Raw genomic sequence first — 57,671 nt, 5'->3', positions numbered from 1 at the left:
ATGGGGATATCTTTGTTTTAGATGCAGCAAGTTGGTATATTTTACCAGGTGGAATTGAGTCTACAATTCAAATGTTTGAAGACTTAAATCAAGTCTTTGAATCAAATACATAATTATTTAGCCTTTATTTTATAAACTTTGGATAAAATCTTGACAATTGGATGTAAAATCCGTTATAATGAATAAGGCTTAAGATAAGGAGTTATGATATATGCAATTTCCTGATTGGATTATATTTTTTGTAAGTTTATTAATGATCGCAACATCTGCACTTCAAACATCAAAAGATGATGTGATGGATGCATTTACAGGTGGAAGTTCTGATTTATTTAGAAATAAAAAAGTACAAGGACCAGATGTCATCTTTAACAGAGCATTTGTTATATTCAGTATTCTTTATTTCGCAATGGTAATTTGGAGTAACTCCATCGATCGTTTCTTTAACTAATCGAAAGAAAAATTAGGTATTCCAGATGGGATACCTTTATTTTATTGAGGGTATTATGCAAAGGTATTTTTTAGAAAATAATGAATTCTCAAAAGATGATTTACATCATATTTTAAATGTGATGCGTTTTAAGTCTTCAGATCAAGTAGAAATTTGTATGCAAGATGGTTGTTATCTTTCAACACTCAAAATCGAACAAAAAAATGTTAGTTTTGAAATTATAGAAAAACTCAAAGAACATAAATCTAGAGACATCATGATTATACAAGGTCTTCCAAAAGGGGATAAAATGGAAATTGTTACAAAGTATGCTACCTTATTTGGTGCAACATCCATCTATTTTATGCCAATGAAACGAAGTATTGCAAAACTATCGAATGAAGACCATAAGTTAAATCGATTCATTAAAATTTCGAAAGAAGCTGCTGAATTATCTAAAAGACAAAGAATACCTCATATAGATTTTATTAAGAGCGTTAAAGAGTTAAACACTGAAGGATATGTGATGTTTTTACTTGATGAAGAAGAAAAAAACTACACATTAGATCAAGCAATCCAAGCATACCCAAATGAAAAAGTATTATGCATTATTGGTCCTGAAGGTGGTATTGATGGAACTGAAAGAAAAATGTTTTTAGATATGGGAGTTATCCCATTAAGTCTTGGAAATTACATATTTCCTACTGAATTAGCCCATATTCCGTTTCTAAATGCATTTTCTTTATAACATATTCAAAAAACTTTTGACATAATTGCAAAAATGATTTATAATAAAAAAGGTTTGAGATATCAAACGTGTGGAAGGAGGGCAGACATGCCTAAAACAGAAGTACGCAAAGGTGAAACAATTGAAGATACGTTACGTCGTTTTAAACGTACCGTTAGTAAAGAGGGAACCCTCGCAGAAGCACGTAAACGCGAATTCTACATTAAGCCAGGCGTAGACCGTCGCATGAGAGCTAAAGCAGCTAGAACAAAAAAGAAATAAGCATCATGAATTAAAAACACCTTTCAAGGTGTTTTTTTGACATTTAATGTAAATAACTAGATTAAAGACTTAAAATAAACCATAATCTATCAATAACGATGATTTATCCTATAAAACCATCGTTATTGAAGTGCAATTTATTCCTATTTAAGGTAAAATATATATACATATATTTGGAGGGTTTTGGATGAAGTTAAATTTAAAACTTAATCATGTAGAAACATTGAATTTATTAGTTGGGGTTGAAGATAGAAATCTATTGGTTTTTAGATCCCATTTTGGTTTTAATGTAGAACTTCATGATAATGAAATCGTATATGATGGACCCGTAACCTATAAAGAACTCTTAGAACAAATATTTAAAACTTTAATCACGTTAGCTGAACATAAGGTTTTACTGACTGAACGAGATGTTTTATATATTATTAAAATGGCTGAGGTGAATCGATTAGATCATATACTAGATTTATACAAATCTCAAAAGAAGATTCTTGTTGCTGAAACCGGTAAAACAATTACAGCTAAAACATTTAACCAAAAAGCTTATAGTGAAGCATTAACGAATTTTCCATTAGTATTTGGTGTCGGTCCAGCAGGAACTGGTAAAACGTATTTAGCGGTTGCTCATGCGGTTGCATTACTTAAACAAGGTAAAATTAAAAAAGTGATTTTAACAAGACCTGCAGTTGAGGCTGGAGAACAATTAGGTTTCTTACCTGGAGATTTAAAAGAAAAGGTTGACCCCTATTTGATTCCACTTTATGATGCATTATATGACTTTTTAGGAATGGAAGCGACTGATGGACTTCTAGAACGCGGGGTCATTGAAATTGCACCACTTGCCTACATGAGAGGACGTACTTTGGAAAATGCATTCATCATATTAGATGAGGCGCAAAACACCACTGAAACTCAAATGAAAATGTTTCTTACTCGACTTGGATTTTCAAGTGTCATGGTTGTAACAGGTGACCCATCTCAAGTAGACTTAAGATATCGTCAAAAATCCGGATTAAAACAAGCACTTGAATTATTAAAAGATATTCCAGAAGCTAAAATAATTGAATTTGAAAAAGTGGATGTCATCAGACACCCACTGGTACAAAAAATACTAGAAAGATATGAAGCAAATGAAAATAACATTTCATAATCAAACCGAATCAGATATTACAAAAGTAAAAACATTAATCCGAAAAATATTTAAGTCAATCGAAAATGAGAAAAATATGCAAATCATCATCGTCGATAATGAAGGTATTCGAGAAATTAATCACACATACCGCAACTTAGATAAACCAACCGATGTCATTAGTTTTCCTAATGATGATCCATTAGATGATTCTATTGGTGATATCTTTATTAGTTTAGAACAAGCAAAAATTCAATCTCTTGAATACGGACATAGTTTTGAAAGAGAAGTTGGATTCTTAGCAGTTCATGGATATCTACATCTATTAGGGTTTGACCACCACACACCAGAAGATGAAAAAGAAATGTTTGAAAAACAAGAAGAAATTCTAAAATCAGCCAATTTGAAAAGAGAGTGAAAATATGAATATAGAAGAAGCTAAAAAAGCACAAAGTAAGGCATATGTGCCTTACTCACACTTTAAAGTGGGTGCTGCAATATTATTAAAAGATGGTACCTATGTACATGGTGCAAATATTGAAAATGGTAGTTACGGATTAACATCCTGTGCAGAAAGAAACGCACTTTACTCACTGATTTCACAAGGATATAAAAAAGAAGACATTGTTGAAATTACAGTCATTGGTGATTCTAAGCACCCAATTTCTCCTTGTGGTGCTTGTAGACAAGTCATGAGTGAACTCTTACCAAAAGATGCACCGATATACCTTACAAATGCTAAAGGTGATTCTTTAAAGATGAGTGTTAAAGAATTATTACCTTATGGATTTGACTTGGATGAAGATAGAGCCTAATGAGTCAAAAATCAGGATTTATCGCCATCATTGGTAAACCCAATGTAGGAAAATCTACACTAATCAATGCACTTGTTGGAGAAAAGATAGCGATTGTCTCACCTAAGGTTCAAACAACCCGTTTTAGAATTACGGGCATTTTGAATGAGAAAGATAATCAGTTCGTCTTTATCGATACACCAGGTATGCATAAACCACTTCATGGTCTAGGTAAATCGATGGACCGTTCTGCAGTTGATTCACTTATGGATGCAGATGTTGTGATGTATGTCGTAGACCAAAAATATAAACACTCAGATAAAGAAATTTTAGAACGCATTAAAGAAGCAGGATTACCAACGGTACTGGTCATTAATAAAATTGATGAATTACCTAAAAAGTCAGATATTGATGAAATTATTGTTTCATTCATTCAAGAACATACATTTGATGAAGTCATACCGATTTCTGCGAAAAATAGTTTACACTTAACACATTTAAAAGAAGCATTAGAAAAATATTTATTTGAAGGCCCGTTTTTCTATCCAACAGATTATGTAACCGATCAAACCGATGAATCTCGTATGAGTGAGATTATTAGAGAACGCATTTTATACTATACCGAACAAGAAGTTCCACATAGTGTTGCTGTTATGCTTGAATCTCTTAAGGTCAATGAAGAATTAAAAACTCTAGATGTGGATGCATTAATCATTGTTGAAAGAGACAGTCAAAAAGGTATTTTAATTGGTAAACAAGGTGAAAAATTAAAGAAAATCGGAACAGAAGCGAGAAAAGAAATCAATAAACTGTTCGATTTAAAAATACATTTAACACTTTGGGTTAAAGTCAAGAAAGATTGGCGTAATGATCCAAATACAATTTCTAAATACGGATATGGTAAATAATTCATGGAAGGTATCATCTATAAACAACACAGTTATAAAGAAAATGATCGATTAATCTTTTTATACACACCAAGAGGTAAAATCACTTTGATTGCTAAAGGTAGTCAAAAGGTTACATCTGAAAATAGAATCATTGCACAATATTTAAACCAAATTGAATTTAAAGATCAACCCTCAAGGGATATGTTTATTTTACAAGATGCCTTACTCATAAATTCATTTCAAGCAATTAAAGCATCTTATGAGTCGACTTTAAATTCCAGTATTCTATTTGACTTTTTACAGCTTGTTTATGACCATGAACCCCATCAAGAAATCTATCCTTTGATATTGAATGCACTTACTGCTTATCAAAAAGAAAATGTGATAGCTTTTGGATTTAAATTATTAAAATTCATTGGTTATCCGATTGATTTAAAACCAACCTCAAAGAAGGTTAAAGGAATCAGTATAAAACTATCTAGACTGGTTTATGATGATGAACCTGAAAAAAGTGATATTTCAATAGAACTTGCAACACACATATTAAAAATGACATATTTAAACTATGATCAATTAGAAACGTTATCTTTAGAAGCGTATCAACACATTAAAAAATTTCTATATGATTATATTGAACATCACACCGATATAAAATTTACACGTAAATAAGGAGACATTATGGTTACATTAGAGTACTTAGTACAATATGCAAAACAAACAGGATTTATATTCCAGGGTTCAGAAATTTATGGTGGACTGGCTAACACATGGGATTACGGTCCATTAGGTGTTAATTTAAAGAAGAATATTAAAGAAGCTTGGACTAAGAAGTTTTTAAGACAAGGACCTAATATTGTAGGTCTAGATTCATCTATTTTGTTAAACCCTATGGTTTGGCAAGCAAGTGGTCACTTACAAGGCTTTTCAGATCCATTAATTGAAAATAGACAATCCAATCAAAGATATCGTGCTGATAAGTTAATTCTTGCACATGACCCAACTCAAAAACCAGATGGCTGGACATATGAGGAAATGTATGACTATATTATGAAACATCAGATCAAAGATCCTGTTTCTAAAACACATGATTGGTTACCAATTCGTAAATTCAACATGATGTTTAAAACTTTCCAAGGTGTGATTGAGGATACTGCAAGTGAGGTTTATTTAAGACCTGAAACTGCTCAAGGTATTTTTATTAATTTTAAAAATATCCAACGTGCAACGAGAAAGAAAGTTCCTTTTGGAGTTGCACAAATTGGTAAGAGTTTTAGAAATGAAATTACACCAGGTAATTTCATCTTTAGAACAAGAGAATTTGAACAAATGGAATTAGAATTCTTTTGTAAACCGGGTACTGAGTTAGAATGGTTTGATTTTTGGTTAAACTATATGCAATCCTTCTTAACCAATCTAGGTATTAAAAAAGAATATTTACGTGCTGAACCACATGCAAAAGAAGCATTATCTCATTATTCGAATGCAACTACAGATATTGAATTTAAATATCCTTGGGGTTTTGATGAATTATGGGGATTAGCAAGTAGAACAAGTTTTGACTTAACTCAACATATGAATTTATCTAAAGAAGATTTAACTTATTTAGACCCAGAAACAAACGAACGTTATGTACCTTATGTTGTTGAACCAGCTGTAGGGGTTGAAAGACTTGCATTAGTATTTTTATTCAATGGTTTAGAAGAAGAAACTTTAGAAGGTGGAGATTCTAGACAACTCTTAAAAATACATCCAGCACTTGCACCTTATAAAGCAGCAATCCTTCCTTTGGTTAAAAAAGAACATGGTGAGAAAGCAAATCTAATCTATGAAATGCTTGCAGAATCATTTGATGTAGTTTATGATGAAACTCAAAATATTGGTAAAAGATATCGTCGTCAAGATGCAATTGGTACACCATTTTGTATCACAGTAGATCATCAAACGATGACTGATGAAACCGTAACAATTAGACATAGAGATTCTATGTTACAAGAAAGAATGGCTATTAAAGATTTAGAATCATTTATTAGAAATTCAGTTAAATTCTAAATTAAAAAAGAAGGGGGTATTCTATGGATCAAAATCTATATCAAAAGATCAATGAAGAAACAGATATTGTTGCTTTAGCATCTGAGTATGTAGAACTTTCCAAACGTGGAAAGAACTTTATGGGATTATGTCCTTTTCATGATGAGAAAACCCCTTCTTTTTCTGTTTCACCTGAAAAAAATATAGCAGTATGTTTTGGTTGTGGTAAAGGTGGTTCACCAATCACTTTCTTATCTCAAATAAAAAACATTTCACCACTGGATGCTGCTAAAGAACTGGCTAAAAAGTTAGGACTTATGGTGGAAGTAAAGGATACTGTAAAAGACCCTTTTGAAACACTCTATCAAATGATGGAGGATGCATCTTTATTTTATAGATTTGTACTTAAGAATTCACTCTTGGGTGAAGAGGCTATAAAGTATCTTCATCAAAGAAATTTAAGCAATGATGAAATTGCGCATTTTGAAATTGGACTCGCACCTAATGATACAGATGCACTCTATAAGATGCTTAAATCTAAACAATATACTGTCACTGATATGATGAAGTTAGGACTCGTTAAACAAAATGAAGAAGGTATATATTATGATGTCTTTAGAAATAGAATAACGTTTCCGATTAAAAATGATCAGGGCCGTGTGGTTGGCTTTAGTGCAAGAACACTCAGTTCCAAGGAACAAGTTAAATACATGAACTCAACAGAGACTCAAGTTTTTAAAAAGGGTGAATTACTATATCACTTTAGTGATGCCTTAAAACCAGCTGTAAAAGAAAAACAAGTCATATTACATGAAGGATTCTTTGATGTCATTGCATCTTATCAGGCAGGTTATCAGTCAACAGTAGCAACGATGGGAACTGCACTTACAAAAGAGCAAGCAAGACTCATTAAAAGAATCAGTCCAAAAGTTGTTATTGCATATGATGGAGATGATGCCGGTATTCAAGCAACACTTAAAGCCATCCCTATTTTAAAACAACAAGGTTTAAGTATCTCTGTATTAAATCTACCAAGTAAACTAGACCCAGATGATTTTGTTAAAAAGTTTGGAGTTAAAGCTTACCAAGATTTAATGAATCAAACGATGGATCCATACCTATTTGGATATAAAGCTTATCAAATCGGTAAGGATTTAAAGCGTAGTGATGATATTACACACTTTAAAAATGAAATGAAGGAACTTTTATTAGGAACCGACCCAACAATCATCGAATTATATGAAAGAAAAGCTTTTGATGAATTAGGTATCCAACTGCTTATTCATCAAAAAGAATTCACGCTACCTTTAAAAGAAAAACCAATTTCAAAGAAAATGTATCACCGAGCAATTCGTAGTATTGATATCTTGTTAATTAATTTACTTAAGCGTACAACATATTTAGATCAAATCAAAAGTAAACTTATTTTCACAGATATCGAAAATAAAGAACAAAAAACTCTTTATAAAGATATTATGAAATACTATGATACAAACCAAGGAAAAATGCTTGATATAGAAACATTTAAACTCGCATATACTAAAGAACATGATATACTCAATCGGTTAATGGATTCTACCGAATATAAAAAGGATTTGTTAATAACAGATGATTTACAATTTGCTGAAATTATGAAACCATTTGAATCCTATCAACTCCAATTAGAAATCAATAGTATCATTAAAAAATTGGATCAATTAATGGATGAAAAAACAAAAGAGAAACATTTAAAAACCATAGATAGTTTAAGAAAGCAGGTAAAGAGTTATGATAGATAAAAAAATAATTGACCAGTTGGTTAAAAAAGCTGGTAAAAAGAAAACATTGAACCAATCCGATGTTGAAAAATACTTTGAGTATGGTACGGATGATTACTTTGATGTAGAAAAAGAATTAGCTACATTTGAAATCGATGTCTTATTAGATGAAGAACCAGAAGATGAAGTAGATAATACAAAAGATGATGCATTCTTAGACGATGATGATTTAGAAGTTGAAGTTGACCCTGATGAACCGGATGAGTTTTCTTTATCAAGCTTAGAAGTTGAAGATATTAAAGAAGAAGAATTACTCAATATTGAAACGATTGTATCTTCTGTTAAGGTTGATGACCCTGTACGTATGTATTTAAAAGAAATTGGACAAATTCCACTTTTAAATATTGACGATGAAAGAAAATATGCCATTTGGGTATATGAGGGTCGTGTTGCATTAGAACAGTTAGAAGCTGTCAAGAATGGTGAAATGACACTGGATCAAGATGATATTGATACACTTGAAAATACAGTAAGAAAGGCGCATATTGCTAAAGAAAAACTTGTTGAAGCAAACTACCGTTTAGTCGTATCGATTGCTAAAAAGTATACGCAAAGAGGTTTATTATTCCTAGACTTAATTCAAGAAGGAAATATGGGCTTAATGCGTGCGGTTGATAAATTTGATTATGAAAAAGGATTTAAATTCTCAACCTATGCGACTTGGTGGATTCGTCAAGCAATCACCAGAGCAGTTGCCGATCAAGCAAGAACAATACGTATCCCTGTCCATATGGTTGAAACCATTAATAAAATGATTCGTATTCAACGTCAACTTGTTCAAGAACTTGGAAGAGAAGCAACAGTTGAAGAAGTCGCTGAAAAAATGGGTATTGCACCAGAAAAGGTTCAAAATATTCAACGTATAGCAAAAGAACCTATTTCTTTAGAAGCACCTGTGGGTGAGGAAGAAGATTCTTCATTAGGAGATTTTATTAGTGATCCGAATGCATTAAACCCACATGATTATATGATGCAAGAAATGGTTAAAAAGACTTTAGATGAAGTTTTAGAAACATTAACGGACCGTGAAGAAAAAGTACTTAGATTACGTTATGGTTTACTCGATGGTAAAACACATACATTAGAAGAAGTAGGACGTGAATTTGGAGTAACTCGTGAAAGAATTCGTCAAATTGAGGCGAAGGCGTTAAGAAAACTTAGAAGTCCTCAACGTCAAAATAAACTCAAAGAGTTTTATGTTGCAAGAAAATGAGTCGTATTGAATTTTTAGCATCCTTAACAAAGGGTTATACAAAAGTTATAGATGTCGGTACAGATCATGGTAAAGTTTTAAAAATAGCACTGGACTTAAACTATATAAAAGAAGGTATCGCAACCGATATTAATAAAGGACCTCTAGAAAGTGCGAAAAAAAATCTAGAAGGATATCCTGTTAAGTTCTTCTTAACAGATGGTTTTAAAGGTGTAAAAGAAGATTTTGATTTAGGTATTATCACTGGAATGGGTTCTAGACTTATATGTTCTATATTAAAAGATGCACCTAAACATAAAACATATATCCTAGGTGCTCATGAAAAATTAGATATTTTAAGAAAATGGTTACAAAACCATCATTTCAAAATAGTTGATGAGTATGTTATACATGATGGTTTCTACTATTGTTTTATGAAGGTTGAAACAGGTGAAATGAGACTCTCTGAAAGTGAGATTTTTACAGGACCTATTCTAAAATTAAAACAAGAAGCTTTACCTTATTTTGAGCACAAGGCTAAGTATTATCTTGGATTATCACAAAAAGCTAAACATGAAAAAAGTGAAGAATACTATAAAATTTACACATTTTATAATGATATTTTAAAGTGAAGTTAAATTACAAACTTTCACTTTTTAATTTGTTATAATAGTTTTTATATAAAACAGAAGGAAGTTATATTATGATTAAATCATTTAGATACTTAAAACCTTATATATTTTGGGTGATTACTATCTTTGTATTAGTCGCAATCAGAGCACTCATGAACTTAGCATTACCTTACTTCTTGGGTGTACTTATTAATGATATGGTGTCACAGTCATTAACAGATGCGGATAAATATCAATCCCTTTTAAATAATGGATTACTGATGTTAGGAACCACAGTACTTGGTATTTTAGTTATTTTGATTTCAGGTTACTTAGAATCTAAAGTATCCTCAGCATATGCTAGAGATCTAAGAGAAGCACTCTATAAAAAGGTACAACAATTTTCAATGAATGAAGTCGATACATTTACAACTTCTTCTTTAATCACACGTACAACAAACGACATACAATCGCTTCAAATGATGGTAGCACAACTCTTAAGAAGTGTTGTAATGGCACCATTCATGGCAATCGGTGGTTTTGTTATGGCATTTGTTAGTAGCCCTGATTTATCTGTGTTCTTAGTATTTTCTGTAGTTATTGTTATATTATTTTTAACAATTTTAATATTTATTGCAATGCCTAAATTTAAGTTAATTCAAAAATTAGTGGATAAGATGAACTTAGTGACAAGAGAAAACTTATCAGGATTACGTGTAGTTCGTGCATTTAATACTCAAGAAGTTCAAGCTAAAAAGAGTAAAGAAGTTGCTAAAGAAGCAATGGAAAGAAATATTTTTGTGAATAGACTTTTTAATACCATGTGGCCTGTGATGGGTCTTGTCATGCAACTGACTACGGTTATGCTTTATTTTGTAGCACTTAACTTAAATATTATTGGACCAGGTTCAGCATTTGAACCAGGTAATTTATCAGCTATTATTCAATATGGAACACAGACATTAATGAACTTTATGTTTATTACAATGATTTTAACCATGATACCTAGAGCCTCTATTTCTGCTAAACGTATTATGGAAGTCATCGATAAAGATATTCAAATACAAGATCCAATAGATTATTTAGAAATAAGTGATTTTGAAGGGGAGGTTACATTTGATCATGTAACATTCCAATATCCGGATTCTGATGAACCTGTTTTAAACGACATATCATTTGTTGCTAAAAAAGGTCAGATGACGGCAATTATTGGTTCAACAGGAAGTGGTAAATCTACACTGATTAATCTATTACCAAGATTTTATGACCCAACCGGTGGAAGTATCTTAATTGATGGTGTAGATATTAAAAAATACCGTCAAAATGATTTTCTAAAATATATCGGATATGTTCCTCAAAAGGGTAATTTATTTAAAGGAACAATTGAATCTAATATTGCATTTGGTCAAGATACAATTGATGAAGAAGTGATTAAGAAATCAGCATCTATCGCACAAGCAAGCGAATTTATTGAAAAATTAGATGAAGGTTTCAAATCCCCTATTAATCAGGGTGGATCAAACGTTTCAGGTGGACAACGTCAACGTTTATCTATTGCAAGAGCAATTGCTAAAAACCCTAAAATAATGATTTTTGATGATTCATTTTCAGCACTAGATTACCGAACAGATCAAAAACTGAGACAAGCTCTTAAAGAAGAAATTGATGCAACCATTTTAGTTGTTGCACAACGTATCAATACCATCAAAAATGCAGATCAAATTATCGTACTTGATAAAGGAAAAATTGCTGGTATTGGAACACATGATGAATTACTCAAATCATGTGAAGTTTATATCGAAATTGCTGAATCACAATTAAGTAAGGAGGAGCTTTCAAGATGAATAGACGACCAGGACTCCTTAATAATCAAAAACCAGCCAACTTTGGTAAAACATTTAAAAGATTATTACAATATTTAAGTAAAGATAAATGGATTGTGATGCTTGCAGCATTGTTTGCAGTTGTTTCATCACTAATCACAGTTTTAACTCCTGTACTTGCTGGAAAACTGCTCACATCCATCACAGATATTTGGTCTCAAAAATCAGTGGATGGTGTGGTTGATTTATTTGGAATTGCATTAACATTTAATGAGGTATTAATATTATCTATTGTTACTGCAGCATTATCAACAGTACTTAATTTATTACAAGGATACTCACTCATTGGTATTACGCAACGATTAACCTATAAGATGCGTAGTGACTTAGCAGATAAAATTAATACGTTACCTTTAAACTTTTTTGATAAGTATAAGTATGGTGATGTATTATCAAGAGTTACAAATGATGTAGATACAATCAATCAGACTTTAACTCAAAGTTTATCAGAAATTTTTAGATCCTTTACACTTGTTACAGCAATTCTTGTCATCATGTTTGTCATGCGTTGGGATTTAGCGCTCATAACTACAGCATCTGTTGTGATATCTTTAATTGTTGCTGGTAACTTTGTGAAGTTAAGTCAAAAATACTTTAGACAAGCTGCAATGAATAATGGTGATATGAATGGACATGTTGAAGAAGTCTATCATGGTCATCAAGTGGTTAAAGTATTTAACCATCAGAAACAAGCTTTTGAAGAATTTAATGAAGTGAATAAAAGAATTTATGAGACATCATGGAAAGCGCAATTTGTATCATCAATTATGGTACCTATTCAGTTTTTCTTTACAAACTTAGCATATATTGGTGTTGCAATTATTGGTGGATATTTGCTCATTACAGATTCATCCTTTGAAGTCGGATTTATTATGATGTTTATTCAATATGCAAGACAAGTTGCTCAACCAATTCAATCCATTGGTCAAACAGCAAGTATCATGCAACAAACTGCTGCAGCTGCAGAAAGAATATTCTTCTTAATGGATGCTGAAAGTGAAACTGATGAATCACATAAACCTAAAATGCTTAATAAGGTTAGTGGACATGTGACATTTAAAGATGTGCATTTTAGATATTTACCAGATACACCAGTCATCCAAGGATTTAATGCAGAGGTAAAACCTGGACAGATGGTTGCAATTGTTGGACCAACAGGTGCAGGTAAAACAACGATTGTTAATCTATTAATGAGATTTTATGATATTGACTCCGGTTCTATTCAAATTGATGGTGTAGATATCAAAGACATGAAACGTGAAGAAGTTAGAAGTTACTTTGGAATGGTTTTACAGGATTCATGGATTTTTGAAGGTAGTATTTTAGATAATATATCATATGGATCTAAGGATAAAACTAAAGAAGAAGTTGAAAAGGCGGCAAGAGCAGCTCAAACACATCACTTTATTCATTCACTTTCAGGTGGATATGACTTTAACTTATCGGAAGATGGACTCAATATCTCACAAGGTCAAAGACAGTTAATAACCATCTCTAGAGCGATGTTGGCAGATAAACCAATGTTAATACTTGATGAAGCAACATCATCTGTTGACACACGTACAGAAATACTTATTCAAAAAGCGATGGATCAATTAATGAAGGGTAGAACTTCCTTTGTTATTGCACACAGATTATCCACAATTAAAAACGCAGATATCATCTTTGTTATGAAAGATGGTAATATCATTGAACAGGGAAATCACACACAATTATTAGAACAAAACGGCTTTTACGCGCAGTTATACAATTCTCAGTTTGATGTTTAAAAAAATACTTTACTTTCAGTAATGATTAGGTTATAATATTCATTGCTGACTTAAAGTGTCTGAATAGCTCAGCTGGATAGAGCAATAGCCTTCTAAGCTATCGGTCGGGGGTTCGAATCCCTCTTCAGACGCCATAAAAATAAATTTAACTACCTCAATGAGGTGGTTTTTTTACTAGTACAGTTGACAACTGTCTCAATGGGGTATATAATTAAGTTGAGGTGGTAATATGAAAAATAATATTCAGACTATAAGAGAAAACCTAGGATTAACACAAACTGAGTTTTCAAATAAATTAAACATACCTGTAAAGTCAATTAGAAATTGGGAACAAAACATAAGAGTTCCAAGTAATTATATTGTTGAAATGATTGCAGATTGTATACTCAGAAAAAGACTTGAAGAATATATGATTTATGATAAACATTTCATGCCATCATTTTTAATGATAAAAGAAAAAGTCGAAAATGTATTTTCTAAGTACAATATAGATAAAGCATATCTATACGGATCATATGCTAAAGGAACGCAAACACCTCAAAGTGATATTGATCTATATATGATATCTGATATTGACGATTTAGACTATTTTGGTGTTATAGAAGAATTAAGGACTATATTAAATAAAAAAATAGATTTATTAAGTAATAAAACTGTAAAATCAGATAGTCCAATAGTAAATGAAATTAAAGAGACAGGAATATTGATATATGAAAGATAAAAAGTATATAGAAAGAATTATTGCTTACTGTAACAAAATAGCAAGGTATTTAGACGGTGTTAGTAATATTGAAGCATTTGAGAGTAACGAGGAAAAAGTTGACGCTGTTTTGTTAAACCTAGAGCAAATTGGTGAAACTGCCAAAAAACTATCAGACGATATTAAGCATAATACAACAACTATAGAGTGGAATAAAATAATTGGTTTAAGAAATTTAATTTCGCATGAATATGAAGGTGTAGATTTAACATTAATATTTAATGTCGCAAGAATTAGTATTCCGGATCTTTTGAGTAAACTAGTCAAAATCAAAATTTAAAAGTTTAAGTTACACTTTTACAAGTAAATGTACCATTTGAACAGGTATTTAGTATAGAACTCAATGCATGAAGAGACACTATCATCCTTGTTTACTGGAAGGACATAGGTATATTGTTACCACACAATAATTTATATATCAAATATTCAATGATGTCACCCAAAAAGGTGGCATTTTTTATTTGATTGAAGTATCATAATACTGATAACAAAATTTCATATAATAAACTAAGAATCGAGAAATCATATGCACATCAAAATAATAGAAAATTACCAACCTAAAAATGAACAAGAAGCAATTGATAAACTAGCAATGCTTGATTTTGCTAAAAAGAATCCAGATGCACTTTTTAGAACAAACTTAATCGCTCATTTTTCAAACTCAGCAATCATACTGAATTCATCACTTACAAAAGTGTTATTTGCTAATCATCTTATCTATAAATCCTGGGGATGGATTGGTGGACATAATGATGGTAATCCAAATTTTTTAGAGATTCTATTGGAAGAGGCAACAGAAGAAACTGGGGTTAAAAATGTTTCTCCATTATTTGATGAACCAGTAGCACTTGATAATATTCTTGTTCATAACCATATTAAACGCGGTCATTATGTTGGAGATCATATACATATGAATCTAACTTATTTACTTATAGCTGATGAAAATGAAGCACTTGTAACTAAGATTGATGAAAATAGTGGCGTTCAATGGTTTGACTTAGATGATGTTTTAAATCATGTGACAGAAGAAAGAATGATTCCTATTTATCAGAAAATATTTTCATATATTAAAACGATAAAAATATGAAACGATGGAAATAAACTGAATTAAAAAATAAAAAAGTACAGGATTATATGACTATGACTTCATATAACGCTGTACTTTTTGTAATCTATCGTATAGAAACAGCAATACCTAATGCTTCTGGACCAGTATGTATGGCAAGTGCAGGGGTAATGTTTGAAATGTTAAAGTTCTTAATAAAAGGTAAGGATGCTTTAATTTTTTCTGATAACTGATTTAGATCGAGTAAGCTATCACTATTCATAAGTGTTACATCGTAAGATTTACTATCACCAACAAATGTTTTAACTTGTTCAATTAATTCATTAACTGCATGTTGATATCCTCTTTGTTTCTTAACAGTATAATAAACACCTTCAGGATTACATGTAATCACAGGTTTTATTTTAAGAATATCTGCAACTGTTGCAGAGACTAAACCAATTCGACCGCCTCTTTTTAAATAAACAAGTTTATCAACTGTAAAGAATACTTTTTTAAGTGTTAAACGTTGGTTAATGGATTCGATAATCATATCAAAATCTTTACCGGATTGAATCATGTCAAGTGCTTCAAGTGAACTATAACCACTCGCCATACTGATATTCTTAGTATCAATAATGTGGATGTTAAGCCCTTTATAATCTTCAGCAATTTGTCTGATGATGTTCATGGTTCCACTTAAACCTTTTGATATAGGAATACAAATTACATGTGTAAACCCATCTTTTTTGATCAAGTCGAAGGTTTCTTCAATATCTTTAGGACTTGGTAGTGAAGTTGTAACTTTTTTGTGGTCAATCTGAGATAACACTTCTTTTAATGTAATCTCTTTCTTATCGATATATTCTTTACCATCAATAATAATGCGTAGTGGTAATATATAGAGTGGTAAACCTTTTAAATCTATTTGAATATCTGAACCTGAATCTGCAAGTATTGCGATTTTTTGCATTGTTTATTCTCCTTAGGAATTAGTATTTATTTTTGAAAATAGATATCTAGATAGCATGACCGAAGTGAATGCTAAGGTTGCTGTTTTTAAAGGTAGTAAATCAATAGAAACTCGTTTTAAATAATAAGTTGTATCTGGTTTTTCTAATAACTCATTTACTGAAGTTTTCAGTGATTGTTCTAAAAACTCAACAAAAGTATCATAAGCCTCAACCCTGCCTAAAACTGTTGTTAAGTGTAAAATACCCTTTTGAACATCTTTTAAATTACCAACCTGTTTTAAAACTGTAATGGTTATAAGAAATGCAACATGAGATTTCTTATATTTTTTGTTTATAGGTGGTGTCATTATTTTGTTTTTGACATAATTGTTAATCATAGATGCTGTCATCATATTGTCTTTTTGTTCTGGGTAGTTTATAAAAATATATTTTAACTGATTATTAACATATGAAATAACTTGCTCAGAATATAATTCTATATCCGGTAAATCATTCCATCTAGGTAATCTCATAGACTCAACATTTTGAATCCATTCTTTGATTTCTAAATCCATCATAACCTCCATCTAGTTATTGATACTAGGTTATCACGTTTTAATAACTTTATCAATGCATATGCAACTTTAACGAAGAAAAGTATCCTAAAACATGAGATATGATATAATTTACATAAATAGTATGAGGTCTAAGTTGATGGTTTATGAAAAGTTAAAAGAAGCATTTGATATGGTTGGAGTAATTGATGCAAATCGATATTTATCCAAGCGATTTGACGCAAACTTAATAGGTTATGAATCTATTTTTGTTGTTGGACTTGGCTATCCTAATGCATATTTAAAACATGAAAGAGACCGATTAACGGCTTCAATGTATACATATGGGTTTGATTATCATGATGTGATGAAAACACTGATGCATGAGACTTTAAAAGGTTTAGATATTGAATATAAAGCGCTTGTTGATAATCACACCATTAATGAACGTAAATGCTTAGAAATGACGGGTTTAGCATTTCATGGAAAAAATAACCTGATGATACATAAAGAATTAGGAAGTTATTTCTTTATAGGACTCGTCTTAACAAAAGAGAAGTTTCCTGAGGTTATTGTAGAAAATAATGATTCATGTGGTACATGTACCATATGCATAAAAGCTTGTCCTGTAAAAGCGCTAGATAATGGTTTTGATTGGGACACATGCATTAGTGGTTATAATCAAGCCAAAAGAAGTTTAACAGAAGAAGAAATTGCTAAAAATGCATTACTGATGGGCTGTGACATATGTCAAAGAGTTTGTCCATACAATAAAGACGTGAATTCAACTAAAACAGAAGCGTTTCACGCCAAACCAACAGCCTATGTATTAATCGATGACTTATTTGACTTGTCACAAAAAGAATTTATGAATAAATATGGAAAACATGCATATACATGGAGAGGTAAAACGATTTTACTTAGAAATGCATTAACCATACTTCTAAGACAAAAAAATACTAATTATAATTCAAAAATTGAGGCATCTATACATGATGATAAATATCCATCATGGTATAAAAAAGATGCTCAATATATCTTAAGTAAGCTAGAAAAATTTGACATAAACGAATCGAGTGAATAAAATACTATGAATTCAATCATGAATATGGAAAATATCCTTACTTTTAAGGATAGAAATGAACTTAGAACATGGTTTTTAAACATAAGTGATCAATTTCCTTTTTGTTGGCTATATGTAAGTATAAAGCCTAAAGAAAATACACTGTTATATTTAGATGTTGTTGAAGAAGCTATTTGTTTTGGATGGATTGATAGTGTAAAAGTTTCTTATAAGGAAGGAGTTTTTCTTCAAAGAATTTCACCAAGAAGGAAAAAAAGTCATTGGACAGAACTCAACAAAGAACGAGCTAGAAGATTAATCAAGTTAGGATATATGACAAAAAAAGGTTATGAAACCTTACCTGATTTAGATTCAACATATCTATTTGATGAAATTATTTTAAATAAATTAGAAGAATCAAATGTTTTGGATACATTTAAAAGTTTCCCAATACTTTATCAGATTATACGCATGGACTCTATTATTCAAGTTAAAGAACAAAAATTATTATTTGAAAAGAGAATTCATAAATTAATCTCTGAGACAAAACTTGGAAAAATGTATGGTTCTTGGAATGATTTTGGTAGATTAATAGATTATTAAGTATCATCCATTATCATTTCACTTCATATTACTTAAAATTTCATGTATAATTATAAAAACTTTAAAGGGGTATTTTATGAAAATTGACAAAGGGTTTTATCTAACGATTCTACCGTTATTAACAGGTTTATTGGTATATATGTTTTCAACTAAGGATATATATGCACTCATAACATTTTTAGTACTAGAATGTATTTTCTTTATACATATGTTCATGGTGTATCGAAAAGATAAATCTAATAACCTTGTTTCGCATAAAAATGTCATCTTCAATATAGAAATTCTAATCATAGGAACACTGAGTTTCATTGGGTTATACCTTTTAAAAACCTATGCTGTAACGGAATTTTCTATAACGAATTTTTTCTTCATTGCACTTGTTATATTACATGCAATACCATTTGGATTTATGATAGGCGTAGGAATCAAGCTACTTCATAAAAATACTTATTCCTTCACGCGTTCGAAAAAAATATTTTACATGATACTGATCATATTATCTTTAATAGGTCAAACCATATCATTCCTATTGGCTCCAACATTTCAATCGTTTCATACGGAAGTTACATTTCATTACTATTTATTGAGTGCTATAATGGTTGGGTTACCTGTGAGTATCATATTAGGTGTACTTAAGCTAATTCCTTTATTAAAAGAGAAAAGATAATATTAAAAATGCGTTCTTTTACCCAAAAGAACGCTTTTATTTATACACTGGATTTAGTTAAACTATTGAAAGTAATAAAAGTATGATATATATTGTACCAAAAGTTAAACCAACAACGAAAACCGTTAAAAATGTCAGCATTAAAATTTTATCGTATCGAACTTTTCTTTTAAGGTTACCTTGTTGGAAAAGATAAGGTTTTTCCATTTCAAAATCTGGTTCTAAATCATCTTTGTCTTTTTCACTACTTAACAATGTACCATCTAAAAATGGATTTTTAGCATCCATTTCATCGACACCACGATCATATTCTTTTTTTGAATATGCTTGTCTTCGAGTTTGAAATCCTTTGTTAGGGATTGGTTCATTCTTAACATTGAAATTTGGTCTATCTGGTCTCATATTTTACACCCCTTGTGGTTATTATAGTATAATCAAGTCATAAAGTATATTAATTTGATAATATGAATGGAGGATTTATGAGATTAGATGGTTTTGGATTATTTGTTAATGACATGTCTAAGATGATTCAATTCTATAGAGATGTTTTAGGTTTCGAGATTAAGGAATCCCTTGATACAGAGCATGTTTACTTAATAAAAGATCAAACACTCTTTTTACTTTATGGTCGAAAAGATATAGAAAAACTGACGAAGCAGTCTTTTAATTATGCGGACGGCGTACATGGACATATAGAAATTGCTTTATATGTTGATACGTTTGAAGAAGTTGATCTCAGGTTTGAAGCAGTCATTTTAAAAGGTGCAACACCCATTAAATATCCAGATACAATGCCTTGGGGTCAAAGAACATGTTATATTGCTGATCCTGAGGGTAATCTCATTGAAATTGGTTCATTCAATAAACCTTTTCGATTAGAATAACTATTTAAGTTAAGAACTCTACAATATAATCAATCGTTTGGTCTTGTTGTTCTTTAATACTTATTAAAGCATTACCATCACCTGATTGAACACCATACCAACCAAAACCTGCATGATTGCCACCTGGAATGGTTTTTGTTTCATAAGATACATAATTGGAATAACTTAATAGATAAGCATTAATATTTAAAACCAGGTCATTTTCTGCACGAATGAGTAATACATCTGCATGCATTATTAAATTGGTTGTATAGCTTCCCAGTAATATTAGTTTTGAAACTCTAGCATCATTGGCTAGTAATCCGCCAACTGTACCACCTAAAGAATGACCGATTACAATATTGTCCAGTTCATTCGATAAAAATTTATTAAAATGAAATGGCGTTAAAATTGCTAGATGAAATAAATTCTTAGTTACATGAACTTGATATCCTTCAAGTGCTAGTTGATAAGCTAAATATAAATAGCTTTCAGCATATACTTTCCCACCGGGTATAAATACAATGTTTGCAACAGGATTCTCTGGAATGAGTGTGATGACATCCCACTCATTTTTTAATTCAAAAGAGTCTCTTTCTAAAAGTTCAATTTCTGTATACATTTCATCAAGTGGTTTAGATGCATCCAATGTATAGATATATAAACCAACAATCATTAGTAATATTAAAGATGTAATAGAAATTAATAACCACTTCATAATTTTTTTAAATATCTTCATATTTAAGATCACTCACTTTCTTATACCATTATTATATGATACATCTTCATCAAATGATTATTTATATATTTATAAAATTTCAAGTATTTTGATATCTCCTATGATACAATGAAAATATAATATACTATGAGTATGAATTAACATATTTATTTGGGAGAAAAGATATGTGAGTTCGATAGTAAAATGAAGCAGGTTATAAATTTAAATGGAACATGAATCCATCATTTTAAAGCTTCAAGAAAAGTATAAACTTAATATGATGAAAGATATATTGTTTGCAGATAGCAGACAAGTCTTTTTCGTATGTGATTTGAATGAATTACCTAAAAAGTGCTATATTATTAATGGAAATCTAGAACAAATTGGTTTACCTCATTTTGAAGAGATTGAGGCTAAAAACCTACTTAATTTTGTTGAACCCAATAACTTACTGGCAGATGTTGAAGGTAAATATAATTTCATCGAATCTATTAAAAATCAGTTTAATACATTTTATGACGAATTATTCTTATATATACCAGTCAAAAGAAATCCAGAACCCCTTTGGTTATATGTAGGACTTAGAAGAAATAAAACATATAATCTTGTATTAGGACATGTTTTTAGAGTATATGAAAGCACACCGATTGATATTATTCATTATCAAAAGACTTATCAAGATTCACTAACAAGACTTTTTAGTAGAGAAACATTAAAAAAACACATGAGCTATCTAAGCAATACAGAACGTTCTTATTTTCTATATTTAGATATTGATGGATTCAAACGTATTAATGATCAATATGGACATCAAGCAGGTGATAAGTTTTTAGTAGATATTGCAGACTTCTTTATTCAAAATTGGGAATATAATGTTTTATATTACAGGTTAGGTGGGGATGAGTTTGCAATGTACTGTTATGATCATTCTGAAGAAGATATCATCAATCGTGCTAAAAAATTAATTGAAAGCATAGAAAATTTAAACGAAATTTCTAAAGCACTAGGTATTAGTGTATCGATTGGAATTGTAAAAATCACTCCAACCAATAAAGATTATCATATGCTCCTTAACTTAGGGGATGATGCGATGTATAAGTCTAAAATAAAAGGCATTGGAAATTATACGTTGAGCAAATAGAAACATCAAACTAGCAATTTGCATTTCATAAGCAAATTGTCTTTTCTTTTTTTGATATAATAACATAGATACAAATTGGAGGTAAACATAATGAAAATAGGTTTTATGGGTTGTGGACGTATGGGTGAGGCGATGATCCAAGGTATGGTAGCATCTAAAAAGTTTAAACCAAGTGATATTTATGTGCATACACTTACAGATGAACGATTAAAGTATATTGAAAATACCTATGGTGTTTTAACACGTTCTAGTAATGCCTTAGTCGCTCAAGAAGTAGATTACATTGTTATAGCGGTAAAACCTAATGCATATTTAGATGTTATTACTGAAATTTTACCCTTATTAAAAAAACATCAGACAATTATATCAATAACACCTTCATTTACAATTGAGAAATTAACGCTTATGACAAAGGGGATTCCAAATATTGTAAGAACAATTCCTAATACACCTTCTATGGTTGGGTATGGTATGACAGGGATGAGCTTTAATGAAGGGCTTGACCCAAGAATTATTGATGATGTATATTCTATATTTATAAGTTTTGGTGCATGTGTCAAAATTGATGAAAAAAAGTTAAACATTTTAAGTACTATCAGTGGTTCATCACCAGCATTCATAATGACTTTTATGAAATCACTTATGGATTACGGAATTAATATGGGTTTAACTGAAGAAGTTGCTAAAACATTAACAGTACAATCTTTTATTGGTACTGGATATATGGTTCAATCATCTCATTTAAAACTTGAAGAACTCATTGATCATGTATGTTCCAAAGGAGGTTCAACCATTGAAGGAGTGGAAGCATTAAAAAAAATAGAAATTGAGAAAAACATTCAACATGCTATCCATCAAACAACTATAAAGTTTGATAAAATGAATAAATAAAAATAAATTAAAAAAGCATCTATAGTTAACATCTTAAAAGATCAAGATGAATATAGATGCTTTATTTATACGTTATCTTTTAAACCAATAGCCAAAGGATTTACCACCACCACCTTTAAAGGGTGATTTAAGACCTTTAAAGATGAAAAGTGGGAATATGTATGTAAGTGAACCACCGAAACCAAATAGAATGATTCCTAAGATAATCCATAGTATGGTTTCCCATGTAAATTCAAAGGTTTGGCTTCTAGGAATTGAACCGAAGTATTCATACTGATTGTATAAGTATTCATCGATAAAGGAATCATAGTTATATGAAGAATAGTCATAGATATCTAGATATATTTTTTCAAGTAGTTTAAAGTAAAATTGCATTAATTTTAAATCATAATTGAAATCAGGAACAAGTGGATCATAAAAATACGTATCCATCAAATTTGAAGCTTCAAATGCTGATAGATACGTACTCATACGAGCACCAATTTCTACTAACACATTCGAAACTAGAGAATCCTCACCATCTCTTGTAAAGAATAAAATGATCAAGATACCCATATCGTTTTCACCAATACCCCACTCATTAAAAAGTGTAGTGGAATCCAGGTTAGATTCAAGTTCATAGGTAGCAACAACTACCACTTGAGAACCTCTGATAGAAAAGTCTATATCATTTGATTTGGAATCCTCATAAAGCTCAACCCCATAATCAAAAATCGTCCATTGAGTGGCGTTTAATAAGATGTGGTCATCATCATGAATATAGAATAATTCAGATGGATGTAGGGTTTTTACATTACTAGCTTCGCAACTTACCAAAAAGAAGACGGTAAAGAGTAACAAAAGTATATAGAAACCTCGTTTTAAGAGATTAGACATAGTATTAATTAAATGTTGGTAATGGTGTATTATAATTTGTCAATTCGAAGGCTTCATATGTTCCATTTGAACCAACGAATAAATTATTAGGAAACATTTGAATATGGTTATTATGTCCAGTTACTGAAGTATTGTATTGTGTAATTGCATATACAACAGCATTTGTTGATGCTGAGAACTCTGACATAAAACCAGCATAAAGGTTAACGGTATTATAAGAACTAGGATTATCTTCCATATAAGATACTAATGTAATGAAAGTAGAATCTAATTCTGTTATCGTGTCATTGATATTGGATAGATTACCTGATGCAATTGCATCTGCAAATGCTTCCCTAGCATCCATAATCGTTTCTAAATATCCTAAAACTGTAGCATTTGCACCTTCAATTGCATCAATAAAAGCAGAAATTTTCTCATAACGAGCAGAAAGTGTTGCATAAACATTCCCTCTTTTTTCGATGACATCATTGTTTTTAGCTACATAACCATTATATGCACTCATCCAAAGTACACCAAATAAACCAAATATTAAAACAACTGAACCAAGTAAAATATACAACTTTTTCAAGAATTTATCCCCCTAATCATGTAGAATGATTGATACTTTAATTATATTATTTTTTTATAAGATTACTAGATTTTTACATTTTACAGCCGTATAGTTACAGATTTAAACCATTCAATAGGAAAAATTAAATAGTTTACCGTTAAAATCAATCATAACTATTGGTAAAAAAAATCACATATTCTAAATAATTTATGTGTATGTAAAAATACTATTATGGTTTACTTTGACAATCCATGTATTTTAGTTTATAATCACTTTCGGATATAGAAAGAGAGTATTATGAACTTATTTAATGAGAAAAACATTCAACTGAATGTAACGTTGAAAACAAAACATGAATTATTTGAGTTTTTAGCAGAAACGTTACAAAATGATATGAGAATAACTTCCAAAGAACAATTTCTAGAAGGACTTTGGGCAAGAGAAAACGAAATATCTACAGGTATTGGTGATGGATTAGCAATTCCACATGCAAAAGATGCATCAGTGATATTTCCAACATTATTATTTATTCGATTGAATCAACCTATTGAATATCATGCACTCGATTCTAAACCTATAGATATTGTATTCTTAATAGCTATGCCATCAAGTTACCATAAAGAACATTTAGAGTTACTAAGTAAACTTGCAACATTCTTATTGAAAGATGATAATCAATCTAAGATAAGATCATGTGAAAATGAAGCATCAATTCATCAACTTATATCAGAGAACATTAAACCTTAAACATGAATTATAACTATTCATGTTTTTTATTTTTGGATATGTTAAAATAGGTGTAGAGGTGCTCTATGCGTGTAGAATTCTGGTTTGATTTTAACAACGAAAGTTACGAAACGTTAAAAGCGTTTGAAATGGCATATAAAGACTTTTATCATAAGGATAAAGTCGATGTCTTTTTTAGATCATTGCCGAAAGTAGAACCGAACTATATTTTTCATGATTGTTATCAATATGGTAGAAGAAAGAAACAAGGCATTAAATATTTAATGGAGATTTTTGAAATTTATCAATCTAATAAAAATTTATTAACATCAATTGATCGTTTAGGTAAATTTTTTATAGATATCAATGAATTAAAAGCGGATTTATTAAACCAAAACTGTAGAAAATTTGTATTAAATCAATTGGAACATGCTGAACTTCAAAAGATCAATGAAACACCTACACTTGCTTTTACGCATGGGTTAAGATTATCTGGAAAAGTTACAAAAGAAGATATTTTATCTACTTTTATTAAAATGTATGAAAAGGATACAGGAATTAAATATTGTATTGAAGAAGATTGTGAAAGATGATGTGATTATCATCTTTTTTTGTATATTAACAACATTTTTCTCATTAAAATGGTATACTTGAAAAGGTTCAAAAACCAAAGAATCAAATATATTTAGAAATAAGGGATAATACATGGCAATTTTATTTAACGATTTACCAATTTTAGAAACAACCAAAGAAGCCTTAAAACAATTAGGTTTTGAAGAGGCGACTCCAATTCAAGAATTAGCAATTCCTAAGATGATTAGCGGATTAGATTTAATCGGACAAGCACAAACAGGAACAGGAAAAACTTTTGCATTTGCAATACCAATGGTAGAAAAAATCGATGCAGATTTAAAAGCAATCCAAGGACTGATATTAACACCTACTAGAGAATTAACGATGCAAGTTTATAAAGAAATTATTAAACTTGTTAAATTCTACCCTAACTTACGTGTAACAACAATTGTTGGTGGAGAATCTTATGACAAACAATTTAGAGAACTTGCAAGAAAACCGCATATCATTGTAGCAACTCCAGGTAGAATCATTGATCATATTGATAGAAAAACAATTGATTTGAGTCAAGTATCTATTTTAACATTAGATGAAGCTGATGAAATGTTAAAGATGGGTTTCCAAGAAGATTTAGAACGTATTTTACAAACAATTCCAAGCACAAGACAAACGGTTTTATTCTCAGCAACAATGCCACCTTTCATTAGAAAGATTGCAAACAACTATCAAAAGAATCCAGAATTACTTAAAGTAGAGGCTGAAACATTAACTGTAGATAAAATCATTCAAGGATATTATTTAGTTAAAGAAAGCGATAAAGCCAATTTATTAATGAGAATTTTAGATTCTGAAAATCCAAAGACTGCAATTATATTTGCAAATACAAAAGCGGATGTGGACAGAATCGCTGAAACCTTACAACAAAATCACTTTACTGCAGATGCGTTACATGGAGATTTAAAACAATCACAAAGAAACTATGTGATGAGTCGTTTTAGAAGTAAACAATTAAGTCTATTAATCGCAACGGACGTTGCTGCTAGAGGACTTGACGTATCCGATGTTGAAATTGTTATTAACTATGACTTACCACAACAAGATGAAATATATGTTCACCGTATTGGTAGAACAGGTAGAGCAGGTAAAAAGGGTAAAGCATTTACACTGGTTACACCTAGAAAACGTAAGATGATTGAAATATTAGCTAAATTTACAAAAGCTGAAATCAAACATTTAGAAGTACCAAATGACGAAGGCATTTATAAGCAAAGATTAAAATCATTTAAACATGATTTAAAGATTGCTTTAAGAAAAGAATATCCAAATCATTTAGAATTAATTGAGGATTTAATTACTGAAGAAATTACTAAAGAACAATTAATCAATTATCTTCTAAACCAAGTGATGCCTGAGAAGAAGACTTACGAAGCTATAGAAATTGTAAAAACAAAATCTTCAGAAGATCGCTCAAATAATAAAGATTTTAGAAGAGGTAAAACACAAGTTAGATCATCTAACGGAACTTACGTTGACTTTAAACTGAACTTAGGTAAGAAAGATGGATTAACACCTCCAGTCTTATTTAAATTCATGGAAAAAGAATACGGAATCTTCTCTAAAAATATTGGAGATATTAAGCATCACGCAAATGAAACAGTATTTGGACTTAAGAAAGAAACGATTAACCGCTTAAAAACAAACAAAAAAGTTTCTTATCAAGGTAAAGACGTATCCATTAAAGAAATTAATTGATAGCATATCCATGCTATCTTTTTTCTTTATCTATTAAAATAGACTTAAAGGAGGATGTATCAATGGGTAAAGTTATTTTATATTTAGCAATGTCGCTGGATGGTTACATTGCAGATGCTAAAGGTAATTATGCATTTTTAGAGCATTATAGTGATCCTGAAGTTTATAATTATCAAGCTTTTTTAGATAATTTAGGAACTGTAATAATGGGTAGAAAGTCCTTTGATCAGTTAAAGGATTTGAAAGAAACCTGGGAGTTTGATGGTTTTAAGACTTATGTATATAGTAGACATTACCATGAAGCAACAGAAAATATTGTTTTTACAAATGAAGATCCTAAAGAATTAATTAAGCGTATTAAACAAGAAAGTGATAAAGATATATGGTTATTTGGTGGAAGTGAAATTATTGACCTATTTGTTAAATCGCATGCAGTGGATGAGTATTGGTTATATTATGTTGCAGAAGTATTAGCAAGCGGGATTCCATTATTTAAAACTCCAGTCCTAGATGAAATGGTTGTACATAGTGTAAAGCAATATGGTAATATCGTAGAAATTAAACTTAAACCTAAGAAGCAATTATAAAAAAATGCTGATGTTTAATGGACATCAGCATTTTATTTTAAGTACATTATTGTTTAGGTTTTAAAGGATAAATTCCAGAAACTGGCAGTGTAAACATAAACCCAATGACATGTCGTTTGGAATCTTCAACGATTTTTTTAATTTCTCCAATGATATTTTCTTTATCGAAATTATCGGGTAATACTGTAAAAATTGTCTTTGAATATTTTTGGTCTGCATCTAAACTTCTTGAAAATGGACCGGATAATACAGAACTAAATACAGCATCTTGATTCATAATTGCTGATGCCATACCTTGAGATTCAATAATCGTTGCACCTTTGATCTTAAGTTCTACGAATTTATTTAAAATCTCATCCATATAGGATAAATCATTTAATACAATAAATAGTGCTTCCATTTACTTTACCTCTTTCTCTGTGTCTTCTTCAAACATTTGTTGATCAAATTGATCAAGTCCATATAATTCATCAGATTTTGTTAAAGCATATTTCGCAAAGATAGGTCCCATCGTTTCATAAACTAAGACGGATAACATGATAACTGCTGAGATGACTGGATACAGTCTTGACATTTGTACAGCCACAATGGTTAATAATCCGATTGAGACACCACCTTGTGGTAGAAGTGCGATACCCAAATACTTTTTGACATTTGGATGTGAATGACTGAAGAGTCCACCGGTTGTTATACCTAATATTTTACCACTTCCACGTGCAATAATGTATACTCCAGCGATTAATAAGATAACTGTGTCTTGTCTTAGGATACCTAAATCAAGAGATGCACCTGCTAATGTGAAGAAAATAATATAAAACGGAGTTGCTAAATCATTGATGGAACTAAATGTTTTATTTGGTTTTTTAACTAAATTAGCAACCGTTGCACCAATCATAATATTAGATAATAATGCACTTAAAGTGATGCCGTATGCTTCAGTATAGTGATTGAGTAATGCAATACCACCAACTGTTAGGAATACCGCAGTAATGGATAAAACTTGAATATCATCTCTAATACGGTCAAATTTATTTGCAAGTAAGGATAATCCTAAACCAATAATTATACCAAAAAAGAGTGAACCAAATACTTCAATAAATGGTTTTGAAATCATTAACCAAACTGGTAATGGATCTCCTTGTGGTAGTAATAATTGAGCAAAGGATAAGAAGAATCCAAACACGATAATACCGAAAATATCATCAAGTGCAGTAACTGGAACAATTGCTTTAGATACGGGTCCATATGCTCTATATTGTCTAATAACCATTAACGTTGCAGCTGGAGCAGTTGCAGCAGACATCGACGCTAAAATAAGTGCAAATGCAATAGACTCGTTACTAAATGGATTATATCCAGGAGATATACTGTCTGGTTTAGGAATAAATAACATGAGTAAGAATACAACTGACACTGCACCAATCACTTCGAATACAGTTAGTATAGTAATCTCTTTTCCCATTTTCTTTATCGATTTAACTGCAAATTCACTACCTATAGAAAATGCAATAAATGCTAAAGCTATCTCACTAATAAAATTAAATACATGTTGGTCATTTTCAGTAATGAAGCCACCATAATTTGGGAATATTAAAGCAAGCGATGGCCCAAGTAAAAGACCCAATACAAGATAACCTGAAACATTTGGTAGTTTTAATTTTCTAGCCAGTAAACTACCTATAAAACCGACAAACAAGACAACCGCTATTTTAAATAACAACAATCCTAAATCCATGTATATCACCTTTCTATATTTAATCGTCAAATTCAATTCTACAATATTAAAATATATTGTCAATGGGTAATCGGCTAACAAAAAATAAATGGGTTTATATACATAAATTTAATAAAAAATGATACAATAAATAAGAGAAGACATAGGAGGATATAAGATTGCATCTTTTTGACCAAATACCTGACAACCTATTTAATGTTTTATCTTCTCCAAACAAAAATATCTATGTGGATTGTTTGTTCATCATTTATGATGCTACAAACTCCATAGAGGATTCATTCCAAGGGGAAAGAAGTTTTGTAATTGGGAAACTTGTGGACTATTTTGATGATTTAAAAGAGACTTTTGAAATCGATGATGAAGAAAATTCAACATCACGTCAAAAAGCTGTTTCTGTCATTAATGTATTAAAGCAAAGTGGTTGGTTGGGTGAAGAAGAATTAGGGGATTATAAAACCTCTTTAAATCTCTTTGATTATTCGATAAAGATTATTGATTTATTAAAACGTATCCAAGTAGGAGAACAAACAGAATATACAGGAGAGATTTATACAGTCTACTCTCTTTTATCATCTTTCGAAATCCAAGATGGATTAACCATTATTGAACAATCCTATAAAAAAATTGAAGATGTTTTAAGAAAACTTAAGACATTAAAGGCTAACATATACCGTTATTATTTTGATCTTGTTAAAAGAGAAAGTAAAGATAACTTGCAACATGTTTTAGAAAGACTATTAGTAGATTATAAAACAAACTTCTTTGATAGTGCCTACTATCAATTAAAAACAACAGACTCACTTCCACGTTATAAACGAAGTATATTAGAAAGTATTTCTAAAATCTATATGCATGATACTTACTTAGATACACTCGCAAACCAAGCATTGGTTGCAAGAAGGAAATTAGAGTTTAATGAAGCATTTAGCTATGTTGAAGATAAAGTTAGATTTATTAAGGATTCCATTGATTCCATTGAATATTTAATTGAAGCAATCGATACTAAAAATGAACTCTATATAAATGCAGCAGCATCTAAAATAATGTTCTTAACAAATACCTCAGAGGATTTAGAAGGTTTACTCAATCGTTTATTTAAAATCATTTTAAAAGAAAAAACCTTTAATTATTCAGAAATATTTAACTTAACTCGTATGAGAAACTTGGATGATAATTCACTTCAAACCATTAGAAGACCAAGAATAGACCCAATTGTTGAAGAAGTAAATTATCAACAAGAAATATCAGATGAAGTTAAAGAACGTAAAATGGCTTCACTCTTAAAAGCAAACATTTTTTCTAAACAAGAAATTAATAAGTATGTTTCCTACATTTTAGGGGACTTACAATCTATTAAAGCAAGCGATATTGAATTAGAAACTAATGAAGATTTTGTAAAACTCATATTGATATTCTTATTTAGTAAGTCTGTGGGTATGATCTATGATGTTAGATTACTCAATTACGATGCAAGAATTCAAGATATCAAGTTTACTGAATTTGAAATATTTAAGAAGGGTTATAAGAAATGATGAATAAAAACCAAGCACTTAAAAAATTAAATGATGAGTTTATTCAATTAAAAGAAGCTGAAAAACTTGTTTTTTCAAGAATTGTTAATAAACTATTTCAAGTAAACTATATAACAAGAAAAAAAATAGCGGATGCAAATGATTACCGTTTTATACTTGCATATAAAGATATTTTTGATGCATATTTGGCACTTTCAGATTTTGAATTAACAATTGAAAGGCACGAAGAAGTTGTATATATTAAAAATATTTCAAACTTTAATCATTTTAGATTAAAGAAAGATGAAAGCATTGTCCTTTTAATCATTAGAATGATTTATCAAGCAAAAATGTCTTTAGTTACACTGGATGAAAATGTTGAAGTTTATTTATCAGATATTCACGAAGAACTTGCTAAAATCGGATATTTAGATAATAAAAGAATGACTAAAGAAAAACTAAAACCTGCACTACAATTACTTAGAAACTATAACATTATTGATTTCATGGATAGAAAACTAAATGATGATGCAAGAATTAAAATATATCCAACGATATTATTTGTGGTTAAAGTAGATTCCATTAAAGAGGTATTAGATCACTTAGATCAGTACTTACAAGGAGGTAGCGATCTTGAAGAAACTGACGAAGATTAAACTTGTTAACTGGCATTTATTCTCAGATCAAACGATAAAAATAGATGGTAATACCTTAATATCTGGTGAAAATGGTAGTGGTAAGTCCACACTACTAGATGCTTTACAATATCTATTAGTAGGCGGTAAGAGTGGAGCTAAATTTAATATTGCTGCAACCGATGAAGCTAAACGTACATTAGAAGGTTACATCCGAGGAAGAATTGGTGCAGAAAATAAAGAATTTATTCGACCAAATGATGTTGTCACACATGTGGCACTTGAGTTTTATGATGAACAAAGCGATGAGTTCGGAATTATTGGAAGTTTGTTAGAACTTCCTAAATTAGGAACTTTAAAAGAACGATTTTATATACTCAATAATGTAAATATTCATGATGGAATCTTTATGGAGAAAAATTTACCAAGAGATTACAGATCTATGAAGGCTTACTTAAAATCGTTACAAATTGAGTTTAATCCATTTAATTCACAAAAAGAATACCGTGATGCACTTGCTAAATATTTTGGTATTGATGCAAAGAAATACTCTAAGATCCTACCAAAGGCATTAGCATTTAGACCGATTGATTTACAAACGTTCGTTTTTGAGTTTTTACTTGATGATGAGCCAATTGATATTCAAAGTTTAAAGAATAACGTTACACAGCTCAAACGTGTTGAAGGTCAAATTAGACTGGATAGAGAAAAACTAGAACGATTAGATAAAATCACTACGTTAGGTGAATCACTTAATCAAAATTTAGAGCAAATCACAATCAATAAATTAATTGACCAAATGGCATTTATCGAAAAAAGAGAAAACTTCTTGAATAATTCAGAAGATCTTTTAGATAAAGTCAATGCGAAATATGAAGTACTTAAAAGAAAAAAAGAAGAGCTTGATCATCAGATAGAAACAAATGATGAAGCTATTTTAGAGTTAGAATCTTCTAAAATGGGTGATGATGTTACAAGAACTTTAAGTAATTTACAGGAACAACTTAAGAAGAAAGGAGATCAATACGAAGAACAAAAACAAATCGTATTGGACCTTCAAGAAAGTTTAAATCGAGAACTCGATTTATTTAAAGATTTTGTGCAACTGAACCCAAATACAAATATTTCAGGTTTTATTAAATATTATGGTTCTCATGAAGAAAATTCAAATGTATTAGAATTATCAAGTTATTTAGAAGGTGCAACCTCTGCTTTAAGTGGTTATCAACAAGCATTATCGATTGAAAGATCCAATCTTGAAAAGGATCGTTCTGAAATATTAAACAATTTAAGAATTGCAGAAGCTAGACTGAATGCTTTAAAGAAAAATGTTAAAACTTATCCTAGAAATGTTCAACAATTAATCGAAGCAATCAATTCCGATTTATCCAATTATTATAAAAAAGAAGTCCGAGTCAGACCTTTTTCAGATTTAATTGAGGTAAAAGACGAATCCTGGAGAAATGCACTTGAAGGTTACCTAAATAACCAACGTTTTGACTTAATTGTGGACCCTCTTTATTTTAACGATGCACTTGAAGTCTATGATCGTGTCAAAACGGAGTTATCTATTTATGGTGTAGGTCTTGTCAATACAAGTAAGATTGGTGAATATAATTCACATTTGCCAAACAGCTTAGCATCTAAGATTACAACCGATCATCCTTATGCTAAAAACTATGCCAATATGATCATGGGTCATGTCGTTACTGTTGAAAACTTAAATGAACTTAAAAATTATTCTAGAGCAATCACTAAATCGTGTATGACTTACTCAAATCATACAGCAAGACAAATTAATCCTAGAACATATGACACCCCTTATATTGGACAACAAGCAACTCAAATTCAAGTTGAAATGGATATGAACTTAGTTAAAGATCTAACTAAAGATCTTCAAAGAATTACAGATTTACTTGAAAAGAATCAAAAATCATTTAGAATACTGCAACAATCTAAATTACAACATATCCAATCAAGCAATCAAATTAGATATTTTGAAACAATTAAGCAAACCAGAAAAGAGTTTATTGACTTAGAAAATAAGGTTCATAATTTAGCTAAAAATCCTAAAATCACTGAACTTGATGCACAGTTACAAGATGAAAAGAATAAAAAACGTCAATTAAGACTCGATTATGAGCGTTTATCTGATCAGATGGCTGATTGCAGAAGTGAAAAAACTAGAATATTAGAAACGATTGATGAAGCAAGAAATGTTCTATCAGAATATATTGAAGAACAAAAGGATTGGAGTAAAAAATATCCAACACTTTTACCTGTTGCAAGTATTCAGTTTAAAGCACTTAAAGAAAAATATAGTGATAACTATGACTTGATTTCAAGAGATCTTGCACAATCGAGTGTAACGATTCAATCTCAAAATGCAAGAGCAGAAAATGAAGTGATTAATCTCATGAGACAATATATCATGCAATATCATTTTGGAGCAGCTCCTGACTTAAGCGAGTTAATTGAATTTGAAAAAGAAGCTGTACTCATTAGAGATAACAATTTACTTAAATATGAACAAGAAGCAATTGATTTAAGACGTTCTTCTGAAATTGGATTTAGAGAAGAGTTTGTTGGTAAATTAAGAGCATCCATTGAGGCTGCTCAAATTCAAATTGAGGAACTGAATTTAGCACTTACAGGTAAAAAGTTTGGTACAGATAGTTATCAGTTGATAACAAGACCTGCAGAAAACCCAGAGTTTAAAACCTATTATGATATTATCATGAGTAGTGAAGCAGTTTATAATCATACATTATTTACTGAGAACTTAACCAAGAAACATGAAGTTGTTTTAATGGAGTTATTCAATAAGATTGCATCCTTTGAACCGGAAAATGATAAGTTTGCACTCCAGTTTTTAGATTATCGATATTATATGAGTTATGATATTGAAGTCACATCTGAAAATGGTAATAAATCCTATTTCTCTAAAGTATCTAGAGAAAAATCTGGTGGTGAAACACAGGTTCCGTTCTACATTGTTATCGCTGCAAGTTTCCAACAATTATTAACCAAGAATAAACGAATTGATTCAGGTTGTATGGTTTTATTTGATGAAGCATTTAATAATATGGATGAATCCAGAATTGATGCGATGATGAAATTCTATAACTCATTAAGTATTCAACTCTTTATAGCAGTACCACCACAACGTGTAAGTAATATTATTAACTATGTCACAACATCCTTAGCAATTGTTAAAGACAATGATTTTGCAATTGTAGAATCATTTAAACGAGAGGTTATGTAATTTATGCAAACATTAAAAGGCATTGCGGTCTCCAGTGGAGTTGCAATAGCAAAAATACATCACTTAGCTGAAACCACTCAGATGAGCTTAAAAAAGTTTTCAACGGATAAAAATGTTGAGCTTAATCGTTTTAATGAAACGATTAAAGAAGCTGTTTCTCAATTAGAATTACTTACGCTACAATCTAAAACCAAAATTGGTCAAGAACATGCTGAAATCTTTAGTGCACAAACACTGATGTTAAAAGATCCAATGTTAATTGAACGTGTAACTGATAAAATTATGAACCACCAATTGGATGCGGCTTATGCATTTAGACAAACCATGTCTGAATTTATTGATATGTTTGAGATATCAGATAATTTATATATTAAAGAACGTATATTAGATTTAAAAGATGTAACGAAACGTGTATTAGATATCTTTAGTCAAAAAGAAATGATCCAACAACCGAAATATGATATGATTTTGGTTGCAAAGGATTTATTACCATCTGAGACTCTACATTTAGATACTCGATATATTAAAGGTATATTAACTCAGTTTGGATCTAAAACAAGCCATAGTGCAATATTATCAAGACATTTAGGTATACCATCAATTTCAAGTATCGATGTTACAGGTTTAGAAGAAAATGCAGTGGTTATAATGGATGGTAAAAAAGGATTAGTTATCATACATCCTACAGAAGAAGTACTTACATATTATGAGGATCTAAAAGAAAAAATCCGATTAGAAAAAGAAAAGTTCTCTGTCGTTAAAGATTTAAAAATTGTGACAAAAGATCACAAGCATATACCGATTCTTGCAAATATAGGTACACTTGAGGATATTGATGAATCGATTCATTTTGGTGCGGATGGTATTGGATTATTAAGAACAGAAAACCAATATATGGAACAAAATGATTTTCCAACTGAAGATGAACTTTTTGAGTTTTATCAAAAGATATCAGAGCGTTATCAGGACAAAAAAATTGTCGTGAGAACCTTAGATATTGGTGGAGATAAAAATTTAAGTTACCTAAATATAAGAAAAGAGGCCAATCCTTTTTTAGGTAATCGTGCGATACGTTATAGTTTAAGTTACCCCGCACTCTTTAAAACTCAGTTAAGAGCAATTCTAAAAGCCAATAAACATCAAAATTTATCCATCATGTTTCCAATGATTTCAACAATTGATGAATTGCGTCAAGCTAAATCTATATTACATGATGCAATCAGTTCATTAAAAGAGGAGTTTATTGAAGTTATAATGCCACCTCTTGGCATTATGGTTGAAGTTCCATCAACTGCAATCGGTATAGAAAAGTTTTTAAAAGAAATAGATTTTATTAGTATTGGAACAAACGATTTAATTCAATATCTGTTTGCAGCAGATCGCATGAATGATAAGGTATCCTATCTATATCAACCATATAATCCTATATTGCTAAAATTAATTAAGGATATAGTTGACAAGGCACATGAATTTGGTATAATGGTTAGCGTCTGCGGTGAAATGGCTGCAAACCTTAAACAAGCATTTCTATTAATTGGGTTAGGAATTGATGCATTAAGCATGCACTCCAATGTAATTCCTGAAATTAAATACCAATTTCAACAAACATACTTAAGTGATTTAAAATCACTAGCAAATCAAGCACTTCAATTAGAAACTAATATCGAAGTACATGATTTAGTAGATGAATATTTAAAGAAACTATTAATTTAGTTTCTTATACGGAACAATACTCAAGTGGCTGAAGAGGCACGCTTGGAAAGCGTGTAGACTGTAACAGGTGCGAGGGTTCAAATCCCTCTTGTTCCGCCATTATAGTTAATGATTCTCGATACAATAAAAGTATCGAGATTTTTTTAATTTTCTAAGGGTACAAGTCTCACCGTTAAGCCATTATTAGCCCTTCAGTGGGCTTTTTTATTTTTCTAGGTATTGTTTTTCAACCCAGTTTATATAAGAGAACACGTGCGAAGTATCAACCTTTTAACGATTACTGAACAATTTAACGATTACTAATTATTATGAATAATTAACAATGTATGGTATAACATTACAAAGGAGTTGTGATTATTATGTTTGCTAAAATAATGACAGAAAATGAAGTATATATTTCTCCAGTTATGGCTCTTTCATTGTCTGGATGGAGTAGTAAAGCTGTAGTTTTAAATGCTGATTATTCTAAACTAATAGTTATTGATTTGTATAAGAGTAATTCAAGTAATCAATTTTTAGTAATAGATTATAGTCATGGCAACTTTGCAATAGTAGAAAATAATTTTAAATCTTATTGGAATAAACGAAACATTTTTAAAATTGTAAAGAGTAAAAAATATACTTTAGACATGTTAAATGAAACAATAAATATTGCGAATAATTTTAACGATTCTAAATATATTGATGTTAAAACAACTAAATGTTTAGAAGTTTTAGAATTTAATACAGGCTCATTTCACGATGCATATATTTTAGCAATGAAACAAAATGGTAATATACTTGAAATATTGGTTGATACAACATGGGGATCACTTGTTATTTTAAAATGTAGTGGAATAATAGAAAATACATTAAGTGTTGGTGATACTTTTTTTCATTGTGACATGAGAATTGATGAAAAAGAACAATATATAGAATTTAATTTTGATTCACCTAAATATAATGAAGAAAGAATTTTAAAAGTTAATAAAATGTCATTAAATTTCCTTTTTGAAAAACAAACAGTATTAGAGAGTTTTGATTATAGTATTGATGATAATGAGATTAAATTAAAATTAAATAATATTGATTATTCTTTTTCTTATAGAGAGATTTATAATAATATTTTAGATTTAAAAGAAAGAAATGTTATTGGATATATTGATAACGATAATGATATGATAAAATGCTTTATCTTATTAGAAAATTATGTTTTAAGTTTTTACTCGTATAATATATCTAATAAAGAAAATAAAATAAGAACTTTATTGCTTAATAAAGTCAATGAGTTTAAAAATAAATGCGAACTACATAATTTATATTTTGATGATTTCCCTTGGTGTGATTATTTTGGGGTTCCGATTGAAGAAAGATTAGGAGAATTAGTATTTAGTCAAAAATATAGTAGAATTTATTGTTTACTAAATATGATTAAATATATAATGATTGCACCACTTGGATGGAATATTTTATGTCTAATTATTCAACTATTAAATCCTGAAATGAAATGGGCATTCTATTTAATATTTGGTATAGGAATCCCAGTAGTCACTTTACTTATCACATTGATTGTAATTATAAAAGAATTATTATCAAAAAATTCTTCATTCGATTCTTGTTTTGAGATTAGAGAAAAAGGAATATTATATGTTAACGGCTATCGTGCTATAGAAACTAATTTTGAAGGCATTTCTAATTTATCATTTGATGATAAAATTTCTTTCTATGTAAATAATAAAAAATATACTTTACATAAATCAAAAAATGATAAGAAAATCTATGAATTGATAAAGGAGAAATTAAAAGGAGAAAATATGTATGTTTTATTATAAAGCTACACATAAATATAAACTTATTGATCACATTGAAAAGAAGGATATTGGAATCTATAGTTCTTTAGAAAATGCAAAGAAAGCTATTAAAGAATTAGAACTTAAAGATGGATTTATAGATACAAAAAACGGTTTTTTTGTTAAAAAGTTTTTTAGTTTTGTAAAGCCAAAGTTATTAGACAAAACATTTTGGGTTGATGGTTTTGATACTTATGTTTGGGTTGAAAATATAACTAAAAAAATAATTTGTGATGTATCATATTCTATAATGGAACATTTTAGTTTTTTAGTTAAAGATTATGGATTTAAGTTTGATAAAGTAGAACTTGGAGACATGAAAGATGAAAATGGTAAATTATGGTTCTATGGCCCATTTAATTGTTATTCTTTTTATAATGAAAATATTTGTATTAATTTTATGAATTTAGTACAACGTCAAGATTGGTATATAACAATAACAAAAGAATTCTCTAATAATCAAACATATATCAGTAAAGGACAACAAATAGATAGTAAATATTATTACAATTGGGAATTATTAGCTTCTGTGATAAAAAATGATATTGAAGTTAATAATGAAGTTTTCGGTAATTCAATTTAAATTAATATTAGGGTATGCAAATTTCGTTATAGGGGTATGCAAAATATTTAACTTTTTAACGATTACAAGGCTAAGGGTATGCAATTGTATTAAAATTGAGTAACGTTGCCATATTGAATGCATAGGTTCGATACAGAAGCGATTTACCAATCGCCCTAAGTATCGAACTTTTTTCATGCAGAAAGGGTGAAATCCCCTATTTTCAAGTTATATAGTGTCATTTGAATGACGAAAACCTGTACTTTGTGTAAACTAATATTTACAAAAGGTATCAGATAAAAGGTAATATGAAAAAGACTGAAAAATTAGACAGAATGTCATTAACTTGAATAAAATGCCTATTGTTAAGTTATTAAGAAGTTGAAACAGACGTTCCTTTAGAAGTTGTAAATTCTAAAGATAGATTACCTAGGGTAATATAGAAATTAGAAGTTCGACTCAAATTACTGATGATTAAATTTTTATTAAGAAGAGGAGATTTAAGATGAAGATTGAAGTTATGTTTCATTGTGGGAATGCACCAAAAATGGAACGCGTTATAGACTTAACAATCGCACTATCAAAGAAAGACATTGATGCTGTTAAGACTCATGTGAGAGAAGATTTCACATGGAGAATAGTGGGAGAGAATCATATTGTAAAATTAGATCAATTATCTCAAATTTTAATAACTAAGCCGCAAATATTGGAGTTAACAGTTGAGAATGCATTAAGTCATGGAAAAGGAGCAATGTGCGAAGGGGTCATCACTTTTGATAATGGATTAACTTATGTCTTTTGCAATGTTGTTCAGTTTGTGAATACTGCTAGTGATGCACTCATAAAAGAAGCACATACTTATTTTATAAAAGCATAAAAGAAGGGGAAAATAATCCTTTTTTCTATTTTAAGTACTACCCATATAAAGCAGTAAAAGATTAATTTAAATTATCTGATTTGTTTCTATGAGAGACAAGTGCATATGTAATACCAGATAATGCAATAATATATGTAAACCACACTAAGAATCCATAAATAGGTATGTCAATACCTTTAATTTCATGCATACCAATCAATAAATCAGAGAAGATGAATATACTATAAAATATAGTGAGTAGAACATAATTTCTATTCAGTTTTACTCTTGCTATAGAATAAGCAAGAGGTGTGCCTAATGCGACACAATAAACCAATGCTAAGATCGATAAGAAGTTAAAATTATCATTAATCAGTAAAAACCACAAAACAATCATGACTGTAAAAGTGATTAAGAATGATAAATATGACTTTTTAGAAGAAACCTTATCCTTAAACTGTAATGTACCTATAAACCAAAAAGTATGTCCTACAAAGAATCCTGCTATTCCTAATGGCATACGCATTGAACCTAGATTAATATAATGGCTCATCGCATTTGCTAAAAATGTATCACCTAATAAACAGAATATTGAACCTAAAACAAACATATATGCTTGAAATTTCTTTTCATTGACTTGGAAACTCATCGCAAGTATATAAAATATGAGTATATATTGTAATGTGAATCCATTACTCCAACTTAGGTTAATTAATAAATAAAACTCTCTAAGCAACCAAATTAAAACAACTGCAATCGGCAGGTATAACCCATTCTTCGTTAATGATTTCATATATATCCCCTTATATTAAAATTTATATTGTAAATTCGATTATAAATATTAATTGTTGGCTTTACAAGGAATATGCAATATTTGAAAATTAAGACAGGGAGATATTATATTTTCTTGAGTTAAGGATTTATCTTCTATCAGCATAAAATTTATAGAGTAAAATAATGAATAGTGTTATAATTATCTTAAACATTAAGAGGAAATAATATGCTATCATTAAGATCTTTGTATCAAATAGGTTATGGACCTTCATCTTCACATACAATGGGGCCGGCACGTGCAATAAAAATGATTAAGGAAGAACATCCTGATATCACACATTTCCAGGTTACTTTATATAATTCTTTAGCATTAACTGGAAAAGGGCATTTGACAGAAGAGGCGATGCTTCATTCTGCATTTCCTTCAACCATAGAATTTCAAACAAAAATCGATTTAGAAAAGTTTGCAAACACCATTCTTGTTTTAGGTTATAAAAACGATGAGTTAATATCAACTGATGAAGTAAAATCAACTGGTGGTGGACGAATCGTTTTTGTTGGTAGAGAATCATTAGAAACTCATGTATATCCACATCAAAATTTTAATGAAATTAAAGCTTATTGTAGAAAACATCATCTGTCACTTTATGACTACGTTGTAACGTTTGAAGGATTAGAGATTGTTGATTTCTTAAAAGATATTTGGAATGCTATGAAAGATGCAATCCAAAGAGGTATTACAATAGATGGAACACTACCAGGACCTTTAAAGGTAAAAAGAAAAGCTAAAACATTAATAGAGAAGGTTATGGTGAATGAACCTTCTGAAATCACTGAAAATAGATTAGTAAGTGCTTATGCATTTGCTGTTAGTGAAGAAAATGCGGCTGGTGGGATAATTGTTACCGCTCCTACATGTGGCGCATGTGGAGTATTGCCAGCGGTATTATACTATATGCGAGAAAAGCATGCCTTTATAGATGATACTAGAGTCATTAAAGCATTGGCAGTTGCAGGATTAATTGGTAACTTAATTAAGCATAATGCATCTATTTCTGGTGCAGTTGCTGGATGTCAAGCTGAGGTTGGTTCTGCGTGTTCAATGGCTGCAGCTGCACATGCTACACTTTTTAATCTTTCAATCAATCAAGTGGAATATGCAGCAGAAATTGCGATGGAACATCATTTAGGTTTAACGTGTGACCCGATAAATGGATATGTTCAAATTCCTTGTATAGAAAGAAATGCTGTCGCTGCGCTACGTGCAATTGATGCATGTGGATTATCTTATTTTTTAAGTGACTCAAGAAAAATATCTTTTGATACGGTAATTGAAACGATGTATCAAACAGGACTTTCCATGCATACAGATTATAAAGAAACCAGTATGGCAGGTTTAGCAAAACACTATAAGGGTACAGATGAAAATTGTTGGTAATTCTTATATAACCGATTCATTGTACCTTGAAAGGAAACCCAAATGGATATTAAAAAGAATAAAGTATTATATCCTAATAAACAAATTCCAAGTATTTTACACATTCAAGAATCCAAATTTTTGATGATTCAAGGTCGGGGAAATCCTAATGATATCAATTCAAGTTACAAAGATGATGTATCTAAATTATATCAAGTGGCATATACGATTCGAATGAGTTATAAAAATAATTATCTTATTAAAGGGTTTGAACCTTTTACTGTCGCACCACTTGAAGGATATTGGTATCAAGAAGGTATAGAAGGGTTTGATCCATTAAGAAAAGATTTGTTTGTATACAAACTAATGATTCCTATGCCAGATTTTATACATGAGAAAGATTATTTATGGGCAATACAGTTCATAAAAGTTAAAAAAGGAATGGATTTAAGTGAAGTAAAGTTTTTGATATATGAGGAAGGATTAGTGGTTCAAATGCTACATATAGGACCATATGATACAGAAGTTCAAACAATACAACAAATGAATGAATTTATGAATCAAGAAGGGTATGAAATTGATTTTAGTCCAGAGAGATTACATCATGAAATTTATTTATCAGATCCAAGAAAAGTGTCTAGTGAAAAGTTAAAAACGATTATTAGACATCCAATTAAGAAAAGGGGTAACGTATGAAATTTATTAAAGGGGTAAATTTAGGTGGTTGGTTTGTTTTAGAAAGATGGATGTCTCAAAGTTTATTTGAAGGCTTAAAAACAAACGATGAGACAGGTTTTGTTACACAACATCCTAATCCAAAAGAAGCGTTAGAAAAACACTGGGAAACATTTATTCAATCGTCTGACTTTAAATATATTAAATCACTGGGTATTCATTCTGTTAGAATTCCTATTCCTTGGTGGTTAAGAGGAGAAGAACCTTACATAAGTCCTTTAAAATATATTAAACATGCACTCGATCTGGCAAGTCAATATGATTTAATGGTTATGCTTGACTTGCACACTGCACCCGGTTCACAAAATGGATTTGATAATGGTGGAATTGAAGGTGTCATTGAGTGGCATAAAGACAACAAAAATATTGAAAAAACAGTCGATGTTTTATCATATATTTCTAAAGAACTCTTGAATCATCCAAGCGTTTTTTCTATTGAGGTTCTTAATGAACCACACTTTTTAACAGATTTATCTATTATACAAAAATTTTACTTAGATGCATATAAAGCAATTAGAAAAAACTCTGACAAACAAATCGTATTTCATGATGCATTTAGACCAATGGATCATACATGGACTGAATTTTTCACTAAAAATAATTTGGAAAATGTTGGTTTTGACTTACATTTATATCATTGTTTTGAAGAAAGACTCAAAAATTCATCTCCAAAAGAACATATTGATGAAATCTTAAATGTGAGATTACCTATGATTGAAAAACTCAATAAAATGGTTCCTGTCTATGTGGGGGAGTGGAGTTTAGGTATTCATTATCCAACCTTAAATAAACCAGCTGATTTTAATCAAGAAACATTTGAAAAAGAACTAGCTCAGACTCAATTACTTGCTTACTCAAAAGGAACGGGTTATTATTTTTGGAATTACAAAATAGAACATCATATGGAAAAACATAATTGGGATTTCAGAAGTTTAGTTAAAAAAGGAATTCTTAAACCATGATACAAATCAAAGAGGTTTTGACTAAAAAAGAAGCAATCATTTTTACAAGATTTCCAAGTACACTTTTTAAAGATATTCCTTCTTATGTTCCAGCACTAGAAATGGATGAACTTTTAGTTTTTGATAAATTAAAGAATCCTGTGCATGAATACTGTGAAAGTGTTCGATTTCTTGCATATAAAGATAATTTAGTTGTAGGAAGAATTGCTGGAATCATCAATCATCAATATAATAAAGAATTTTCTACAAAAACTGTCAGATTCTCTAGAATTGATATGATTGATGATATTGAGGTTTCAAAAGCATTACTTGATGCTGTATCTCGTTGGGGTCTATCTAAGGGTCAAACCGATGTAATTGGTCCGATGGGTTTCACCGATATGGACCGAATGGGTTTATTGGTAGAAGGATTTGAATATTTAAATATGTTTATAACCATTTGGAATCCACCATATTATATGGAGCATCTAGAAAAACTTGGATACATAAAAGATGTTGATTGGATTGAATCCATGATACCTTGGCCAAGTTACGTTCCTGAAAAGGTGAAACGTGGTGCTTATATTACCCAAAAAAGATTCGGATATGAATTAGTTAAACTTAAGTCAAAAAGAGAACTTAATAAATATATATACGAAGCTTTCAATGTTTATAATGATGCATTTAAGTCATTATACGGCTTTTTACCAATTACTACCAAAGTTATGGATTACTATATTAAACAAATGAAATCCTTAGTTAAGCTAGAATTTCTATGGTTTGTAAAAGATAAAAATCAAAAAGTTGTAGGTTTTGGCTTAATGATGCCAAGCTTATCTCTAGCTAACAAGAAAAACGATGGAAAATTATTGCCATTTGGCTTTTTAAGATTATTAAAATCTATTAAAAAATTCAACGTAATCGATTTTTATTTTATTGCTGTTGATCCATCACATCAAGGAAAAGGTGTTTTATCCTTAATCATGGAAGATGGTATTAAAGAAGGTAATAAGCAAGGTGTATTATATGCCTTAACAGGTCCAGAACTTGAACAAAATACAAGTATTCAAGCACAGTGGAAGGATTTTAATCCAACGATGATTAAAAGAAGAAGATCATATAAGAAGTCTATTGATTTATAAAAAAATGTTATAATATAAATGTTTATAGTTTTAGGATCATGTATTGGGAGGTACATATCCATGGGAGAGCAGATTATTTTTATTACTGTGATCAGTATTTTTTGTATCACAGTGATTTTTGGACTATTTTTAACACATATTTATGTGAATCAACTCTATAAAGGACTAGATTATTGGACACTTGCTGTTTTTTTTCAATTGGCAGCATTTATAATGAATGCATTTAATCACCAAATGCCTTTGTGGATACCACTTTATTTAGGTAATGGTTTACTCATATTAAGTTTAATTTTATTTAATATAGGTCTACATAAATTCTTAAATATAGAAGATACATTCAAAGACCTATTTATTGTTTTAATTATGACTATGATTGGTTTAGTAATATTTAGTTATGGGATTGACCGAATTGACATACGCCGTGTGATTGTTACACTTGTTGTTATCTATATGATGATTCGAATGTTTATTCAAACAAGTTCTCAATTTAAAAGGATTCGTTTACTAATTTTATCTCCAATTATGTTTATGACTGTTTTTGTAAGTTTGATTATGATGATTCGAATCGTCATAATTATGACAGAACAATTTGATGATTTACTATTTTATAATTTTTCAGCAAGTGAATTGATTGATGCGGTTACTGCAATTATGTTTACCATGTTCTCATTCATTTTAATTGTAAGTGTTAATTTAAGAGCAGTTGAGGAATTAAAAGCAGAACGTTATAAACTCGAACAACAAAGTTTTACGGATTATTTGACGGGTCTTCCAAATAGAAGAAAGTTAGAACAACGTATGAAAGAGTTAGTACTTAGCCGTAAAACATTTATGGTGGCTATTACCGATATTGATGAATTTAAAACAATCAATGATACTTATGGTCATCATATTGGCGATAAGGTATTGGCTGAAATTGCTAAGATACTCACCAACAATAAAAAAGAAGATTACTTTGTAGCAAGATTTGGTGGAGATGAATTTATAACAGTTATCGAAGTTAATCTTAAAAATAAAGAAGAGTTTCATCAAATTAAAAACGAATTAGAAACTGTACAACACTTAATTGAAATAGAAGATTTTAAATTCAGTGTTACGCTTTCTACAGGTATTTCTATTTATCCTAAAGATGCAAATAATATCGTTGATTTAATTAAACTTGCTGATGGTGCATTGTATGATGTAAAACACTCAGGTAAACAAGGTATAAAATTTCATAAAAACCTATAATAAAACCCGTATAGAATATACAAATCTATACGGGTTTTTAAATAAATTATTTCTTAAGTAACATTCTTAAACTGTTTAAAATGACTAAAATGGTTGAACCTTCATGAGCAATAACACCTAGAGGTAATTTGATAAGTCCAAATACGTTTGTTAAGAGTAATATAACAATAACTGAAATAGAGAAAATCATATTTTGATAAATAATTGTTTGATTTGCTTTTGCAAGTTTAATGAGTGTAGATACATTACCTAAATTGTTATTCATAAAAATGACATCAGCTGTTTCTAATGAAAGGTCCGTACCGCTACCCATTGCAGCACCACAGTCTGCTGATGCGAGTGCTGGAGCATCATTTATACCATCACCTATCATCATGACAGAGCCATATTTAACTTTCATTTGATCAACATAATTTTTCTTTTCATGAGGTAAAGCACCTGCAATAACTTGTTCAATACCTGCTTCCTTAGCAATAATGGTTGCAGTTTCTTGATTATCACCCGTTAGTAGAATTGGTGTAATACCTAAATCTTTCAAGGATTGAATCGATTTTTGAATGTCTGGTCTTAATTCATCTTTTAATGCGATATATCCTATTAATTGATCATTAAGTATGATTTCTACAATAGATTGTCCTAAGGATTTTGATTTCAACATTTGTGGGGATAAGAAGTGTGCATCAATGTGTTCAAATCTACCTACTCTATAAATATCTTTACCTAACTTAAGTTCCATACCATGCCCCGGAACTTCAATGACTTTTGAACCAGTATATGTTGCTTTATCGGATAAGTAACTTGTAATTGCATAAGCAAGTGGGTGTGTGGATAATTTTTCCATTGAGTAAATGACATCTAAGATATCTTGTTTTGGATATTTAGAATCAATATTAACTTCAACAACACTTGGTTCACCTTTTGTGATTGTACCTGTTTTATCAAAAATAACTGCCTTTATACCTGCAAGTGTTTCTAAGTGAGAGCCACCTTTAATAAGAATTCTTTTTCTTGCTGCATTGGATATTGTTGATAACATACTTGGCGCAATGGATGCCATTAATGCACAAGGAGAACCAACGACTAATACAACAGTTCCTCTATAAAAGGATTCCTCAAATGGTAGTATACCAAATAGTGGAGGTATAAACATGAAACCTAAAGCGAGTAAAATAACAATATATACATACCATTTTTCAATTTTTTCAATTTTGGTTTGTTTGACACCTTGATTATCTTGTGCATCCGTTACTAAGTCAATAATCTTATTGACAACAAACTCATTTGGATTGGATTTAATCTCAACTAATATAGGTGATGAAAGATTAAATGTTCCTGCATATACTTTATCATTTATTTTTTTGGACACAGGCATAGATTCACCAGTAATCGCAGCCTCATTGATTGATGAATTACCACGTGAGATTATACCATCAACTGGGATAGAATCACCCACCTTGACAATGACAATATCACCGATTGTTAAGTCATTTACAGACACAACTGTTTCCACACCATCTTCATATTTAGTCGCTAAATCAGGACTAAGATTTAATAATGAAGTCAACTCTTTTGTAGATTTTGAGTGTGCATAACTTTCAAGTAAACCAGATAATCCGAAAATCATTATCAGTAAAGCACCTTCTGCAGCATTACCTACAATAAATGCACTGATTGCTGCTAAAATCATAAGTATTTCTACATTTAATGCTTTATTTTCTATCGTTTCTACAACGCCTTCATATGCTTTAAAGAATCCCCCTAAAACAAATGAAACGGCAAATAATATAAGTATAATTAAGTCATCACTACTTAATATGGTTGATTGTAATATAAATGCTGTGACAATCAATATAATGGAACTGACTACAAAGATAAGTTCAATGTTTAGTTTTTGTTTTGTATTTTCCATGATGTTATCTCCTTTTTTATTACCTTTAATATACCACTTTACCGGATTACATTCAAGTTATTTATAATAAAAAACGTTTTATTTATAATAATTATGATAAAGAAAATATTGTTTAGAATTATTCTAAAGTAGTTCATAAAATGGATTGAAATCATTCACTTTATGTGATACAATTATTTTGCTTTAAAAATATAAAAAGCACAGTTAGCTCAGCGGGAGAGCACCTGCTTGACGTGCAGGGGGTCACAAGTTCAATCCTTGTACTGTGCACCATTTTTAAAACCTAAATTATCCCTTTTAGCAACACCTGGAAGTGTCACAACATGCCAATTCGACATATCTATGGGTATATGATATACCAAATAGACATATATGTCAATGAAAGTGAGTGATTAAAATGCTAAAACTCAGAGATATTAGATTGAGTAAAGGTTTGAAGCAACAAGATATTGCAGAAATATTAGGTATAACTCAAGCAGCAGCATCTAGAATAGAATCTGAAGAACGAAAGTTAGATCAGAATCAAATCATTAAATTATGCTTAGCTTTAGAGGTTACACCAGACGAGCTCCTTGGTTTTGAAGAAGCATATAATAAATATACAGAATACTTACAAAGTCTTTTAAAAGATGATGTTGAGCAATAAGCCACATTTTTTAATGCGGCATTTTTTATAAAAAAAGATTTTTAATAATTGAAAACTATATTTGAAGGAAGTGTTTTATACAATTTATTCAAATATTAGAAATGAATGTATAAAATCATTAGAATGGGGATTGAATAAGTGGGCAATAATACATTTTATACGAATCAGTTAATAACATACTTGGGAAATAAAAGGAATTTGTTGTCAAGTATTAATCAAGTTATAATCGACATTTTAAATAGTGAGTACCAAGGCGTTAATCGAGAAGAAATAGTTATGGCTGATTTGTTCTCTGGATCTGGTGTAGTAGCACGTATGATGAAGACTTATGCTGGTAAATTACACGTTAATGACTTTGAGGAGTATTCAGAGATTATTAATCAATGCTATCTTACAAATAAAAATGATTTTAATGAAGGGAAATTTGATGATTTATTAGAAAAAGTACTGAATTATAAAAAAGTTAAGAATGGTATTATTCGTTCCAATTATTCACCAAAAGATGACCGGAACATTGTTAAAGATGATCGATGTTTCTATACTAATGACAATGCAATCAGAATAGATACATATAGACGGGCTATTGATAAAATAGTTCCAAATGAAATGAAGAAGTTCTTTTTAGCACCGCTATTGTATAAAGCATCAGTTCATGTTAATACAGGTGGAATGTTTAAAGGATTCTATAAGGATAAAGAAACAAAAATTGGTAAATTTGGCGGTACAAATTCTGATTCTCTAAAAAGAATTCTAGGGAAAATAACAATAGAAAAACCGATATTAAGTGATTTTGATTCTGAAGTTTATATTTATAAAAGAGACACTAATGAATTAATCAGAGACTTACCTAAGATTGATATAGCTTATATTGATTCACCATATAATCAACATTCATATGGTTCAAATTATTTCATGCTCAATTTAATACTATCGAATAAAATGCCTGATGTTGAAGTAAGCAGAGTATCAGGAATCCCATCTAACTGGAAATCGAGTAACTATTGTAAAAAGAGTGAAGCTTTAAGTAGTATGGAAGATTTAGTGAGAAATTTAAATGCATCATGGATACTTATATCTTATAATTCAGAGGGGATTATTAGCTATAGTCAAATGACTGAAATGCTTAAAAAATATGGTAGTCTTGAACCAAAAGAAGCGATAGATATTGATTATTCAAAACTAAAAAGCGGTAGAAGCGATAAACAAATAGTTAAGAAAAATAAAGAATACATTTTTGTTTTAAAGAAGGGGATATAATGATAGGGGAAGTATTGTTAGAAGTAATTGTACGATATCCAAAATTATTATTAGAGCCAGAAATGAAAAATATAACTTTTTTATTGAAGGAACTAATTATTATGGAAATTGTATGTTTAGAAGGGGATCAAATAAGCTCTAAAGAAATTCAAGATGTATATGAAGATCTTATATCAAATGTAGAAATACCCATAGAGTTAATGGAAGAAAGCAAGTCTGCCAAAGGAAAGTCTAAATTGAAAGTATTACTCAATAATATACTTTCATCAAATTTAAGCAATTCAAATAGTTTAATGAACCGGAAAGAAATCAAGGTTGAAAAAGTTGAATCCAAATATTTTTTCTCTGCTTCAAGTGAAATAATGAAAGATATTGATGAACTATTTAAAAATGATGATGAAATTGTAGATATGTTTAAGATGGGCGTTTTTCTTGAAAAATATAAATACATACCACTATTACTTAAGTTTTTGAATATAAAAACTGATTATTGTCAGCATAATTCAAATCATATTCATAGAAAAGCAATTTTTCCTGTCTTTAAAAACATTAAAGATAAAACGAGAAGTAGTATAGTAAACATCCTTTTTATATGTGATAAATGTATAGTTAATTTGGTTGAATCAACAGTTTACAAATTTGAAGAAAGAGGATATTAATATGCCAATTATCAACACCAAAAAAATGCAACACCCTACCTATCGAAGTCTATTTCAACATCTAAAAGAAGGTAAACTGGAAATTCCTACAGTACAAAGACCTTATGCATGGGAAGCAGAGCATATTGAAGATTTTTATGCTGATATATCTCAAATGTTAGAGTTTTCAGGATTAGATGAAATTGATAATAATGAAATAAATATTGCAATTGGACAAGGTATATTTTATCAAAATGATAATCTTACTTATGTATATGATGGTCAACAAAGAATATTAACTTACATTCTATTTTGCAAAGCTGCATCAAGCAAATTTCTGGAAAAATATAATGCTACACATGACATAAAGTATAAGAAAAAGATTGAAGTTTTAAAACAAGCATATACTTTCACAAGTAGAAATAGTAGTGATGAGTATATTGATGAGGTTAGAATTACAGTTCAACCAAGAGATAGAGATGCACTTGAATATATTTTGGGTTTTTCAAGTACTAAGAAGAAAAATAATAGTTTATTAGAACAAGCCTTTAAACTCATTTCAAGTTGGATTAATAAAATTGATAATGAAGAGGTATTAGATAAACTATATGATATTCTTACGAAAAAAATTGAGATGCTTATTCTAGATGCCAAAAATGACTCAGATGCTGAAGGCTTATTTTATAGTACTAATTCTACTGGAAAGCCCCTAAGTATTTCACAATTATTACATGCAAGAGTCCATCAAATATTCAAGGATAAAAAAAGCATTATTTATAAGTGGGATCATATCTACAATAAATTTGATGATAAAGTTAAAAAGTCTGAGATTATTGATTCATATTTACTTTATGCTGTGCAAGTTGAACAATTTGTAATTACTACAGCTAAGGTATTTACATTTATTAATAAAAAACTTAGAGACCCTGAATCAAAGTCATATATAGAAAAAATTATATCAAGGTTAGAAGTACTATATGGATTAATATATGATGATAATGAGAACTTCAGAGCAATAAACACAATCGTTTCAATAACAGCTATTAAGCAAATTTATCCTCTTTTTATTGCTTTAAGTGAAATGAATGGTATCACTGACAAAAAAGTATCAGAAAAAACTATAGAAATTTTGACATACATTATCTTACAAAATAATATAGTTAGACAATCACCTGGAACTACTAAACATGGCTTAGCAGTCATTTTACAAAACATATTAGAGAACAAAGAAGATATTTTTGAAGGTTTAGAAAAAGATACAAACACATATGATAAAATAATTGATCCAAGCATATCATTTGATAATAAGACCGGGAAAGCATTATTTGTACTTACTGCTTTATATAAAATCAAGAGTGATAGTGCATTCGTAATTGGTAATAAAGGTACAGATTTAGAGCATATTGTACCTCAAGAATATACAAGATGGACTAAAGAATATCCTTTTTGGAAAGATGAAATTAAAGATAATGGAGAAGGAATAATATATGGATTTGGAAATTTCTTGTTACTATCAAAGAAAGTAAACCAGAGTATTTCTAACAAAATTTGGGAGACAAAAGATGGAGTTATCGGTAAAAAAACAGAAATCATTAGTAATCCTTATGTAAGTATCTTTAGTAATATTTTTAATGATAATCTAAGCAGACAGGAAACTATTACACCTGAATATATTGTTGAAAGAGGTAAAAAAATAGCAACGGTTTTTACAGAAACAGTGTTTAAGAAGTTTATAAAATAGGAAACATAATCTAATAAATATTACATTTAATATTGAAAACAGTGAAATATCTTAACAATAGAAAATGAAGGCTAAAAACCTTCATTTTTTATTATACTCCCCAATCATTATATAATCTGTATTCTTTGAGTGCTCGCTTTTCATCATGTTGGACGTATTTAATTGTAGTTTCTATCCTGGAGTGATCAAATAACTTTTGCAGATCGTCTATGTTTAAACCATTCTCTATTAATATGGATGCAAATGTTTTTCTAAAACGATGTGTATGAATTCTCTCAATTTTTAGTTTAGATTTAAGTCTTCTGTAGAATAATTTTATATCATTTTTATTAATCAATCTGTCTTTAATAAAATTATGGAAAAGATAAATTCTATCAGATTGTATTTGAACTAATTGAATTAAAAAGTTATATGAAAAATCAGAGAAAGGAGCATACCTATGTTTTCTAGTTTTACCTGAGTATACTGATATCATTCTATTTCTAAAATCTATTTCTTTGATTTTTATGGATAAAGCTTCTGAGATTCTTAATCCAGAATCCAGTAAAAGAAACAAAAGAGTTTTATAGACAAGACTATTTTTACTTGAATTAAGATTTTTAACATAATCTATGATTAGTTTTAAATCATCATGATAGAACCTCTCAAAAGGCTTAGTGTCACTAGGTAAATGGGGTAGATCAACGATGGAAGTGGTTATCCTATAATGCTGCATCACTTTACGCAAATAGTTAATGATTTTCTTTATAGAGTTATTACCATTTGAAGTGTTATTTTTTAAATAGGTTATTATTTTATATCCAACATTTATATCAACTTTTTCCAATTTTTTTATCTTAAGTGCATCACATGCATTTATTATATGATTTACTATCCTTAAGTGATATTGATTGGTGCTATTTTCATAGCTAGATTTGGTTAGTTCATAATAGTTCATTATTGATTTGTTTATATTCATTGTGTTATCCCTTTCAATTTTTGAAAGGTTGGCCAACCGTATACAAAGTATATTATACTTGACAGCCTTACAAAAGCAACATGAAGTTTTCCACAAAATATGTGGATAACTTGGCTTGACAAAAATATAACATTGTTATAAGATACTGATACATGGGTATCCAGTCCCTACCCCCAAATATCTGGGTCGTCAGTTTAACTGATGGAAAAAAGCTGTCAACTAAGTCAGCTTTTTTTGTTTGTTTATACCAGATATTTTATCTCTACGTTTCATATCATTAGGATGTACAATACCTTTTTTCTTGTTCAGAGGTGACACGCCAACTTTGAATTTTTTCTTGGTTTTCTCTGATATATCCTTATCATTAGTATCAATCCAACTACTTTTTTTCAGATTTGTTTGATGAAGTTTAATTCTCTTTTTCTGTGTAATATTTTTAGGATTACCTGGAGTGCCATATATTTGAGCGACTTTAGCAGTCTTATCGTGATTTGCTTTAATGATAGCTACAGGTCTAGGATTAGCATTACCCTTTTTCTTCATATACTTTTTCATTTCTCCTTTAGGAACTAGATGAGAAGGATGCATGAAATATATTTCTCCTGAGTGAGTTGGATTTCTCTTTTTGTATAGAGTTTGAACCTTCTTTTTCTTTGAAAATTTATGAGGATTTAATCGATTACTTGTTAGTTGTTTAATATTAGACTTAAGTAATTTCATGTTTATTTACTCGACTTCTTTTGTGCTTTACGAATTGATATCAATTCAGATTTACCAGTATTATTATTAACTCTGATACGTGCGTTATATTCATCATAAGAAGATTGTTTTTTAACTGTAGGTTTTTTTGATGTTTTCGTCTTACGTTTAGATGCTGTTACTTTCTTTTTTAATAATCCCATGTGTATTCCTCCTAGGGTTTAAAATTTTGTTGTGTGTGATATTTCAACTTCCGGATAATAGTATTTATATATATACTAAAGTATATATAAACTAAATCACTTCATCCTCATTTGTATCATCAGATATATCGACATCTTTTAGAATAGGTTCTATTTTCTTTTTAGATCCTTTTTTACCTTTAGAACTTGTTTCAGTTTGAAGCTTTGCATCTATACTTTTTAATGCTGCAGCTTTACTCCTGATTTGATTTTCAATATTCTTAAGTTGTTTTTCTTTCTCTTCAATTTTTTCATTAAAGTGTTGGTTTGCTATCGTGAATTGATACTCATCCAGATATATCCTGGATTCAATTTCTGTCTCAGCAATTTTCTTTAAATCAATCTTAACTTGCTTGGCTGGAAATATGTACATAGCTGTTGCAAAAATAAACATACCTAGAAGAAATATCAGTGTAGAAGCAATTACAATAAAAGCACCCATGAGTGTATATTCAAATATTTGAAACCATATATCTTGGTTCATCGTTTCACTACCTCCGTTTTAAATCTATTATCAAATTTTACTGACCCTAAATTACTTCTTAAGTTGAATGTATCAAAGAACGCCAGGTCAAACGTTCTAGGTAAGAAGTATTGCTTGTATGGATGCTTAACCCAACCACCTGAACCATTTGATTGCATATTAAAGAATGTTAAATCCCAACCGAGTATTGTTGTTTCAAATCGTCCATTTATTAACCATAAGGCGTAATTAAATCCTTTTCTAACTTGAACCTCAAAGAAGTTCTTTTGGCCTAAGCTCATCAACTGCGTATCGACTTTTTCCATTTGAGTATATAAAAAGATATATTTGATATAATGTCTAACCCCTACTGCATATTTCATGAAGGGTTTAAAAGTTTTCATGTACTCATCGGATTGGTTTTGTCGATAGTTCCAAAGCATATGAGCTTCATCAATATGCATCGATGCAAATTGAAAATGATTTGGATATGCAACAATCTCCCCTTTATCGAAAAAGTCTGTAATTTCAAACCTAGGATGATGTAGATATTTTCTAAATGTTTTTTCATCAACTCTAGGGACTTCGATTGCAGTGTTGATATATGATCCTTTACCGGTCTTTACAAGTAGTCTTGTCATAATCTCCATGGCGAGTGAGGATTTACCTGATCCAGGTTCTCCAACACAAACATATACACCAGGCTTATTGAATGGATAATCCTCATATGACTTTCTTAGATTCCTTAACCAAGCACCAATCCATATTTTATGTAAAGGCTTGGTTAAGTATCTAATAGGTTCATAAACTCTTTCATCCATGACAAAATCGTTATATTTTAAAATGAACTTTGATATACCTTTCGTAATAGATCTATCAAGCTTATAGTTAAACTCTGATATCTCATCAACAGTCAAGGCCAACTTTTTAGTAACAGTCATTATCGACCTCGTTTTTTAGGTTTGGCCTTAGGTATGAATAGTGCATGAAATGCTTTGTGTAATCCTTTGAGGATTCTAACTGGTAATGTGAATAGATAAATAACAAGTGCAGTAATCATCTTCTATAACTCCTTTTATATTTGGTTTTCTTTTTAGGGATAAATAATAGTTTTAATAAATTGAATAATTGTCCTGGTATTTTAAAGATAATCTTGAATAGATTTATCACGCCCAGGAAGGCAAGTCTAATCCCTCCAAATATAAGCTTAATAATCAATATGAGAGGGTTTAATAACATAAGACCAACAATACCAATACCTACAGCAATAATGATTGTAAATGCATTATTCCAATCTACAGAAGCAATGAATGTTTGGAAATCGGTAAACATCTTCAGTAGTTGTTCTATAGAAGTAAAGATATTATCTGGTGTTGAGATGTCTGGGTCAGTATCTATAACGACATCGATGTCTTCACCTACAGTTTGATAAATATGACCATTTGTTTCATAAATGATTTTAAAGACTTGAAAATTGTGAGGATCTTCCGGATTATTCTTATTGTTATAAATTTCTGTTTGCATCTTAACAATTCCGGTATCAATTAATGCACCGTCTGAGAGTGCAAAAGCAAATAACTTATAGGAATCCTCCTGGATATTGTTTTCAAATGAATCGTAAAGACTCTCAAAGTATGTTTTAACTTCATTTTGAGTAATGTTATAGTTTGTCATATTTGAGAAGTTAACTACATCAATCCTAGGTATTGTTACTGCAGTTAAAGGATTAATACCAAGTGAATGTAACCCCCAACCAGGTACAAGCAAGTTCCAATCAACACTTAGGTTTAAATACGAAAGTGCATCATCTGATGTGTAATTGAATTGTCGTCTATTCCACTCAGTATACTCCGTTATAAATCCAAATTTATCCGTTCTAACTCTTGATGTATATGCAAGTTCTGCAGTCAAAATTCTATCCATGACAAACGCATCTGTATAAAAATATGCAATCAAAACACCTTCATTATTTTGTTTAATGTAAGTGTAAGCTTCATACTCGTTCACATGTGTAAGTTCATTGTTTTTTAGATTCCATATCGTATGCTTAACAAATGATTTTGAAACATTGGATAACATATCTTTTAGATAATAATTATTCGAATTATTGATGTAGATTTGTGGATTGTCTCCGGATAAATTCACATAGTAAGCTTCAGTTGTATCAAACAAACTCATATCAGTTTCAGCATCCAGATCATAAATGATTTTATGCGTTCCAAAATATGTTATTGTGATTAAAACCTTTCTATCCTGGACAGAAAAATTAACATGGCCAACATCCATAAGGAAATTACCTTCATTTTTAGTTTGAGGTAAAGAAGCGACGTCAATCAAATCATCATCAGGGATATTTGTAATATCAGATAGCTTTCTCACTTTGATTTCTACAGCTTGATTGGATACAAAAGATATTGCAAGATATGATTTATCTGCATACTCATAATAAAGCCCAAAATAACCAGGTACATCATCATAATCAAAAGTAATCTTAACTTGTTTTTGTGCAATACCTGATGTTGATTTAGGAACGATATAAATGTTTAAATTGTAGTCAAAAATTTCTAAAACATCTGTTGGATCAACTGCAATGTTTATCGTATTCCCAAATTGAAGACTTTGAGTGTAATAATGATAACCGTCCTCATTTAATTCCCAATCGTTTAATGCATATGTAGAAGTATTGATAGTCAGTGCAAACGCACTGACCACCAACATCATGAATATAAATAATTTTTTAACCATGGAGAAACCTCCTATTTTTAGTATCTTCTAATAAGATAAGCAAATGCTACCTCTTCAGAAGCTTGAAACAAACCAACAACCCAATTCCAAATACCAACAATGAAATTCCAAATATTTACAAAGACATCGATGACAAAATTGAATACAGCTACAA

60 protein-coding genes and 3 tRNA genes (1 of these 63 running past the window's edge) are annotated in these 57,671 nt (G+C 30.0%); 47 read left to right on the top strand and 16 right to left on the bottom strand.

From position 1 onward, the window contains the following. From B5X49_RS06120 to B5X49_RS06030, 19 genes are all read left to right on the top strand, one after another. Nucleotides 1–113 carry the end of an ABC transporter substrate-binding protein gene (locus B5X49_RS06120; protein WP_045749128.1) on the top strand. The gene continues 1,090 nt to the left of window position 1, outside the view, so the window shows 113 of its 1,203 coding nt (coding positions 1,091–1,203); its start codon lies off the left edge, out of view; it ends in the stop codon at nucleotides 111–113. A 98-nt stretch (nucleotides 114–211) separates the two neighbouring features. Continuing rightward, on the top strand, nucleotides 212–448 hold the full coding sequence (locus B5X49_RS06115) for a preprotein translocase subunit SecG (RefSeq protein ID WP_045749129.1): 237 nt from the start codon (nucleotides 212–214) through the stop codon (nucleotides 446–448). A gap of 55 nt (nucleotides 449–503) precedes the next feature. Beyond that, nucleotides 504–1,175 (top strand): RsmE family RNA methyltransferase, encoded by a 672-nt coding sequence (locus tag B5X49_RS06110; RefSeq protein ID WP_045749130.1) that lies wholly within the window; start codon nucleotides 504–506, stop codon nucleotides 1,173–1,175. Between the two features lie 87 nt (nucleotides 1,176–1,262). Next, entirely contained in the window at nucleotides 1,263–1,436 is a 174-nt protein-coding gene (rpsU, locus tag B5X49_RS06105; RefSeq protein ID WP_045749131.1) for a 30S ribosomal protein S21, read from the top strand. 187 nt (nucleotides 1,437–1,623) lie between these two features. After that, nucleotides 1,624–2,586 carry a PhoH family protein gene (locus B5X49_RS06100; protein WP_045749132.1) on the top strand — a complete coding sequence of 321 codons (963 nt, stop codon included), beginning with the start codon at nucleotides 1,624–1,626 and terminating at the stop codon, nucleotides 2,584–2,586. After that, a complete protein-coding gene (ybeY, locus tag B5X49_RS06095) occupies nucleotides 2,567–2,983 on the top strand; it encodes an rRNA maturation RNase YbeY (protein ID WP_045749133.1) in 417 nt (138 codons plus the stop codon). The genes B5X49_RS06100 and ybeY overlap by 20 nt, the downstream gene beginning before the upstream one ends. A 4-nt stretch (nucleotides 2,984–2,987) precedes the next feature. Further along, the gene (gene cdd / locus B5X49_RS06090; RefSeq protein ID WP_045749134.1) at nucleotides 2,988–3,380 is read left to right on the top strand and encodes a cytidine deaminase; all 393 of its coding nucleotides are present in this window, start codon (nucleotides 2,988–2,990) and stop codon (nucleotides 3,378–3,380) included. Beyond that, nucleotides 3,380–4,267, top strand: coding sequence for a GTPase Era (gene era / locus B5X49_RS06085; RefSeq protein WP_045749135.1), 888 nt, complete (start codon nucleotides 3,380–3,382; stop codon nucleotides 4,265–4,267). The genes cdd and era overlap by 1 nt, the downstream gene beginning before the upstream one ends. A gap of 3 nt (nucleotides 4,268–4,270) precedes the next feature. Next, a complete protein-coding gene (recO, locus tag B5X49_RS06080; protein ID WP_045749136.1) occupies nucleotides 4,271–4,918 on the top strand; it encodes a DNA repair protein RecO in 648 nt (215 codons plus the stop codon). Nucleotides 4,919–4,927: 9 nt separating this feature from the next. Beyond that, nucleotides 4,928–6,298 carry a glycine--tRNA ligase gene (locus B5X49_RS06075; protein ID WP_045749137.1) on the top strand — a complete coding sequence of 457 codons (1,371 nt, stop codon included), beginning with the start codon at nucleotides 4,928–4,930 and terminating at the stop codon, nucleotides 6,296–6,298. A gap of 23 nt (nucleotides 6,299–6,321) precedes the next feature. Beyond that, nucleotides 6,322–8,055, top strand: coding sequence for a DNA primase (dnaG, locus tag B5X49_RS06070; RefSeq protein ID WP_052669939.1), 1,734 nt, complete (start codon nucleotides 6,322–6,324; stop codon nucleotides 8,053–8,055). After that, nucleotides 8,045–9,307 (top strand): RNA polymerase sigma factor RpoD, encoded by a 1,263-nt coding sequence (gene rpoD / locus B5X49_RS06065; RefSeq protein WP_045749138.1) that lies wholly within the window; start codon nucleotides 8,045–8,047, stop codon nucleotides 9,305–9,307. Before dnaG ends, rpoD begins: the two co-directional genes overlap by 11 nt. Then, nucleotides 9,304–9,918: a tRNA (adenine(22)-N(1))-methyltransferase gene (locus tag B5X49_RS06060; RefSeq protein WP_079560749.1), complete on the top strand. Its 615-nt coding sequence runs from the start codon at nucleotides 9,304–9,306 to the stop codon at nucleotides 9,916–9,918. The genes rpoD and B5X49_RS06060 overlap by 4 nt, the downstream gene beginning before the upstream one ends. 71 nt (nucleotides 9,919–9,989) lie before the next feature. Next, nucleotides 9,990–11,741: an ABC transporter ATP-binding protein gene (locus tag B5X49_RS06055; RefSeq protein ID WP_045749139.1), complete on the top strand. Its 1,752-nt coding sequence runs from the start codon at nucleotides 9,990–9,992 to the stop codon at nucleotides 11,739–11,741. Further along, a complete protein-coding gene (locus tag B5X49_RS06050) occupies nucleotides 11,738–13,549 on the top strand; it encodes an ABC transporter ATP-binding protein (protein WP_045749140.1) in 1,812 nt (603 codons plus the stop codon). Before B5X49_RS06055 ends, B5X49_RS06050 begins: the two co-directional genes overlap by 4 nt. A 57-nt stretch (nucleotides 13,550–13,606) precedes the next feature. Next, nucleotides 13,607–13,683, top strand: a tRNA-Arg gene (locus tag B5X49_RS06045). Nucleotides 13,684–13,778: 95 nt separating this feature from the next. Beyond that, nucleotides 13,779–14,270, top strand: coding sequence for a nucleotidyltransferase domain-containing protein (locus B5X49_RS06040; protein WP_052669942.1), 492 nt, complete (start codon nucleotides 13,779–13,781; stop codon nucleotides 14,268–14,270). Further along, on the top strand, nucleotides 14,260–14,589 hold the full coding sequence (locus B5X49_RS06035) for a HepT-like ribonuclease domain-containing protein (RefSeq protein ID WP_045749141.1): 330 nt from the start codon (nucleotides 14,260–14,262) through the stop codon (nucleotides 14,587–14,589). Before B5X49_RS06040 ends, B5X49_RS06035 begins: the two co-directional genes overlap by 11 nt. A 246-nt stretch (nucleotides 14,590–14,835) precedes the next feature. Then, a complete protein-coding gene (locus B5X49_RS06030) occupies nucleotides 14,836–15,396 on the top strand; it encodes an NUDIX hydrolase (RefSeq protein ID WP_045749142.1) in 561 nt (186 codons plus the stop codon). Between the two features lie 85 nt (nucleotides 15,397–15,481). On the opposite strand, the gene B5X49_RS06025 is transcribed toward B5X49_RS06030, so the two are convergent. Beyond that, the gene (locus B5X49_RS06025) at nucleotides 15,482–16,327 is read right to left on the bottom strand and encodes a DegV family protein (protein WP_045749143.1); all 846 of its coding nucleotides are present in this window, start codon (nucleotides 16,325–16,327) and stop codon (nucleotides 15,482–15,484) included. 12 nt (nucleotides 16,328–16,339) lie between these two features. Further along, entirely contained in the window at nucleotides 16,340–16,882 is a 543-nt protein-coding gene (locus B5X49_RS06020) for a DUF1836 domain-containing protein (RefSeq protein WP_045749144.1), read from the bottom strand. Between the two features lie 139 nt (nucleotides 16,883–17,021). Between B5X49_RS06020 and B5X49_RS06015 the strand changes: the two genes are divergently transcribed. The 3 genes from B5X49_RS06015 (at nucleotide 17,022) to B5X49_RS06005 (ending at nucleotide 19,194) form a co-directional block, all read left to right on the top strand. Continuing rightward, nucleotides 17,022–17,945, top strand: coding sequence for an epoxyqueuosine reductase (locus B5X49_RS06015; protein ID WP_052669945.1), 924 nt, complete (start codon nucleotides 17,022–17,024; stop codon nucleotides 17,943–17,945). Between the two features lie 6 nt (nucleotides 17,946–17,951). After that, nucleotides 17,952–18,527 (top strand): YdeI/OmpD-associated family protein, encoded by a 576-nt coding sequence (locus tag B5X49_RS06010; protein WP_211026755.1) that lies wholly within the window; start codon nucleotides 17,952–17,954, stop codon nucleotides 18,525–18,527. 76 nt (nucleotides 18,528–18,603) lie between these two features. Further along, nucleotides 18,604–19,194, top strand: coding sequence for a hypothetical protein (locus tag B5X49_RS06005; protein ID WP_045749145.1), 591 nt, complete (start codon nucleotides 18,604–18,606; stop codon nucleotides 19,192–19,194). Between the two features lie 57 nt (nucleotides 19,195–19,251). Here B5X49_RS06005 and B5X49_RS06000 read toward each other — a convergent pair whose 3' ends face one another. Then, nucleotides 19,252–19,596: a hypothetical protein gene (locus B5X49_RS06000; protein ID WP_045749146.1), complete on the bottom strand. Its 345-nt coding sequence runs from the start codon at nucleotides 19,594–19,596 to the stop codon at nucleotides 19,252–19,254. A 77-nt stretch (nucleotides 19,597–19,673) separates the two neighbouring features. Between B5X49_RS06000 and B5X49_RS05995 the strand changes: the two genes are divergently transcribed. After that, nucleotides 19,674–20,078, top strand: a complete 405-nt coding sequence (locus B5X49_RS05995) for a VOC family protein (RefSeq protein WP_045749147.1) — start codon at nucleotides 19,674–19,676, stop codon at nucleotides 20,076–20,078. A 4-nt stretch (nucleotides 20,079–20,082) separates the two neighbouring features. Here B5X49_RS05995 and B5X49_RS05990 read toward each other — a convergent pair whose 3' ends face one another. Then, nucleotides 20,083–20,775 (bottom strand): alpha/beta hydrolase, encoded by a 693-nt coding sequence (locus B5X49_RS05990; protein ID WP_159444498.1) that lies wholly within the window; start codon nucleotides 20,773–20,775, stop codon nucleotides 20,083–20,085. Nucleotides 20,776–21,001: 226 nt separating this feature from the next. On the opposite strand from B5X49_RS05990, the gene B5X49_RS05985 reads away from it, so the two are divergent. Then, a complete protein-coding gene (locus tag B5X49_RS05985; protein WP_045749149.1) occupies nucleotides 21,002–21,916 on the top strand; it encodes a GGDEF domain-containing protein in 915 nt (304 codons plus the stop codon). A gap of 90 nt (nucleotides 21,917–22,006) precedes the next feature. Then, nucleotides 22,007–22,807: a pyrroline-5-carboxylate reductase gene (gene proC / locus B5X49_RS05980; protein WP_045749150.1), complete on the top strand. Its 801-nt coding sequence runs from the start codon at nucleotides 22,007–22,009 to the stop codon at nucleotides 22,805–22,807. A 72-nt stretch (nucleotides 22,808–22,879) separates the two neighbouring features. Here proC and B5X49_RS05975 read toward each other — a convergent pair whose 3' ends face one another. Together B5X49_RS05975 and B5X49_RS05970 are read right to left on the bottom strand one after the other, a co-directional pair. After that, entirely contained in the window at nucleotides 22,880–23,623 is a 744-nt protein-coding gene (locus tag B5X49_RS05975; protein WP_143228546.1) for a hypothetical protein, read from the bottom strand. 64 nt (nucleotides 23,624–23,687) lie between these two features. Next, nucleotides 23,688–24,254 (bottom strand): LemA family protein, encoded by a 567-nt coding sequence (locus tag B5X49_RS05970; protein WP_045749152.1) that lies wholly within the window; start codon nucleotides 24,252–24,254, stop codon nucleotides 23,688–23,690. Between the two features lie 279 nt (nucleotides 24,255–24,533). Here B5X49_RS05970 and B5X49_RS05965 point away from each other — a divergent pair, with 279 nt between their 5' ends. The 4 genes from B5X49_RS05965 (at nucleotide 24,534) to B5X49_RS05950 (ending at nucleotide 27,874) form a co-directional block, all read left to right on the top strand. Beyond that, a complete protein-coding gene (locus B5X49_RS05965) occupies nucleotides 24,534–24,983 on the top strand; it encodes a PTS sugar transporter subunit IIA (protein ID WP_045749153.1) in 450 nt (149 codons plus the stop codon). Between the two features lie 65 nt (nucleotides 24,984–25,048). After that, complete coding sequence (locus tag B5X49_RS05960) at nucleotides 25,049–25,555, top strand: hypothetical protein (protein ID WP_045749154.1); 507 nt, start codon at nucleotides 25,049–25,051, stop codon at nucleotides 25,553–25,555. Between the two features lie 112 nt (nucleotides 25,556–25,667). Further along, a complete protein-coding gene (locus tag B5X49_RS05955) occupies nucleotides 25,668–27,287 on the top strand; it encodes a DEAD/DEAH box helicase (RefSeq protein WP_045749155.1) in 1,620 nt (539 codons plus the stop codon). Nucleotides 27,288–27,349: 62 nt separating this feature from the next. Beyond that, nucleotides 27,350–27,874, top strand: a complete 525-nt coding sequence (locus B5X49_RS05950; RefSeq protein ID WP_045749156.1) for a dihydrofolate reductase family protein — start codon at nucleotides 27,350–27,352, stop codon at nucleotides 27,872–27,874. A 46-nt stretch (nucleotides 27,875–27,920) separates the two neighbouring features. On the opposite strand, the gene B5X49_RS05945 is transcribed toward B5X49_RS05950, so the two are convergent. Next, the gene (locus B5X49_RS05945) at nucleotides 27,921–28,274 is read right to left on the bottom strand and encodes a hypothetical protein (protein WP_045749157.1); all 354 of its coding nucleotides are present in this window, start codon (nucleotides 28,272–28,274) and stop codon (nucleotides 27,921–27,923) included. Further along, nucleotides 28,275–29,609, bottom strand: coding sequence for a cation:proton antiporter (locus B5X49_RS05940; protein ID WP_045749158.1), 1,335 nt, complete (start codon nucleotides 29,607–29,609; stop codon nucleotides 28,275–28,277). It lies immediately after the preceding gene. Between the two features lie 158 nt (nucleotides 29,610–29,767). Here B5X49_RS05940 and B5X49_RS05935 point away from each other — a divergent pair, with 158 nt between their 5' ends. The 8 genes from B5X49_RS05935 to B5X49_RS05900 all read left to right on the top strand — a co-directional run bounded on the left by B5X49_RS05935 (nucleotide 29,768) and on the right by B5X49_RS05900 (nucleotide 40,001). After that, a complete protein-coding gene (locus B5X49_RS05935; protein WP_045749159.1) occupies nucleotides 29,768–31,141 on the top strand; it encodes a Wadjet anti-phage system protein JetA family protein in 1,374 nt (457 codons plus the stop codon). Then, nucleotides 31,138–31,776, top strand: a complete 639-nt coding sequence (locus B5X49_RS05930; protein ID WP_045749160.1) for a DUF4194 domain-containing protein — start codon at nucleotides 31,138–31,140, stop codon at nucleotides 31,774–31,776. Before B5X49_RS05935 ends, B5X49_RS05930 begins: the two co-directional genes overlap by 4 nt. Further along, nucleotides 31,754–35,020 carry an ATP-binding protein gene (locus tag B5X49_RS05925; RefSeq protein WP_045749161.1) on the top strand — a complete coding sequence of 1,089 codons (3,267 nt, stop codon included), beginning with the start codon at nucleotides 31,754–31,756 and terminating at the stop codon, nucleotides 35,018–35,020. Before B5X49_RS05930 ends, B5X49_RS05925 begins: the two co-directional genes overlap by 23 nt. Before the next feature lie 3 nt (nucleotides 35,021–35,023). Then, on the top strand, nucleotides 35,024–36,733 hold the full coding sequence (ptsP, locus tag B5X49_RS05920; RefSeq protein WP_045749162.1) for a phosphoenolpyruvate--protein phosphotransferase: 1,710 nt from the start codon (nucleotides 35,024–35,026) through the stop codon (nucleotides 36,731–36,733). Between the two features lie 10 nt (nucleotides 36,734–36,743). Continuing rightward, nucleotides 36,744–36,832 (top strand) — tRNA-Ser (locus B5X49_RS05915). A 260-nt stretch (nucleotides 36,833–37,092) separates the two neighbouring features. Further along, nucleotides 37,093–38,544 (top strand): hypothetical protein, encoded by a 1,452-nt coding sequence (locus tag B5X49_RS05910; protein ID WP_045749163.1) that lies wholly within the window; start codon nucleotides 37,093–37,095, stop codon nucleotides 38,542–38,544. Then, entirely contained in the window at nucleotides 38,531–39,145 is a 615-nt protein-coding gene (locus B5X49_RS05905; RefSeq protein ID WP_045749164.1) for a hypothetical protein, read from the top strand. Before B5X49_RS05910 ends, B5X49_RS05905 begins: the two co-directional genes overlap by 14 nt. 484 nt (nucleotides 39,146–39,629) lie before the next feature. After that, the gene (locus B5X49_RS05900; RefSeq protein WP_045749165.1) at nucleotides 39,630–40,001 is read left to right on the top strand and encodes a hypothetical protein; all 372 of its coding nucleotides are present in this window, start codon (nucleotides 39,630–39,632) and stop codon (nucleotides 39,999–40,001) included. A 61-nt stretch (nucleotides 40,002–40,062) separates the two neighbouring features. Here the strand turns inward: B5X49_RS05900 and B5X49_RS05895 are convergent, their stop codons facing one another. Further along, a complete protein-coding gene (locus B5X49_RS05895; RefSeq protein WP_045749166.1) occupies nucleotides 40,063–40,773 on the bottom strand; it encodes a lysoplasmalogenase family protein in 711 nt (236 codons plus the stop codon). A gap of 207 nt (nucleotides 40,774–40,980) precedes the next feature. Between B5X49_RS05895 and B5X49_RS05890 the strand changes: the two genes are divergently transcribed. From B5X49_RS05890 to B5X49_RS05870, 5 genes are read left to right on the top strand one after another with little or no spacing between them, the layout of a single operon-like run. Then, complete coding sequence (locus tag B5X49_RS05890) at nucleotides 40,981–42,192, top strand: L-serine ammonia-lyase, iron-sulfur-dependent, subunit alpha (RefSeq protein WP_045749167.1); 1,212 nt, start codon at nucleotides 40,981–40,983, stop codon at nucleotides 42,190–42,192. A 42-nt stretch (nucleotides 42,193–42,234) separates the two neighbouring features. Beyond that, complete coding sequence (locus B5X49_RS05885) at nucleotides 42,235–42,867, top strand: GyrI-like domain-containing protein (protein ID WP_045749168.1); 633 nt, start codon at nucleotides 42,235–42,237, stop codon at nucleotides 42,865–42,867. Continuing rightward, nucleotides 42,864–43,868, top strand: coding sequence for a glycoside hydrolase family 5 protein (locus B5X49_RS05880; RefSeq protein ID WP_045749169.1), 1,005 nt, complete (start codon nucleotides 42,864–42,866; stop codon nucleotides 43,866–43,868). The genes B5X49_RS05885 and B5X49_RS05880 overlap by 4 nt, the downstream gene beginning before the upstream one ends. Further along, nucleotides 43,865–44,989, top strand: coding sequence for a GNAT family N-acetyltransferase (locus B5X49_RS05875; protein WP_045749170.1), 1,125 nt, complete (start codon nucleotides 43,865–43,867; stop codon nucleotides 44,987–44,989). The genes B5X49_RS05880 and B5X49_RS05875 overlap by 4 nt, the downstream gene beginning before the upstream one ends. 60 nt (nucleotides 44,990–45,049) lie before the next feature. Further along, on the top strand, nucleotides 45,050–46,219 hold the full coding sequence (locus tag B5X49_RS05870) for a GGDEF domain-containing protein (protein ID WP_045749171.1): 1,170 nt from the start codon (nucleotides 45,050–45,052) through the stop codon (nucleotides 46,217–46,219). A gap of 46 nt (nucleotides 46,220–46,265) precedes the next feature. On the opposite strand, the gene B5X49_RS05865 is transcribed toward B5X49_RS05870, so the two are convergent. Then, a complete protein-coding gene (locus B5X49_RS05865; protein ID WP_045749172.1) occupies nucleotides 46,266–48,128 on the bottom strand; it encodes a heavy metal translocating P-type ATPase in 1,863 nt (620 codons plus the stop codon). A gap of 198 nt (nucleotides 48,129–48,326) precedes the next feature. On the opposite strand from B5X49_RS05865, the gene B5X49_RS05860 reads away from it, so the two are divergent. The 5 genes from B5X49_RS05860 (at nucleotide 48,327) to B5X49_RS05840 (ending at nucleotide 52,410) form a co-directional block, all read left to right on the top strand. Continuing rightward, nucleotides 48,327–48,401: transfer RNA gene (locus B5X49_RS05860), tRNA-Val, on the top strand. A 124-nt stretch (nucleotides 48,402–48,525) separates the two neighbouring features. Continuing rightward, nucleotides 48,526–48,774, top strand: coding sequence for a helix-turn-helix domain-containing protein (locus tag B5X49_RS05855; RefSeq protein WP_045749173.1), 249 nt, complete (start codon nucleotides 48,526–48,528; stop codon nucleotides 48,772–48,774). Nucleotides 48,775–48,912: 138 nt separating this feature from the next. Continuing rightward, nucleotides 48,913–50,031, top strand: coding sequence for a DNA adenine methylase (locus B5X49_RS05850; RefSeq protein WP_045749174.1), 1,119 nt, complete (start codon nucleotides 48,913–48,915; stop codon nucleotides 50,029–50,031). Then, the gene (locus tag B5X49_RS05845; RefSeq protein ID WP_045749175.1) at nucleotides 50,031–50,690 is read left to right on the top strand and encodes a hypothetical protein; all 660 of its coding nucleotides are present in this window, start codon (nucleotides 50,031–50,033) and stop codon (nucleotides 50,688–50,690) included. Before B5X49_RS05850 ends, B5X49_RS05845 begins: the two co-directional genes overlap by 1 nt. Before the next feature lies 1 nt (nucleotide 50,691). Further along, nucleotides 50,692–52,410 carry a DUF262 domain-containing protein gene (locus B5X49_RS05840; protein WP_045749176.1) on the top strand — a complete coding sequence of 573 codons (1,719 nt, stop codon included), beginning with the start codon at nucleotides 50,692–50,694 and terminating at the stop codon, nucleotides 52,408–52,410. A 91-nt stretch (nucleotides 52,411–52,501) separates the two neighbouring features. On the opposite strand, the gene B5X49_RS05835 is transcribed toward B5X49_RS05840, so the two are convergent. The 6 genes from B5X49_RS05835 to B5X49_RS05810 form a co-directional block, all read right to left on the bottom strand. Then, nucleotides 52,502–53,347: a tyrosine-type recombinase/integrase gene (locus B5X49_RS05835; protein ID WP_211026738.1), complete on the bottom strand. Its 846-nt coding sequence runs from the start codon at nucleotides 53,345–53,347 to the stop codon at nucleotides 52,502–52,504. Between the two features lie 240 nt (nucleotides 53,348–53,587). Then, nucleotides 53,588–54,088, bottom strand: coding sequence for a hypothetical protein (locus tag B5X49_RS05830; protein WP_045749178.1), 501 nt, complete (start codon nucleotides 54,086–54,088; stop codon nucleotides 53,588–53,590). A 2-nt stretch (nucleotides 54,089–54,090) separates the two neighbouring features. Continuing rightward, a complete protein-coding gene (locus B5X49_RS05825) occupies nucleotides 54,091–54,270 on the bottom strand; it encodes a hypothetical protein (protein ID WP_045749179.1) in 180 nt (59 codons plus the stop codon). Nucleotides 54,271–54,361: 91 nt separating this feature from the next. Continuing rightward, nucleotides 54,362–54,793 (bottom strand): hypothetical protein, encoded by a 432-nt coding sequence (locus B5X49_RS05820; RefSeq protein ID WP_045749180.1) that lies wholly within the window; start codon nucleotides 54,791–54,793, stop codon nucleotides 54,362–54,364. Beyond that, a complete protein-coding gene (locus tag B5X49_RS05815) occupies nucleotides 54,790–55,713 on the bottom strand; it encodes an ATP-binding protein (protein ID WP_045749181.1) in 924 nt (307 codons plus the stop codon). Before B5X49_RS05815 ends, B5X49_RS05820 begins: the two co-directional genes overlap by 4 nt. A gap of 115 nt (nucleotides 55,714–55,828) precedes the next feature. Continuing rightward, the gene (locus tag B5X49_RS05810) at nucleotides 55,829–57,517 is read right to left on the bottom strand and encodes a hypothetical protein (RefSeq protein WP_045749182.1); all 1,689 of its coding nucleotides are present in this window, start codon (nucleotides 57,515–57,517) and stop codon (nucleotides 55,829–55,831) included. Between the last annotated feature and the right edge of the window lie 154 nt (nucleotides 57,518–57,671).

Source organism: Acholeplasma oculi, from assembly GCF_900166985.1.
Classification (GTDB): domain Bacteria; phylum Bacillota_I; class Bacilli_A; order Acholeplasmatales; family Acholeplasmataceae; genus Acholeplasma; species Acholeplasma oculi.
The sequence above is the reverse complement of the archived record's forward strand: the minus strand, read 5'-3'. Positions and strand labels throughout refer to the sequence as shown.

Excerpts from the sequence above, each read along its gene's own strand:
- B5X49_RS06010 (WP_211026755.1), top strand. The coding sequence starts at position 17,952 with ATGAATTCAATCATGAATATGGAAAATATCCTTACTTTTAAGGATAGA.
- ybeY (WP_045749133.1), top strand. The coding sequence starts at position 2,567 with ATGAAAATAACATTTCATAATCAAACCGAATCAGATATTACAAAAGTA.
- B5X49_RS06015 (WP_052669945.1), top strand. The coding sequence starts at position 17,022 with ATGGTTTATGAAAAGTTAAAAGAAGCATTTGATATGGTTGGAGTAATT.
- era (WP_045749135.1), top strand. The coding sequence starts at position 3,380 with ATGAGTCAAAAATCAGGATTTATCGCCATCATTGGTAAACCCAATGTA.
- B5X49_RS06040 (WP_052669942.1), top strand. The coding sequence starts at position 13,779 with ATGAAAAATAATATTCAGACTATAAGAGAAAACCTAGGATTAACACAA.
- B5X49_RS05995 (WP_045749147.1), top strand. The coding sequence starts at position 19,674 with ATGAGATTAGATGGTTTTGGATTATTTGTTAATGACATGTCTAAGATG.
- B5X49_RS05825 (WP_045749179.1), bottom strand. The coding sequence starts at position 54,270 with ATGGGATTATTAAAAAAGAAAGTAACAGCATCTAAACGTAAGACGAAA.
- B5X49_RS06050 (WP_045749140.1), top strand. The coding sequence starts at position 11,738 with ATGAATAGACGACCAGGACTCCTTAATAATCAAAAACCAGCCAACTTT.
- B5X49_RS05815 (WP_045749181.1), bottom strand. The coding sequence starts at position 55,713 with ATGACTGTTACTAAAAAGTTGGCCTTGACTGTTGATGAGATATCAGAG.
- recO (WP_045749136.1), top strand. The coding sequence starts at position 4,271 with ATGGAAGGTATCATCTATAAACAACACAGTTATAAAGAAAATGATCGA.
- B5X49_RS06110 (WP_045749130.1), top strand. The coding sequence starts at position 504 with ATGCAAAGGTATTTTTTAGAAAATAATGAATTCTCAAAAGATGATTTA.
- B5X49_RS05990 (WP_159444498.1), bottom strand. The coding sequence starts at position 20,775 with ATGAAGTGGTTATTAATTTCTATTACATCTTTAATATTACTAATGATT.
- B5X49_RS06035 (WP_045749141.1), top strand. The coding sequence starts at position 14,260 with ATGAAAGATAAAAAGTATATAGAAAGAATTATTGCTTACTGTAACAAA.
- B5X49_RS05945 (WP_045749157.1), bottom strand. The coding sequence starts at position 28,274 with ATGGAAGCACTATTTATTGTATTAAATGATTTATCCTATATGGATGAG.
- proC (WP_045749150.1), top strand. The coding sequence starts at position 22,007 with ATGAAAATAGGTTTTATGGGTTGTGGACGTATGGGTGAGGCGATGATC.
- B5X49_RS05830 (WP_045749178.1), bottom strand. The coding sequence starts at position 54,088 with ATGAAATTACTTAAGTCTAATATTAAACAACTAACAAGTAATCGATTA.
- B5X49_RS05940 (WP_045749158.1), bottom strand. The coding sequence starts at position 29,609 with ATGGATTTAGGATTGTTGTTATTTAAAATAGCGGTTGTCTTGTTTGTC.
- B5X49_RS05855 (WP_045749173.1), top strand. The coding sequence starts at position 48,526 with ATGCTAAAACTCAGAGATATTAGATTGAGTAAAGGTTTGAAGCAACAA.
- B5X49_RS05835 (WP_211026738.1), bottom strand. The coding sequence starts at position 53,347 with ATGAACTATTATGAACTAACCAAATCTAGCTATGAAAATAGCACCAAT.
- B5X49_RS06060 (WP_079560749.1), top strand. The coding sequence starts at position 9,304 with ATGAGTCGTATTGAATTTTTAGCATCCTTAACAAAGGGTTATACAAAA.
- B5X49_RS05810 (WP_045749182.1), bottom strand. The coding sequence starts at position 57,517 with ATGGTTAAAAAATTATTTATATTCATGATGTTGGTGGTCAGTGCGTTT.
- B5X49_RS05890 (WP_045749167.1), top strand. The coding sequence starts at position 40,981 with ATGCTATCATTAAGATCTTTGTATCAAATAGGTTATGGACCTTCATCT.
- B5X49_RS06100 (WP_045749132.1), top strand. The coding sequence starts at position 1,624 with ATGAAGTTAAATTTAAAACTTAATCATGTAGAAACATTGAATTTATTA.
- B5X49_RS05875 (WP_045749170.1), top strand. The coding sequence starts at position 43,865 with ATGATACAAATCAAAGAGGTTTTGACTAAAAAAGAAGCAATCATTTTT.
- dnaG (WP_052669939.1), top strand. The coding sequence starts at position 6,322 with ATGGATCAAAATCTATATCAAAAGATCAATGAAGAAACAGATATTGTT.
- cdd (WP_045749134.1), top strand. The coding sequence starts at position 2,988 with ATGAATATAGAAGAAGCTAAAAAAGCACAAAGTAAGGCATATGTGCCT.
- B5X49_RS05880 (WP_045749169.1), top strand. The coding sequence starts at position 42,864 with ATGAAATTTATTAAAGGGGTAAATTTAGGTGGTTGGTTTGTTTTAGAA.
- rpoD (WP_045749138.1), top strand. The coding sequence starts at position 8,045 with ATGATAGATAAAAAAATAATTGACCAGTTGGTTAAAAAAGCTGGTAAA.
- B5X49_RS06030 (WP_045749142.1), top strand. The coding sequence starts at position 14,836 with ATGCACATCAAAATAATAGAAAATTACCAACCTAAAAATGAACAAGAA.
- B5X49_RS05885 (WP_045749168.1), top strand. The coding sequence starts at position 42,235 with ATGGATATTAAAAAGAATAAAGTATTATATCCTAATAAACAAATTCCA.
- B5X49_RS05820 (WP_045749180.1), bottom strand. The coding sequence starts at position 54,793 with ATGAACCAAGATATATGGTTTCAAATATTTGAATATACACTCATGGGT.
- B5X49_RS06055 (WP_045749139.1), top strand. The coding sequence starts at position 9,990 with ATGATTAAATCATTTAGATACTTAAAACCTTATATATTTTGGGTGATT.
- B5X49_RS05905 (WP_045749164.1), top strand. The coding sequence starts at position 38,531 with ATGTTTTATTATAAAGCTACACATAAATATAAACTTATTGATCACATT.
- B5X49_RS05910 (WP_045749163.1), top strand. The coding sequence starts at position 37,093 with ATGTTTGCTAAAATAATGACAGAAAATGAAGTATATATTTCTCCAGTT.
- B5X49_RS06000 (WP_045749146.1), bottom strand. The coding sequence starts at position 19,596 with ATGAGACCAGATAGACCAAATTTCAATGTTAAGAATGAACCAATCCCT.
- B5X49_RS06115 (WP_045749129.1), top strand. The coding sequence starts at position 212 with ATGCAATTTCCTGATTGGATTATATTTTTTGTAAGTTTATTAATGATC.
- B5X49_RS05895 (WP_045749166.1), bottom strand. The coding sequence starts at position 40,773 with ATGAAATCATTAACGAAGAATGGGTTATACCTGCCGATTGCAGTTGTT.
- B5X49_RS06025 (WP_045749143.1), bottom strand. The coding sequence starts at position 16,327 with ATGCAAAAAATCGCAATACTTGCAGATTCAGGTTCAGATATTCAAATA.
- B5X49_RS05870 (WP_045749171.1), top strand. The coding sequence starts at position 45,050 with ATGGGAGAGCAGATTATTTTTATTACTGTGATCAGTATTTTTTGTATC.
- B5X49_RS05840 (WP_045749176.1), top strand. The coding sequence starts at position 50,692 with ATGCCAATTATCAACACCAAAAAAATGCAACACCCTACCTATCGAAGT.
- B5X49_RS05965 (WP_045749153.1), top strand. The coding sequence starts at position 24,534 with ATGAACTTATTTAATGAGAAAAACATTCAACTGAATGTAACGTTGAAA.
- B5X49_RS05900 (WP_045749165.1), top strand. The coding sequence starts at position 39,630 with ATGAAGATTGAAGTTATGTTTCATTGTGGGAATGCACCAAAAATGGAA.
- B5X49_RS05985 (WP_045749149.1), top strand. The coding sequence starts at position 21,002 with ATGGAACATGAATCCATCATTTTAAAGCTTCAAGAAAAGTATAAACTT.
- B5X49_RS05930 (WP_045749160.1), top strand. The coding sequence starts at position 31,138 with ATGATGAATAAAAACCAAGCACTTAAAAAATTAAATGATGAGTTTATT.
- B5X49_RS05960 (WP_045749154.1), top strand. The coding sequence starts at position 25,049 with ATGCGTGTAGAATTCTGGTTTGATTTTAACAACGAAAGTTACGAAACG.
- rpsU (WP_045749131.1), top strand. The coding sequence starts at position 1,263 with ATGCCTAAAACAGAAGTACGCAAAGGTGAAACAATTGAAGATACGTTA.
- ptsP (WP_045749162.1), top strand. The coding sequence starts at position 35,024 with ATGCAAACATTAAAAGGCATTGCGGTCTCCAGTGGAGTTGCAATAGCA.
- B5X49_RS06020 (WP_045749144.1), bottom strand. The coding sequence starts at position 16,882 with ATGGATTTAGAAATCAAAGAATGGATTCAAAATGTTGAGTCTATGAGA.
- B5X49_RS05950 (WP_045749156.1), top strand. The coding sequence starts at position 27,350 with ATGGGTAAAGTTATTTTATATTTAGCAATGTCGCTGGATGGTTACATT.
- B5X49_RS06075 (WP_045749137.1), top strand. The coding sequence starts at position 4,928 with ATGGTTACATTAGAGTACTTAGTACAATATGCAAAACAAACAGGATTT.
- B5X49_RS05845 (WP_045749175.1), top strand. The coding sequence starts at position 50,031 with ATGATAGGGGAAGTATTGTTAGAAGTAATTGTACGATATCCAAAATTA.
- B5X49_RS05865 (WP_045749172.1), bottom strand. The coding sequence starts at position 48,128 with ATGGAAAATACAAAACAAAAACTAAACATTGAACTTATCTTTGTAGTC.
- B5X49_RS06005 (WP_045749145.1), top strand. The coding sequence starts at position 18,604 with ATGAAAATTGACAAAGGGTTTTATCTAACGATTCTACCGTTATTAACA.
- B5X49_RS05955 (WP_045749155.1), top strand. The coding sequence starts at position 25,668 with ATGGCAATTTTATTTAACGATTTACCAATTTTAGAAACAACCAAAGAA.